This is a genomic window from Photorhabdus stackebrandtii, from assembly GCF_011189495.1.
In the GTDB taxonomy this organism is placed as follows: Bacteria; Pseudomonadota; Gammaproteobacteria; order Enterobacterales; family Enterobacteriaceae; genus Photorhabdus; species Photorhabdus khanii.
On sequence record NZ_PUJV01000004.1, the window covers coordinates 115343 to 173013 of the forward strand.

Sequence of the window (57671 nt, forward strand, 5' to 3'; positions counted from 1 at the left end):
ATTGTTAAATATATATATTACTTTACATGCAATTATAAATTTTGTTATTGCATCTCAATAGTCATTTAAACAAATAATAACATCTCGAAATAGTTGATGGTTGAACGGTAATTTTTATTTGACTGTTCTTTTCAACCTAATTTCAGACCGCTATCAAACGTTACATGTGTTGCCTTTACTTTGATGGATATAAATAACCTTATTTATATCCACGAATATGTAGGTCAGCATCAATGTTTTATAGACTCAACATTTAAAAGGAAATAAGCATGAACACACTCAAGACAGAATATCAACAAGCATTAGGAGAGGATTTTACTTCTCTAACCGATATTTGCTACCTCTCTTTTGATGAACTTCGCAAAAAAGTGAAGGACAAACTCTCGTGGTCACAGACTCAGAGCTTATATCTTGAAGCACAACAGGTGCAAAAGGATAATCGCCTGCATGAAACTCGCATTCTGAAACGCGCCAATCCTCAGTTACAAAGTGCGGTACATCTTGCCCTAACCAAACCTCATACTAACCAGCAAGGTTATAATAGCAAATTTGGCAATCGCGCTAATCAGTATGCAGCCCCTGACGCAATTTCTTCTATGTTTTCTCCCGCAGCTTACCTAACTGAACTTTATCGTCAGGCACGGGATTTACATGCCGAAAATTCTATTTATCATCTGAATACTCGCCGCCCAGATCTAAAATCATTAATGCTCAGCCAGAAAAATATGAATACAGAGATTTCCACACTTTCTCTGTCTAATGACATGTTGCTGGAAGGTATTAAAACTCAGTCTGATTTAGACAACCACGCTAAAGTGATGGAAAAATTATCTACTTTCCGCACTTCTGGCTCTCTGCCGTATCACGAAGCTTATGAAAGCATACGTAAGATTATTCAATTACAAGCTCCAGTGTTTGAACAATCCAGTACATTAACAGATACGCCAATCACCAAACTGATGAATCAAACCTCCTTGCTGGGGATTAATGCCTCTGTCTCACCAGAGCTGTTTACTATTCTGACGGAAAAGATAAAACCAGCAACCAATGCTGATAACACTGAGAAACTAAAAGAACTTTATAAGAAAAACTTTGGTGAAATTAAATCTCTTCGGATGGTAAGGGCAGAATACCTGAAAAGTTATTATAATCTGACAGATAAAGAACTTAACCAGTTTAGTAAAAAGATTAAACAAATAGATAGCCTGTGGAATATGGGAGACGAGATTACCCAATACTATCTGTTGAAATTCAATAAAGCTATTAATCTGTCTCGAGCAACCGAACTATCGCCCACAATCCTTAACCACATTGCCATCGATATCCTTAAAAAAACACCTCCAGAAGATGACTCTGACAACCCTTTTAAGGACGACCCTGATTACCTTGAAAGCTTTAAAGACCTTGACCTTAGTGACGAACCAGATATAGATGAAGATGTATTAAAAGAAGCCTTTCGTGTTAAATACTATATGCAACGTTACGGTATTGATGCTGAAACTACACTAATACTGTGCAAAGCACCTATTTCAGAAAACTCTTCTCATCCCAATCTAACCAAATTACTGGCAGACATCCATCAGTTAACCATTGATGAATTGAATTTACTGTTGGAAACCATAGGTGAAGGAACAACCAATTTATCTGAGATTACTCATGACAATCTAGCTGCTCTAATTGACAAACTCTATGCCGTCACTGGCTGGCTACGTACACAGAAGTGGAGTATCTATCAGTTATTTGTGATGACCACCACTGACTATGATAAAACCCTGACACCGGAAATCCGGAACTTACTGGATACTGTATATAACGGTCTGCAAGATTTTGACAAGAAAATACTAAAAGCCAAAGAGGAGCTAAAAAAAGCGGAAGAAAACCTGCCAAAATCGGAAGAAAATTTAAAGAAAGCCAAAGAGAATCTGAAAGAGGCCGAGGAGAATCTGAAGAAAGCATTATCTCCTTATATAGCCGCCGCTCTGCAATTGCCATCTGAGAATATTGCTCTCTCCGTGCTGGCTTGGGCAGATAAACTAAACTCTGGCAAAGAAAACAGGATGACGGCAGATTCATTCTGGAACTGGTTGCGGAAAAACCCCATTGAAACTCAATCGAAAACAACTGAAGCAACTGAAAAAAATACACTAATTCAACAGGCTGTCCAGTACTGCCAATGTCTGGCACAACTAGCGTTGATTTACCGTTCCACCGGCCTTAACGAAAATACCTTAAGTCTGTTTGTAGAAAACCCTCAATACTTTGTTATTAAAACCGAGGCGACACCAGCAACACCAAAACATGATGTATTAACACTGACAACACTAACGCGTTTTACTGACTGGGTTAACTCACTAGGTGAAAACGCCTCTTCTGTACTGACTGAATTTAAAAATGGAACATTAACGGCGAAACAACTGGCTAACGCCATGAATCTTGATGAAAATCTGCTGTCGCAAGACAAACCTACTGAACAAGGCAACGATATCGGGGCTGGGACCGGAGCAAAGATAAACAATACCTTCGTCGATTGGATCTCTATCGACACTCGCCTGCAATGGGTTAGCATAGCGCGTCAATTGAATATCTCTCTACAAAACGCTTTATATCTGAATGAATTACTCACTAAAGGCTCTCCTACCGTTTATAGCAAGTGGGAAAATACAGCAGCAGCATTAATCGCCGGATTGGATACTCAAAAATCCAATACTCTGCATGCGTTTCTGGATGAGTCTCGCAGTACCGCATTAAGTGCATATTATATTTATGCTCATAACCAAAAAGATCTACAAAATAGAAAAGAGGCTGTAATTAAAAACCGTGATGATCTATATCAGTACTTATTGATTGATAACCAAGTTTCCGCCGCTATCAAAACCACAGAGATTGCCGAAGCCATCGCCAGTATTCAACTGTATGTGAACCGAGCATTAAAAAATATGGAGGGAGATACTGTCACAAGTGTCACTAGCCGCTCATTCTTCACCAACTGGGATAAATACAACAAACGCTACAGCACCTGGGCTGGAATATCTAAGCTTGATTACTATCCTGAAAATTACATCGATCCGACACTACGTATCGGACAGACAAAAATGATGGATGCACTGCTGCAATCCATCAGCCAGAGCCAATTGAATACCGATACAGTAGAAGACGCCTTTAAATCTTATCTAACGTCATTCGAACAGGTCGCTAATCTGGAAGTTATCAGCGCCTATCATGACAACATTAATAATGATCAAGGATTAACCTATTTTATCGGACACAGTAAAACAGACGTTAATCAATATTATTGGCGCAGTGTGGATCACAGTAAATTCAGCAACGGTAAATTCCCCGCTAATGCCTGGAGTGAGTGGCACAAAATTGACTGCCCGATTAACCCATACCAAGACACTATCCGCCCGGTAATCTACCAATCCCGTTTGTATATAATCTGGCTGGAAGAAAAAAGGATTGCTACACATGAAAGTGGTAAAACGACCGAGAGTTTCCGTTATGAACTGAAACTGGCGCATATTCGCTATGACGGCACCTGGAACACGCCAATCACCTTTGATGTGAATGACAAAATATCTACTTTAGGATTGCAAAATAAAGCACCTGGACTTTACTGCTCAAGCTTTCAAGGCAAAGATAAATTGCTGGTTATGTTTTATCAAAAACAGTCCGAACAGGCAGATTATACACGGGCTACTATGCAAGGGTTATATATCTCCTCTAATATGTCACAAGAAAAGATGGAGCCTGATAATTATAAAACTAATATCTATAAACAGCTTGATACCGGTACTGCAACCAAAAGTGTTATAAGAGTAAATAACCGCTATGCAGAAAGCTACGAAATCCCTTCATCAGTAAACAGTAATAATGGTTATGATTGGGGAGAGGGCTACTTGAGTATGGTGTATGGTGGGAATATTTCAGTTACCCGTTCCAAAGAAAGTGATTTAAAAATCCAAATCTCCCCAAAGTTAAGGATCATTCACAATGGATATGAGGGTCGCCAACGTAATCAATGCAATCTAATGAAGAAATACGGTAAGCCAGGTGATGAATTTATTATTTATACCACGCTAGGTATTAATCCAAATAATTTATCAAATAAAAAATTCATCTATCCTGTTTATCAATATAAGGGAAATGTCAGCAATCTTAGTCAAGGAAGACTCCTGTTTTATCGAGATAGTACGACTAATTTTGCAAGAGCTTGGTTCCCTAACCTTCCCTCTGCCTCACAAGAAATGTCCACATCCACCGGTGGTAGTATTAGTGGTAATTATGGTTATATTGAGAATAAACATAGTGATAACAATCCATTCGAAAAATATTTCTATATGGATGACCACGGCGGTATTGATACCGATGTTTCAGGACCAATGTTTATTAATACAAACATTCAGCCTTTAAACGTTACAATAACAGTGAAAAAAGTGAATGAGAAGGATAAGTTAGAAAGTAAGACATATACAGCGCATGACAACGTTTCAGTTAAACCACCACTCAGCTTCGAAGAAATGTGTTATCAATTTAATGGCCTCGAAGAAATAGATGTCTCCACACTGGTATTTAAAAATAATGAAGCAAGTATTGATATCAGCTTTACAGCATCTGCTGATGCATTTAAAAATGGTCAGGAAAAACGTAATCTAGGTGAAGAACATTTCAACATTCGTGTTATCAAAAAAGCGAATGCTGATGATGTCCTGACCCTTCACCATGATGCAAACGGGGCACAATATATGCAGTGGGGAGTTTATCGTACTCGCCTTAATACCCTGTTTGCCCGTAAATTGATTAGTCGTGCTACTGCAGGTATCGATACCATTTTGAATATGGAAACTCAAAATATTCAGGAGCCACAGTTAGGTAAGGGTTTCTATGCTACGTTTGTGATTCCACCCTATAACTCATCAACTCATGGTGATGAACGTTGGTTTAAGCTTTATATCAAACATGTTGTTGATAATAACTCACACATTATCTACTCAAGTCAATTAGGAGAGACGAGTGTCAGCACTACGTTATTTATTCCTCTTGATGATGTTCCATTAGATAACCGTTTTCATGCCAAGGTTTATATGACCTTCAAAAAATCGCCATCAGATGGAACTTGGTGGGGACCTCACTTTATTAGAGATAAAGAAGGGATAGTCACAATAAATCCTAGCTCCATTTTGACCCACTTCGAGAACGTCAATATTCTGAAGGATGTCAGCAGCGAACCCATGGACTTCAGCGGCGCTAACAGCCTCTATTTCTGGGAACTGTTCTACTACACTCCAATGCTGATCGCTCAACGTTTGCTGCATGAACAAAACTTCGATGAAGCTAACCGTTGGCTGAAATATGTCTGGAACCCATCCGGTTATATTGTGCATGGTCAAATGCAGGATTACCGCTGGAATGTCCGCCCTCTGCAAGAAGACACCAGCTGGAACGACGACCCACTCGATACAGTCGATCCCGACGCTATAGCTCAACATGATCCAATGCACTACAAAGTCGCTACATTTATGCGCACCCTTGATCTACTTATAGCACATGGAGATTACGCTTATCGTCAGTTGGAGCGGGACACCCTCAATGAAGCCAAAATGTGGTACATGCAGGCACTGCATCTGTTAGGCGACAAACCCCATCTGTCACTCAATTCAACATGGGATGATACAAGTTTAAATGATGCCGCTAATCCTGAGAGACAAAAGGAGCACTCCCGCGCAATAGCCACTCTGCAAAAAAATGATTTTGAGCTGCATAACAACCCGACAGATCTTTTCCTGCCACAAATCAACGAAGACATGTTGAGCTATTGGCAGACACTGGAACAACGGCTATACAACCTGCGTCATAATCTCTCTATCGACGGGCAGCCCTTACACCTGCCTATTTACGCCACACCGGCAGACCCAAAAGCGTTACTCAGCGCTGTGGTTGCCAGCTCACAGGGTGGAAGCAGTCTACCAACGTCATTTATGTCACTGTGGCGTTTCCCACATATGCTGGAAAACGCACGCGGCATGGTAAACCAGCTCATTCAATTCGGCTCCACGTTACAAAATATTATCGAACGTCAGGATGCTGAAGCATTAAATACGCTGTTACAGAATCAGGCGGCAGAACTGATATTGACCAATCTCAGCGTACAAGACAAAACCATTGAAGAGTTGGATGCTGAAAAAACTGTGCTGGAAAAAACACGCCTGGGAGCACAATCACGCTTTAACATCTACAGCAAATTATATGATGAAAATATCAACGCTGGTGAACATCAAGCGCTGGATATGAGAGTGGCTTCCCAAAGTATTACAACTGGATTGAAAGGCCTACACATGGCTGCCGCTGCGCTGGATATGGTACCGAATATCTACGGCCTGGCTGTCGGGGGATCACACTATGGTGCTATCGCCAATGCGATTGCTATTGGTGGTGGCATTGCCGCAGACGGTTTATTGATTGAAGCCGATAAAGTCTCGCAATCTGAAATATGGCGACGCCGCCGTCAGGAATGGGAAATCCAGCGTAATAATGCCGAAGCCGAGCTGAAACAAATTGATGCTCAACTCAGTTCACTGACAATACGCCGAGAAGCCGCGGTATTGCAGAAAACCAGCCTGAAAACCCAACAAGAGCAGACTCATGCACAACTGACCTTCCTGCAACGTAAGTTCAGTAATCAGGCTCTGTTCAACTGGTTACGTGGCCGACTAGCCTCCATTTACTTCCAGTTCTACGATTTGGCGGTATCGCGTTGTCTGATGGCTGAAATGGCCTATCGCTGGGAGACTAATGAAACTACTACAAACTTCATTAAGCCTGGTGCCTGGCAGGGAACCCATGCCGGTCTACTCGCGGGTGAAGCCTTGATGCTAAATCTGGCACAGATGGAAGATGCCCATTTGAGACAGGATCAACGCGTATTGGAGGTAGAACGCACCGTTTCGCTGGCCGAAATCTATAAAGATGATAAAGGTCAATTTTCCCTGACTGAGAAAATTGCAAAACTGGTGAAGGATGGATCAGGCAGTGCCAGTAGCGGGAATAATAGCTTGAAGTTTGGTACAGGAAATGCCCAAACCTCACTACAAGCGTCCATTTCGTTGGCTGATTTGCAAATCCGTAAAGACTACCCGGAGGACAGTGGTGTAGGCAACGTTCGACGTATTAAACAGATCAGCGTCACCCTGCCGGCTCTGTTAGGGCCATATCAAGATGTGCAGGCGATATTGTCCTACGGCGATAAAACAGGATTAGCCAAAGGCTGTGAAGCATTGGCTGTTTCCCACGGCATGAATGACAGCGGTCAGTTCCAGCTTGATTTCAACGATGGCAAATTCCTGCCGTTTGAAGGGATTGACGTTGATCAAGGCACATTAACGCTGAGCTTCCCGAATGCGACTCACAAACCCGATGAATCCGAGAAACCTGGCAAACAACAAGCCATGCTGGAGAGTCTAAGCGACATAATTCTGCATATTCGCTACACCATTCGCCAATAACTATTTTAATTTAAGTGCTAAAACAGGCCCCTAAATGGGGCCTGCAAGGAGTCTTTCATGCAAAATTCACAAGAATTCAGTATCACGGAACTATCATTGCCTAAAGGGGGAGGCGCTATCACGGGTATGGGTGAAGCGTTAACACCCACCGGACCGGATGGTATGGCCGCGCTGTCTCTGCCATTACCTATTTCAGCCGGACGTGGTTATGCCCCCTCACTCACTCTGAATTACAACAGTGGTGCTGGTAACAGCCCGTTTGGTCTGGGCTGGGATTGTGGAGTTATGACTATCCGCCGCCGTACCCATTTTGGTGTTCCCCACTATGACAAAACCGATACCTTTCTAGGACCAGAAGGGGAAGTACTGGTCATCGCGGATCAACCTCGCGATGAGTCCATATTAAAAAATCCTTACTTAAAAAATACCGGTTTGGATACCACTTTTACTGTTTCCGGCTACCGTTCCCGTCTGGAAAGCCATTTCAGCCGATTGGAGTATTGGCAACCTAAGACAAAAAACGAAACAGATTTTTGGTTAATATATAGCCCAGATGGACAAGTACATCTACTGGGTAAATCGCCTCAGGCGCGGATCAGCAATCCATCAAAAACTTCACAAACAGCACAATGGTTATTGGAAGCTTCCGTGTCACCGCATGGTGAACAAATTTATTATCAATATCGCGCCGAAGATGACACAAGTTGCGAAGCAGATGAAATAACCGCCCATCCACAAGCCACAGCGCAACGTTATCTACACATAGTGTATTACGGCAACCAGACAGCCAGCGAAACGTTACCCTGTCTGGATAGCAGCGTTCCCTCACAAAAAAACTGGTTGTTCTATCTGGTATTTGATTATGGCGAACGCCGTAACGATTTGAAAACGCCACCAGCATTTACAACAACGGGTAACTGGCTTTGTCGTCAGGACCGTTTTTCCCGTTATGAATATGGTTTTGAGATCCGTACCCGCCGTTTATGCCGTCAGGTACTGATGTATCACCACCTACAAGCATTGGACAGTCAAATAAAAGGACATGATGAACCAGCGCTGGTTTCACGCTTGGTGCTAAACTATGACGAAAGCGCAATCGCCAGCACGCTGGTATTCGTTCGTCGAGTGGGACACGAACAAGACGGTATTGCCATCACCTTACCACCACTGGAGCTGGCATATCAGGATTTTTCACCGAAGCAGAACACTAGCTGGGAACCGATGGATGTACTGGCAAACTTCAATGCCGTTCAACGCTGGCAACTGGTTGACCTGAAAGGCGAAGGGTTACCCGGTCTGCTATATCAAGATAAAAGAGCCTGGTGGTATCGCTCCCCGCAGCGTCAGACAAGAAGTACCCCAAACGCTGTCACTTGGGAGAAAATAGAACCTTTATCTATTATCCCCTCCTTACAAAACAACGCATCACTGGTAGACATCAACGGCGATGGACAACTTGACTGGGTTATCACAGGATCTGGGTTGCGGGGATACCACAGCCAACGTCCGGATGGCAGCTGGACACGTTTTACTCCACTCAACGCCTTGCCGGTGGAATATACCCATCCCCGTGCACAATTGGCAGATTTAATGGGCGCTGGACTATCTGATTTGGTACTGATCGGCCCTAAAAGTGTTCGTTTGTATGCCAATACCCGCGACGGCTTCACCAAAGGGCAGGATGTGGTGCAATCCGGTGATGTAACACTGCCAGTACCGGGCGCCGATGCCCGTAAGTTGGTCGCTTTTAGTGATGTACTGGGTTCCGGTCAAGCACATCTGGTTGAAATCAGTGCGACTAAAGTCACCTGCTGGCCGAATCTGGGGCACGGACGATTTGGTCAGCCAATCACTCTACCGGGATTCAGCCAGCCAACGACTGAGTTTAATCCAGCGCAGGTTTATCTGGCTGACCTGGATGGCAGCGGTCCAACTGACCTGATTTATGTTCACAAAAACCGCCTGGATATCTTTCTGAATAACAGTGGTAACGGTTTTTCAGCACCAGTAACACTAACTTTCCCGGATAATTTGCGTTTTGATGATACTTGTCAGTTACAGGTGGCCGATGTGCAGGGATTGGGGGTAGCTAGCCTAATACTGAGCGTGCCACATATGACGCCCCATCACTGGCGTTGCGATCTGACCAGCGTGAAACCGTGGCTGCTCAATGAAATGAATAACAATATGGGTACCCGTCATACCCTGCGTTACCGCAGCTCTGTCCAGTTCTGGCTGGATGAAAAAGCCTCAGCACGAGCCGCTGAACAAACACCAGTTTGTTATCTGCCCTTCCCGGTACATACCCTGTGGCAAACGGAAACAGAGGATGAGATCAGCGGTAACAAATTAGTGACAACCCTGCGTTATGCTCACGGTGCCTGGGACGGGCATGAGAGGGAGTTTCGCGGGTTTGGTTATGTTGAGCAGACAGACAGCCATCAACTGGCTCAGGGTAATGCGCCGGAACGGACACCACCAGCACTGACTAAAAACTGGTATGCCACCGGACTGCCCATAGTAGATGATGCATTATCGGCAGAGTATTGGCGTGGTGATAGTCAGGCTTTTACCGGTTTTACACCGCGCTTTACCGTCTGGACAAATAACGAGGATATTCTGCTGACGCAGGAAGATGAAAACAATCGGTACTGGTTCAACCGGGCGCTGAAAGGTCAGCCATTGCGTAGTGAACTGTACGGGCTAGATAACAGCGTACAAAAAGAGATTCCCTATACTGTCACTGAATTCCGTCCACAGGTACGCCGATTACAGAATACAGAGAACCAATATCCTGTACTTTGGCCATCGGTAGCAGAGAGCCGTAACTATCACTATGAACGTATTGCCAGTGATCCACAGTGCAGCCAGAATATCACGCTGTCCAGTGACCTATTCGGCCAGCCACTAAAACAGGTTTCGGTACAGTACCCACGCCGCAATAAGCCCGCCACCAGCCCGTATCCGGATATATTGCCTGATACGTTGTTTGGCAACAGCTATGATGACCAGCAACACAAATTACGACTGACCTATCAACAGTTCAGTTGGCACCATCTGACCAGCAATACCGTTCGGGTGTTGGGACTACCGGATAGCACCCGCACTGATACTTATGAGATAAACCACAATGAAGTTAACTGTAGTTTAAACCTGGAAACCCTGCGTGATAAAGATATCCTGACTACGTATGATAAACTGCGCAAATACTTCGGCCAGCAGCGAACGTTTTATACTGGCGGGCAAAGTAATACACCGACACGACAAGCGTTAATCGCCTTTACAGAAACGACGGTATTCGATGAATCCACATTGTCAGCGTTTGATGGAAGTATCGCATCTACGGAATTACCCACCACTCTGAAGGAAGCCGGGTATCAACAATCAGATTACCTGTTCCCTCGTACCGGAGAAAGCAAAGTCTGGACAGCCCGTCATGGCTATACTGATTACGGGACCGCTGCACAGTTCTGGCGCCCGCAAAAACAGAGCAACACACAACTCACAGGAAAAATCACACTAACCTGGGATACAAACTATTGTGTCGTGACAAAAACGCAAGATGCGGCTGGCCTGACAACCTCAGCCAAATATGACTGGCGTTTTCTGACCCCCGTGCAGCTCACTGATGTCAATGACAATGAGCACCTTATCACGCTGGATGCGCTGGGTCGCCCAATAACACAACGCTTTTGGGGAACTGAAAACGGTAGGATGACCGGTTACTTATCACCGGAACAAATGCCGTTCTCCCCACCAACTAGTATACAAACAGCCATTGATCTAACTGGGCTACTACCCGTGGCACAATGTCAAGTATATGCACCGGAAAGCTGGATGCCGGTATTAAGTGAAGACACCTTTAATACGCTAACGCAGGAAGAGCAGAAAACACTGCGCAATTCACGGATTATCACGGAAGACTGGCGTATCTGCGCACTGGCCCGCCACCGTTGGGTAAAAGGTCAAACAAAAGACACGCCATTGGTCAATCTGTTAACCCACAGCATCGGTTTACCCCCTCATAACCTTACTCTAACCACAGATCGTTATAACAGCGATTCCAAGCAACAAATCCGTCAACAAGTGGTATTCAGTGATGGCTTTGGCCGCCTGCTGCAAGCTGCTGTGCGACATGAAGCCGGTGAAGCCTGGCAACGTAACCAAGACGGTTCTCTGGTCACGAAAACTGAGGATACCAAAACTCGCTGGGCGGTAACCGGACGTACAGAGTATGACAATAAAGGACAACCGATACGAACCTATCAACCCTATTTCCTCAATGATTGGCGTTATGTCAGTGATGACAGCGCCCGGCAAGTAAAAGAGGCTTATGCAGATACCCACGTTTATGATCCCGTTGGCCGGGAAATCAAGGTTATCACCGCAAAAGGCTGGTTTCACCGAACCTTGTTTACTCCCTGGTTTACTGTCAGTGAGGATGAAAATGATACAGCAGCAGAGGTAAACATGTAACTTGATAAATCCCGCCCTAACGGGCGGGAAACACAGATAGAGGTGAAAGGTGTCGTTCATAATGCCGTCAGATACTCAACTTATTATCTGGTTGATCATTGGTTTTATTGCGGCCTGGGGCGGGTTAGTAAGGTACATCATAGATATGCAGAATAAACAAGACAAATGGAGCTGGATTAACGTCTTTTGCCAACTCATCATTTCCTGTTTTACCGGTGTATTGGGAGGATTAATGAGTTTTGAAAGTGGTGGCACCATCTATATGACTTTCGCGATAGCCGGGCTATTCGGCACAACGGGAAGTACCGGGCTGGACTGGATCTGGCGTCGCCTTTTTATGCATCAGGGAGGAAAGTAATGAGGATTTTCGTTGCAACAAGGAGCCGTCTGTCCCCCGCTACAATGGGAACATCGCAACAGGGAAATTATTCCAGGGAACAGAATTTAGCATTAGTACATTGCCATGCCGATAAAACTACGATTGCAGAAACTATTAAACACAGCAGCACAACAAAAGAGGTAAATCATGGAAAACTTTGACCCAAAATTTTATCAACATACCCCTACAGTCAACGTCTTGGATAACCGTGGCCTGACTATTCGTGACATCGGTTTTCGTCGTTCCACCGCAAACAGTACTACCGATACCCTCATCACCCGCCATCTGCATGATACCCGCGGGCACCTGATCCAGAGCATTGACCCGCGCCTGTATGAAGCCAAACAGAAAGACAACACGATAAAACCTAACTTTCTCTGGCAGTATGATTTGATCGGTAATATTTTGTGTACAGAAAGCGTCGATGCCGGTCGCACTGTCGCACTAAATGATATTGAAAGCCGTCCAATACTGACCGTAACCGCAACAGGTGCCAGACAAACCCGGCAATATGAAACCTCTCCTCTGCCTGGTCGTCTGCTATCCGTGACCGAACAAGCACCGGAGGAAAAAACACCCCGCATCACCGAACGCCTTATCTGGGCCGAGAATACGCCAACGGTGAAAGCTCATAACCTTGCCGGGCAATGTGTACGCCACTACGATACGGCAGGAGTCACCCGACCAGAAAGCCTGTCGCTGACTGGTACCGTTTTATCACAGTCCCAACAATTACTGGATGATAAGAATGGCAAGGGAGAAGCTAACTGGGCAGGTAATAACGAAACCACTTGGCAGAACATATTGACCAATGAAATCTATACTACCCAGAATACCTGTGACTCCACCGGCACTTTACTGACTCAGACCGATGCGAAAGGCAACATGCAACGCCTGGCCTATGATGTGGCCGGGCAATTAAAAACAAGCTGGCTGACCGTAAAAGGCCAGAATGAGCAGATTATTGTTAAATCTTTGACCTATTCCGCAGCTGGACAGAAATTACGCGAAGAACACGGCAACAACGTTATCACCGAATACATTTATGAACCGCAAACTCAGCGTCTGATAGGTATCACCACCCAACATACAAACAACGGTAAACCAGGAGCTAAAAAGTTGCAGGATTTACGCTATAAATATGATCCTGTGGGGAATATCATCAGCATTCGTAATGATGCAGAAGCTACCCGCTTCTGGAAGAATGAGGAAGTAAAGCCAGAGAATACCTATATCTACGATTCCCTGTATCAGCTTATCAGCGCGACAGGGCGTGAAATGGCTAATATCCGTCAGCAAAGCATCTCCTCTCCGGTAATCCCCCTGACTTCTGATAACAACACCTATACCAAATTTACTCGCAATTACACTTACGACGATGGTGGTAATCTGACCAAAATCCAGCATCGTACATCTGCCACCCAAAACAACCACACCAGAGGTATCACCGTCTCGAACTGCAGCAACCGAGCAGTGTTGAGTACGCTGACTGATAATCCGAAAGAAGTGGATTCATGGTTCGATGCGGGCGGCCATCAGAAGACGTTACACCGGGCAGTAAGGAATAAACTGACTGATGAGCCAGCAGAAATGGATTCATGGTTCGATACGGACAGTCATCAAAAGACGCTGAACCCGTCAGTACTGAATTCACTGGTTGATGACCCGGCACAAGTGGATACATTGATATGGATGCGGGAGCAAAACCTGAATTGGAATACACGGGGTGAGTTACAACAAGTAACACTGGTAACACGAAGCAAAAAACCACCAGAAAAACCGCAAGGAAAATCACAACAGGAGACATGGAACAATAGCACCAATAATGACCAGGAATGGTATCGCTATGGCAGCGATGGAATGAGGCGGCTAAAAATCAGTGAACAGAAGACCGGAAACAGCACCCAACAGCAACGAGTAACTTATCTGCCGGGCCTGGAGCTACGTACTACTGGCTCAACCAGCAAAACAACAGAGGACCTACAAGTCATCATAGTGGGTGAAGCAGGCCGTGCACAGGTGCGGGTGTTACACTGGGAGAGCGGTAAACCAAAAGATATCAGCAACAATCAGATGCGTTACAGCTACGATAATCTTATCGGCTCCAGTCAACTTGAACTGGATAACGAGGGACAAATTATCAGTCAGGAAGAATACTATCCATTTGGTGGGACGGCATTATGGGCAGCAAGGAATCAGACAGAAGCCAGTTATAAAACCATCCGTTACTCAGGCAAAGAGCGGGATGCCACAGGTCTATATTATTACGGTTACCGGTATTATCAGCCGTGGGTAGGACGATGGCTGAGTGCCGACCCAGCCGGGACAGTAGATGGGCTGAATGTGTATCGGATGGTGAGGAATAATCCGGTTACACTGCTTGATCCTGATGGTAGAGCGCCGATGGCTTCTGATGATATTGAAGCACTGAAAAGGAATTACAATCAAGAAAGTGGAGATTTGTTTTACGGCCTCGCACCTAACAGAGGGCGATATATAAAAAGCGTCAACCCTGATTTTAATTCAGAAAGCCCGGACAGTACGCCCATGATTATAGATGTTTATAATAATAATATTTCCAATACTATTCTGAGCAAATACTCAGTAAAAAAACTAGGTAAATTGTTTAATGACCCTAAGAAATATTCTAAGGATATTAAGGTTGCAGATAATTTAAGGAAAGATATTTTTTTAAGTAAAAGGGGACATTATCCCCTATGGGATGACTATTTTAATGCAGGAGGAGAAAACCCCAAATTCAACATTGCTAATATATATAAAGACACGATCAGTAAATATGGTTCTGACTATTATCACACATGGCATACTCCTACAGGAGCCGCACCTAAGTTACTCTGGAAAAGAGGCAGTAAACTGGGTCTAGAAATAGCAGCTAATAGTGAAAAAACAAAGATACATTTTGTCCTTGATGGACTGGATATTGAGCAAGTCGTTAATAAAACAAAAGGTTCTGATCACTTAAAGGCAGGACCTGGCGAATCAGTTACCGCTTCTGAACTACGTTATGCTTACCGAAATAGAGAGAGACTGAAAGGAAAAATTCATTTTTACGAGAATGATAAGGAAACAAGTGCACCATGGGATAAAAATCCAACGTTATGGCAGAATTATATTCCTAATAATAGGAGTGGAAATAGAAATGGCGGAATAAGATCTAGATTAAGTGCATTCATTAGAAATATACCTACATTATTTAGGCAAAGGAGATAATTACATTAGTGTAAATCTATAATAGGAAATATGTCTCGATAATATCATTAAGACAGCCCTTATCCCGCTAAACTTCCATTCAAAGGTCCTAATCAGCAAACGTCTTTAAGAATAAGCCATGAGAAGAGATTCATCTCATGGCTTACTTACTTTCACTATTTCATTAATAACATAAAACAATTTATGCGTATAAATAATTAATACAACCTTACAAAGCTTATCTATTCTATTCAGTCTGTTACAATATATTTTAATTTCAGTATTACACAATCATAATAACAACTCATCAATTCAGATTAATACTTTAATTAAATTAATAAAACTCACTAATTTATCTCTAATTCTAAAATATCAAATCAGAAATTAACAAACTTAATGGTTCTTTATACTTATACCTGAGAGTATATGCACAATACCTTACCGAGGGTGATGGAAACGATTCAAAATTCAAAAATGTTATGCCTTTATGAAGATGAGCAGAATAGCGTATTTCATTCGGTGTCATTAAACTTATAGCGACACCCGATTTTACCAGATCCAACCTATTAGTAAAATCAGGAACAGTCAGTAACGTTAAATTTCGGCATTCAGGCAGGTAATTCAATGGAATAAAATTATCGCATTGTTTTAAGAAAGCACTATTATGTTGAGCCAGAGGAAATGTATAGATTATTTCATCAGCGTTACTTTCTGGTTCTAAAATATCATTAGATACGGCAAGACGCAGAGTTTGATAAACTCCATCTACTCTTATTATATCGTCATTATCAGGATAGTATTCAGTCGTCACATAAACAGTGATATCGCCTTTTATTAAAGAAGAAAATATAACTTCTTCTCTTATCAGGTCATCAATTAAAAAATTATTGATTATACAAACATCTCGGTAATGGTAACGTTGAACGGCCCTTCTTATGACTGTAGATATTTTATTAACATATTCGCCATTTGTCCCAATAATCAGTTTTTCTGTATTTGATAATTTGCAATTTCTACGACAATGCCAGTTATTCTCAATTCTCTGGATCCTCTCATAACACGGCAACAACTCCTGATATAACGCTTTCCCTTCTTCTGTAAGCTTGGTTCCTCCCAGTAATCGCTCAAATATTTTGGTTGAATCAATAAAGGCGATCCCCTGGGTTTGGGCCTTGCGTGACGAAAGAAAAGCACAGAGAGGAATAAATTGTTGGCAAAAGTCATCGACGCCGCAGTAAAGTTCTTCTAAATTAGACATGCCTGAGGATCTCCACGATTTTATTTTCTTTGACAAAAACTTTGATCGTGCCTCAGGCACTTAGTTCCCTTCTTAAGCAAACCTCAGGTTAACTATCAATTAATATCGCGATGAAAAACCCCCTGAACTTCCGTTCAGGGGACAAGACCGGACGGGATTCCACTTTGTTTACCCAATCATATTTAATTTACTTATCAGCGATTCTATACTTCGTTTATTTTATATTTTACTTAACCCACCATAATCATTTAAAAACAATAATATAGAGATATTAAAGCTTTTATATCCAGCTCTGATTTAATTCAATAAACTCAACTTTTAAGAAGAAAAGTGAATTGCATTTAATCTAAAATCATTAACCATTAATAAAGAGTTATAAAACCCACACATAAAAGAATATTATCTGAACAGATAGATATTAAAGCGTTTTCTCGCCGGTCATTTTATGAATAAAATCATAAAAATAACACAATAAAAAAGGGATAAAACGGTTAATGTGGTAGGATTTAAACCCTGAAAAAGGGACTGATTATCCGGAAAAACAGAAAGAGGTATTTTTATATCATCAGGCTATTTACTTGCTGATTTATGAAGATAAAATAAAGGGTGTTGATTTATAAAAACCGCTCAGAATCGCCAGTAAAACAGTGCCAATAAAGATAAAAAGTGAATATAATTAACGTTAATAAAACGTAAAATACAATATACCATGATGATTAAATTTAATAAAAAACAGGTATTAAAAGTAGTAAAAACAACGGTTAAAACCTTATTATACCGATTAAAACCAGAGGTTAAAAAATTATTTTTAATAACAGATTAAAGCCTGCCCATCATAAAGCCATCAATGAAAAATGAGAAAAAGAATTGGCTTGATTAATGATTATATACCCCGTAGATATGAAATAGTTTAACAAGACAATATATTTAAAAAACGAATCGACTTTAATAATGTTTTCAACTGTAAATAAACTTCTCCATCAGTCAGTTAAATAAATAATCGCTTATGAAAAATATGAATAACAAAATCCGCAAATAAATTATTTAACCGAATACGAACTAAATTATTTTCAATGTTATTATATTGCATTTATCATGCAACACCGCGATACATTAAACACGCTCATTTAAACTTATTTTATACTATTTTATCCGGTCCAATAACATTACCTTTCTACGGTTTAAAAATCATTCCTATTTTTATACCGTTAATGTAATTTAACGCTTAAATACCCATTTAATCATTATAACCTTTCTGGCTGATTAATCCTCGAGAATTTTCACTATTGTTGGTGTAATAAATCGTTATTAAATTAATTTACCGCTCGATTTAAACAGATATAGGTTGATGAAGTTAAGTTAAAATCATATGAAAATCCTATTTTAGTAAATAAACGATTTTATTTTGACAACCCAAACCTTTTCAAAATGATATTCACTAAATGCACATACCATTTATTATGCTAAAATAGCCATTTTATTAAAGACAAGACAAAAACCATAAAACTGTAAAAAAATATCCAAGTGTAAAATAAATCTATTGCTAAGAAGTTAAAAAGTTTTTATTTAAAACTGTGCTTTGAATAACCAAATGAACAGTATCTATATAGTAATAATGGAGTGCAACTATTAAAAGCCATTAAAATATTATGGACTTTAAATTAGTCAACTTGTTTAAACATACCGTTAAACAATCAGAGCATATGAGATTATCCGAAAAAACATAAAAGAGTATCTTTATACCATCAGAATATCTACGGGTTGATTTATAAAGATAAAAAAATGATGTTGACTTATAAAAACTGTTCAGAATTGCCAGTAAAACAGCATCAGTAAAGATAAAAATCGAGTATGATTAAACGTAAAACACGATATACCATGATGATTAAACTTAACAAAAAGCAAACGTTAAAAGTGATAAAAAAACAACGGTTAAAACTTTATACCGATTAAAATCATAAATTTAAAAAATGACTTTTAATAACAGTTTAAAGCCTGCCCATCATAAAACTCAGGGCAGGATCCCACTTTTGTTTACACAGAGGCATCAAAGCTTTTAAATCCAGGGCAGATTTAACTCAATAAATGCAGTTTTTCAGAAGCACGTAGATTTCAGACTCGGTCTTATCGCTTGTAATGTAAATGTGCCGCTTCTATGCGTTTCGTGCATTGACTCACGCATTTTTATGCCGATAACGTATCAACAGCAAGTTTGTCGGACATGTGTTCAAGCTCATTCTGGCTCAGTCCGATAATGTTCATCACCGTTTCACGGTCGATACTCATACTTTGGTGACTGGTCTGACAGTCACCGTAAGATCCTCTTTTAACATGAATCGTTGAATACTGATTAAGAACCCTCAGCACGAGTTAGTGGCGTATTTGCTCAAGTTCGTTCTCGCTCAGACCGGTGGTTTTCATCACCGTTTCACGGTCGATTCCGCTGTTCAGCAATGCATGAGCAATTTTTAAAGTTGCCTCTTGGCGCCCTTCCTGACGTCCTTCCTGACGTCCTTCCTGGCGTCCTTCCTGGCGTCCTTTCTGCTCCAGTTTCTGCGCTATTGTCATCAGTACCTCCTCATACTTCGGGGACTGTTCTGTCAGTCGCCGGATAAAACCCTCTGGATCGGCGGTATCTCCCGCCTGTAATAAGTAGTTTAGCACGCTTTTTAACTGCTCATCCGTATAGTAATCATACGTCAGCAGCGTAACCAATTCTTGCAGCAACTCCGCCATATCACGCTGCCGGATATGTTTTTGCACCATTTCCAATAGTGCAACCCGTTTGTGCGTCAGGATTTCATCATCCGAAATTACCGTCACATCTACCAGCGGGAATGCGCCGGAATAGATTTCCTTCGCCAGGGCCGGAGCATCGAAGCAATCGAGCCAATTGGTACTCCACGGATACGGCTGTATTTTCCCGTGATAGAACAACACCGGAATGACCAGCGGCAATTTTTCATGTCCCTGCTCCAGATGCCGTTGCATTGCTGAAATACCGTAACGCATCAATCGAAATGCTATCATCTTGTCCGGGGAACTCTGGTGTTCGATCACGCAATACACGTAACCGTCACCCTGCGCCGTTTTCAATGAATACAAAATGTCGGAATAATGCGCACGCAGATTGTCTTCAATAAACGACCCTGATTCCAACCGCAATGTATCCAGATCACAAACTGCCCGTAATGTCGCAGGCAAATGAATCTCCAGGAAGTCTCTGGCGGTATCAATATGACTTAAAAACTGTTTAAAAACAGCGTCATGTGGCGTTGGTGTATTTTTTCTCTTCATCGGTGAATGGTAGCATATTTTCTTTTATATTGAAGGAATATTAAGCAAAAAACCGAGCAGACTGAAATGTCTTGAATTTTCTTTGACAAAAACTTTGATCGTATCTCAGGTACTTTAATTTCCTTCTTAAGCGAAGTTCAGGTTATCTAGATATTTCAAGTGCTGGAAATAAAAAGGTATTTTCATTTCCAGCAATCTCTAATACAGCGCTTTATTCATCATAACAGGCGATTAAGCACCAAGCGTTGCACCACCATCAATGACAATATCTTGTAAAGTAATATGACTTGCGAGATCAGAGGCCATAAACAAGACCGCATCAGCAATTTCTGTTGGCGTCGCTATCTTCCCTAGTGGGATACCAAGTTTAAACAATTCAGAAAACCCCTGAATGACTTGCTGTTTAGACGCTTCTGTTTGCCACATACCACGCTGCATTGGCGTATCTGTCGATCCTGGTGAAATAAGATTACAACGAACGCCATAAGGTGCTAATTCCAGCCCAACACTCAGGCAGAGACTACGCAGTGCAGCCTTAGAAGCACAATAGGCCGACATGCCAACACGAGGAACATGAGCCGCATTTGACGCAATAGTAACAATTGCCCCCGCCTTTTGGCGTTGGAACTGGGGAATAGTCGTCTGAAATAGATTGAATGCCCCTCCCGCATTGACAGACAAACACTGTTGCCAATCTTCAAACGTTGTCTCTTCAATTGCGCCAAGGCGCAATATTCCTGCACCATTGACCAACACATCAAGTTGTGGTTGTTGTGCAAGGAGTTGTTCACAACAGCGCGAAACGGCAATAGGATCACTGATATCAAGCAAATACGGTGTAAAAGGTAAATCCCCCTCAGGGAACGCGATGTCAAACCCAATCACCTTCGCGCCTGCTTGCTGAAAACGGTAAGCAGTCTGATAACCAATACCGCTACCGGCGCCAGTTACCCAGACAATTTTATCGCTAAAATCAAGCGCAATACTCATTTCAAGCTCCCTGACGTTCAGTGAATAATGCCATCCAACCATTTATTGTTGGATTTTTCATTAACGAAATAAAATCCACTTCATATCCTTGCTGGCGCCAATGGGAAATGAGAGACATAATGCGTACAGAATCCAACCCATAATCAAGCAGATTTTCATCATCACCAATATCGTCGCTATCCTCATCTAATAAAGGCAGTAATAACGCTTTGAGGCGGGTTTTATTCCACTGCACTTGTTTTACATCTAAAGCAACAAGAAGCTGTTCAATAGTCTCTACACGTCCACAGCGCCCTGCGGTATATTTAAGCGCCATCATATGTTCTTCATAACTGAAATCAGCTAAAGCATCCGCCACCATAAAGGGCTGTATATCACGCATAAATGCGTCAGTCGCTGTCATTAGACAGCCAATATGTGCATAAACACCACAAATAATAAGTTGATCACGCCCAGCTATTTTGAGCTGTTGCTCAAAGTCAGTACGCTGAAATGCACTATATCGCCATTTATCCATGACAATATCACCAGCCTGAGGTGCGAGTGCATCTGTAATTTTTTGCAGTTCAGGATGGCAGTTCAGCCCCGGTCCCCACATATCGTTTAACAGCGCCCTCTCCTCATCACTTTGCTGGTTAGGCTGAGCGGAATAAAATACCGGTATTCCATTTTCCCGGCAGATTTCTATCAGCTTGGCAATATTAGTCACGATTTGATTAATTAATGGGCTATTGTCTTCCCAAAAGTTAAGAAAGTAATTTTGCATATCATGAATTAATAATGCAGCCCGATTTTTATCCAACGACCAATTAACCTTGTTTGTCGGAAGTCCTTCTGCCACGGGTAAATCATAACTATTAAGTTTAGGAATGCTCATTTCTTTCTCCAACGAGTGATGGCTGAACAAATTGTTTAGCAAGATGACGTAATTGTTTCTTGTCTATTTTTCCGACAGGTGTTATCGGCAGTGAGGGGACAGGTTCAAACCGGTCAGGCAATTTATAATCTGCTATCCCCTGCTCACGCAGATAACGCCGTAAAACCACAGCTTTTATCGGTTTTCGTAATACAACAAAAGCGCAGCTTTTTTCACCCATCAACGAATCAGGAATAGCGACCAGCGCGGCATAAATGACATCTGGGTGCCGAAGCAGTAGATTTTCAACTTCCTCAGCCGCAATTTTTTCTCCACCGCGATTGATTTGATCTTTTTCACGTCCCACGACTTGTAAATAACCATCAGGTGTCATAATGACGAGATCACCAGAACAGTAGAATCCATTACTATCAAAACATTGCTGATTATGCTGTGGACTGCGGTAATATCCGCGGAAGGTATAAGGCCCCTGAGTCATCAACTGGCCAGCGACGCCAGGAGGAACAGGATTGCCATCATTATCAGCAACCCAAACTTCATCATCCTGACTGGTCGGGCGGCCTTGCGTCGTAAAAATATGCTGTTCGTCATCATTCAGCCGGGTATAGTTCACTAATCCTTCAGCCATACCGAAAACTTGTTGTAGCTGGCATCCCATCTCTTTTGGAATACGTCTTGCCAGACTTTCGCTTAACCTTGCCCCACCGACCTGTAGCAATCGCAAGCTTTTTAGTGCATCACGGTTACCACTAAGTGCTATCGCCTCAAGCCATACACTGACTGCTGGCGGTATCAATGCAGTAACATTCACCTGATGTTGCTGGATTAGCGGAAAACAGCAATCAGCACTGGGGTTATTCGCTAAAATGACCTGTCCCCCGCTGTAAAACGCCCCTAATGCCCCCGGTGAGCTCATAGGAAAGTTATGCGCAGCAGGAAGTGCACATAAATAGCGAGTTTCAGCATTAAACTGGCAAATGTCCACACTGGCGCGAATACTGTAGTAATAATCATTATGCGTTCGGGGAATAAGTTTAGGTGTCCCCGTACTCCCCCCCGACAATTGGAAAAATGCTACTTCATCAGCCGGTGTTGGGTTAGCGATAAAATCACCAGCGCCTTCTGCCAATAGCGTCTCAAAATCCAGAATACTGTCATTATCACCACGTAAGACAACGTGACACAAAGACGGCGTACAAGCTCTGAGTTCATCAATAAAATCGTCGTCGCTAAACAAGGAATGGTTGCGATCGGCAATTAACAATGCGGGGTTAATCTGATCAGCATAAGCACAAAGTTCACTACGCTGATGGCTAAATATAGCGTTAACCGGAACTACCCCAAGCCGTAATAAGGCAAAGAAAACAATATAAAACTCGGCTTCATTGCCTAATTGAACTAAGGCGGTTTGTCCTCGTTTAACGCCTTGTCGTTGTAATGCTGCGGCCAAACTATCCACCAGCAGGTTAAGTTCAGCATAGCTGAACTGACGATCTCCACAGATAAGCGCAATTTGCCCGTTGTCTGACTGACGGGTCAAAATGTCGCTAAGAGGGAGATCTATCCAATAACCACTCTGACGATAGCGCTGTTCCAGCGCTTTCGGCCAACGATTAAATTCCACTATCATGCTGGACATGCCTCCTGTGAAAACTCGAATGCACTCATCATCGTTGAAAACTTAACCTCTGTTTCCTGCCACTCTGACTCCGGTTTCGAATCAGGTACAATGCCAGCTCCCGCAAACAGTCTTACCTGTGAACCATTCACTTCACCACAGCGAATAGTCACCACCCATTCACCGTCCCCTTTCGCGTCACACCACCCCACAATGCCGCCAAAGAGGTTTCGTTTAAACGGCTCTAATTCCTCAATTAAGTTTTTCGCGGTTTGATACGGTGTGCCACAGAGGGCCGGAGTAGGATGAAGCAGGCAAGCAACAGAAAGTGCATTTTCCTGTGGTGCTTTTAACACCCCTTCAATATCGGTAGCAAGGTGCCAAAGTACAGGTGTGCTGATGGTGGAAGGCATTTTGGAAATATGTAGTTTTTGACAACGACTTTCGAGTACGTTTCTCATCATATCGGTCACCAACCGATGCTCATAATTGTCTTTGACGGACTGAATAAGCCCCTGGCGTAATTTATAATCGTCTTGCTGGTTTTCACTGCGCTTTGCAGAACCTGCCAGCGGCTGAGAAAAGATAGTATTACCCTGTTTACGCACTAATAATTCTGGACTCGCACCAATCAATGCCCCATTTTCTAACGGAACATGAAAGTTATAACACCAACTATTTTGCTGGTTAAGATGTCGTAATAATTGAATTGAATCTAATGTCTGATAGGTTTCTATGTTGAGTAGTCGTGAAAGGACAACTTTGTCTAATGCATGATTGCGCATTGCATCAACAGCGGTGTTCACCATCTGGCTAAAGTGTGCTTTATCGGGCCACTGGCTGCGTCTTTTTTCTGTATAGGTTGAATTGGAAATAAGCGAGGGAAACTGCTTTCTCTGGAACCAATCGCATTGTTCAGGGACAAAAAGCGCCGCATTTTGCTGTTTATCGAATGGAATTGCCCCCACCAGAACAGGATTTTCAATCCCATCTCTCTTCGCTTGCTGGAATAATTGACGTATTTCTTGCTGAATCAGGCTATCAGGGTTTGCTGCATCATCAAGTGGTTTTGACACAATCGCATATTGCCCCTGTGCCAACAGACTTTTACTGGATGAAAGAAACAGAAAATCCTTATTATTAAGATCATTAAAACCAGTCAGCAAAGTATCTCTATATAAATCTGGCACAAGTTTTACCTCTATCTGTTAATCGTGTGATCACGAAAATGGAATTCTTGCTTCGACATATCTTTGCATCACTTGCTATAAATAAAACGATGACTTAGATTACCAATAATAAAATTTCGATATGATTTAATTTTATAAAAATTTATATCTTTAAAACATTTCTCCCTTATTCCATTTGGAGATCTCATTTTGCACCGTCCTGTTATTCTACCTGATATTAAAAGTTGTTGATTGAATCTATCAGGCATAGCTCAACGATATTCATATTATTTTAATAATAATTATTATCAATATTATTACTGAAAAATACATTTAAAAATCATGTCTATCCCTTTGTAAAACGCCGTCCCTGCGGAACAATTAAGGGGGTATGGCTGACGGGATCATCAATAATGACACAATCAAGTCCAAAAACCTCAGAGACTAATGTAGTCGTAATGATCTCACCAGGAGCTCCTTCCACCACAATCCGTCCCCCCGCCATCACAATCAGATGATCTGCATACCGGCAAGCCTGATTCAAATCATGAAGCACAGCGATGAGCGTATACCCGGATCCTTGATTAAGGCGACAAAACAACTCAAGTAATTCAATTTGATGAGCAATATCAAGATAGGTTGTCGGTTCATCAAGTAGTAACAACGGTGTTTGCTGAGCCAGTACCATGGCAACCCAAACCCGTTGGCGCTGTCCACCTGAAAGTTCGTCAACAACACATTCAGCAAGCTGTGTGACACCAGTCGCATTCATTGCCTGGCGCACCGCTTCATAATCCTCATGACTCCATTGACGTAATAACCGCTGATGGGGAAAACGCCCGCGCGCGACTAAATCAACAACTTTGATCCCCTGAGGAGCCTGCACACTTTGCGGTAATAATCCCAGCTGACGAGCCAAAGCGCGGGTTGGTATAGTGTGAATATCATGACCATCAAGGCAAACCCTGCCATATTCCGGGCGCAACAGGCGACATAAACTTCTCAACAGCGTGGATTTACCACAGCCATTAGGGCCGATAATCACGGTAAAACGACCATCAGGGATACGCAAATTCAGTTCATCACAGACAATATGTTCACCGTAACCCAGACGCAACTCTTCTACACTCAAGCGACAAGGTGATAAAACACTTTGGTTATCATGTTTTAGCGTTAGCGTTGTCATCAATTCTCTCACAAAAACGTTATTAATCAGTCTGCATCAATATTCATATCAATGCAGACTGCAAGAGGATTATTCAGTGTTGAATAGAAACCCTGGTATTCAAAGGGTATCTATACCCGTTATCTTTCAAGTTGCCTCTTTGTTGGCTGCACTCGCTCACCCCGGTCACATAGTTAGCTATGCCCCCGGGGATTCGCTCCCTTGCCGTCGCGATGCATCTTGAAATCTATAGGGTATATACGCTCGGATAATCTTGGCAAAATCGCCCCAAGCGGTATATCGCTATCCTGTGTTTTTGCAAACAACCCCAAAATGCCATTGATAGTCTCTGATATTTGAGCGATTTGAGCCGCACTATAACGATCTGAACGATAATTAAACAAAATACGTACCGTTTCTTCACCTGCAATCATTTCTTCCATAATTTCAAAGTGAAGCCCCAGTAGCGATTCCTGCTTTTCCAAAACGATCTGCTGAAATGCAATATGGCTTCCATCCAACATATGGAACTCACCGCTCAAACTATTTTTTGCATGTAACTGAATATATACCTCGAATAAATGATCTTTTCCTTGATCTGCATGGCCTGATAAGGCTTCCTCAATCAGATCAATGGGGATATCGGTATAAGGCAACGAATCATTGATGTTGTTCTTAACCTGAGTGATCAGATCAGTAAATGTCATCTGTTCAGTAAAGCGAACCCTATGTATCACAACCGTGGTGAAATAACCAACAGTGTCAAAGAAGCTCGCATCGTCACGCCCTGAAGCTGATGTTCCCACAATAAGATCATCGGTTGCCCCCAGTAAATTGAGCGATGCAACAATACTGGCGTAAAGAATATTAAAGAATGAAGCGCCATTTTTTCTGGCAAGTGACTGCAAGCCTTGAGCCACCACTTTTTCAATCTCAAACTCAATGCCTTCACAGGAATTCGCCTGCCCAGATAACTCGCTAGCCGCATTTTTAAAAATGGGCTCTCCGCTTGGCGCACCCCGTAAATTATTAACCCAATAATCAAGATGAGACTGATTCATTCCCTCATCATTTTGCCTGATTGCATATTGGAGGAAGGGTAAAGGTTGCTCTTGCCATGCTGGCGTCTCATTTATCAACCTGTATTTATAGGCATGTTTCAATTCTTCCATCAGCAAAGTAACAGACCACTCATCAAGTGCCACATGATGAAACAACATGGATAAAAACTGCTGCCCTGAAGCGTTATCGGTGACAAATTTAATGCGCAAAGGCAGTTCTTCAGATAGATCAAACTGATATTTTCCCTCTTTTTTTAATATTTCTTCTGAGGACAGAGGGCCATATTCATGAGAACCCCAAAACCACTGATAGTCCGATAAATCCTTCACAGGGACAACACGTTGATAGACTTCGCCCTCTTCCTGATAAAATAGGCTACGCAATACAGAATGTCTTTGCAGTACATCAAAAAAGGCTTGCTTAAGTACCTGCTCATTGATAGTCGCAGAAAATTTTAAAATAAAAGGTAAGTTGAAGATATCGTTGAAATCAAATGCCGCATACGCTTTCCATAGAGATTTTTGTGCAAGGGATAAAGGTGCGACAACCGAAATATCTTCTTCAAATTGTTCTTCGCTCAACTCAGTTTTGTTTTCATCAATAGGATCATGACATTGCGCATATTCGGCAAGTTTCAACGCAGTCGGATAACTAAAGAGATGATTAATATGGATCTCTATGTTATGTAAGCTCAGTAATCTACCTATCACGCGGGTGGCAATGAGTGAATGCCCGCCAAGATCGAAAAAGTCATCACTGGCTGTCATTTCCGGTGAGGAGAGTGCTTGTCTGAATTCATTCAAGATAATATTGGCTATCTTACGGTGGTTATCGCTTTTACCAGTTGCCTCATGCTCTTTTTGCTGTTTGACGGCAATAAATGCTGTATCACTGATATCTTCATGTTTTTTCTTCATTGGAGGCAGAAAAACAGACGTAAGTTTTGGCGCAATAGTGACATTTTGTTCATGAATAAATGTGCCAAAACCTTCTAACAGAAATGCGCCAATATGTGGGGATATTGACGAGCCTGTGATTAATTCAAAAAACCATTGCCCCTCATTGACATTTCCGGCAGCCAGCGAAATATCAAAATGCGCGTTCAACGGTGGAATAGGTAATAACTCAACCATTACATCATTCAACCTGAGTGATGATTGGGATTGATTAAGCCAAGTCACAAGGATATGTGGGCTGTCATGCCCGTACTCTACCTCATTACCCGTTTGTAGATTGCCACTTTCTATCTGCCTTTCAATATCGGCAATTATTTTATCCAGGCTTCTGTCATCATGGCACACACGCAACGACATTAATTCTGAGTAGAAAAATGGGCTGTTGAGTTCATCATGTGTATATTCTGGGTCGCACGATACACTGATATTCACGTCTAAATGAGAACCTATCATTGCAATATAGCAACCAAATAATGCTGCTACTGTTGCCAATGCTGAACATGCTGTTTTCTCCGCAGGTAAAAATGGAGCAAGTGCATCAATATTGATCGTAGTACGATATCTGCCCGCAAGGCGATGATGAAGAGAATCATCGAGGTAACTGATTTTACCCATCTCTTTAATTAGCACGCTCCTGGTGGTATCGGATTTATAAAGCCAGGGAATGCCAATCTTTCCAGATTCACTGGATAACCATTTAGCCGAGATTGCCTTTCTAAATAAATCTTCTCTTCCAAACCCGATAGTATTCAGGCCATTATTATAGACATTAGAAAGCAGGGTAAGCATCTGCAGCCATGACACGCTATCTCTCAGAATATGATGCACAATCACACCCAAAATAACCCCACGCTTGCCATTCATAAACAACATGAATTTGACGGGTGGATGTTCATCAAGCTCGATAGGTTTGCACTGATCCGTAAGTAACCTATTTATCGCTTCTTCATCAGACTGAATCTGATAAATTTCGATAGGAGAATCCGCGGTTGGATCGCAATATTTACGCAAATCGCCTTCATCATCAAAACGATACCTAACATTAATTCCAACTATCTCTTTAGTAAGAAGCTCTAATGCTCTGATGAGCCGGCCTATGTTGATATTTCCTGTCAGTGACCAGGCACAGGCAAACTGACCGGAAGCGTTAGGATCCTGTTGATGATGAAGCCACATCATCTCTTCAAATTCAGTTAAGTCCTTTTCAGTTTCTTGGGCTTCCGAAGATGAATGACCATCAGCATGGGCATTGAATACTTCATCCAAAAGCAATGCTTCATCATCTGTCAGTATCCGCTTAAACTCTCTTGCCATATTCCCACTTCTCCAGTCAACGCAGGGCTACATCTACATATTAATCTTTTGCCATTTTTCGGACAGAAGATGTGATCCCACTCATACAACAGCCCTCCATTTTTTGTCGGGTAGAATAAGTTTCACGCCACTGTCCGGTTACTTAATTAATCGCCTTAGAACTTCAGTTCAAACGTCGCACCAATCATTCTCGGACGCTGATAAATTATCGAATTAACGTTATTATCCGGAACTAATAAACGTTTATCAGAGTCAAACAGATTCTGAGCAAATAATGTGGCGCGTCCCCACTTGAAGTTATAACCAAGTTGAAGGTTAGCTATCCAATATGCTGGGATTTTTCCGCGGGCAGAATTGTCATACTGAGAGTAATAAGTATCTGAGAACATAACATTGCCGCTAACATCAATATCCTCTGTCAGTAAATATTTCGCCAAGAGGTTTGCGGTATATCCCGGCGCCCGAGGTAATTCATTACCCTGAACACCACTCTCCGCGAAGCTTTTAATCTTCGTTTTCAGCAAGCCAATATTAGCGTTTAACTCAAGTTTTTCGACCGGTAGCCAACGGGCGCCGACTTCTGCACCATACGTTTCAACCTTATTAGCATTACGGATCATGGTTGAATCGAGTGACAGATAATAAGGCAACTGCATATCCTTATAATCGTTGTAGAAAAGATTAGAAGTGAGTTCCAGTTTACCATCCAGCAGGCTGTTACGTGTATAAAGACTGTAGTTCCAGACATATTCAGGGTCATAGGTATAACTAATGACAGGCTTGCCAAAGGTCACTCCCGCTCCCCCTGCGTTATAACCTCTACCAACAGATACCCCGACGGTTTGATCTTTCTGCGGTTTCCAGGCTACATCAATTTTAGGCAGAAAAGCGTTATAGGTTTTATCAAAATCAATGGCTACACTTTCGCTTCCCCCTTTACGTGTTCTGTGTTCACGTTCAAAGCGGCTTGATAAAGTCACATCAATTTCAGGAACAACCGTGTAGGTCAAGACAGTATAAGCAGAGGCTGTTTCCGTTTTATCATCAAACTTGCTGCCCCCGAAAAGATTGATAGTCTCATCCTGTTTACCATGGAAATAACGCACACCCACCAAACCATTCAGCTTATTATCAAACCCTTGAAAACGGATAATAGGTTCAACTTCTAACTCTTTGCCATCAGTATCAGCTTTTGGAATTTTAGACGAGGTTAATCTGTGATAAGCAAGATCGGTATAAATTAATTTATTTTCCAGACTAATGGTATCTGACAAAGCCCATGAAATATCCCAGATCCCACTGGTCGTTTTTCGTTCTACAACTGGCCTGAACAGTTCATGCCTTAAATTAAGCGTATCCCTTGGATTGTACGCTTCGTTCTGCGGAGCACGACTATCAAGATGGTTAACCGTTAATTTGGTGGATAACTCAGGAATGGACAGTGGTTCAAACAGCAGCTTCGCACGGACCGTTGTTGATTCAATTTTGTGCGGATCGCCAACAGGATCATAGGAAACCAGGTTAGCAAAGCTATCACGATTTTGACGATCGACACTAAGACGGAAGGCCAATTGCTCGTCAATCAAAGGACCGGAAGCCATCGCAGCGACTTGTTGATAGCCCTGATTAGCGAACCCACTTTTGATTGCGCTCTCCCAATAAAAGGTAGGATCGAGTGATTTAATAATCACAGCGCCTGCAATCGCGTTCCTTCCCTGAATATAACTTTGTGGATCACGAAATACCTCGACACTCTCGATATCCCATAAAGATTGCGTGCCGAAAGCTAATTCATTATAGGTAAACGAGCGCCCATCAATAGAGACGTTGATTCTGGGACGCGTCCCACTAATGAAAGCCATTCCCCCTTGTGAAGGGCCTGAACCATCAACACCGCGAACAGCGGGAAGAGCATTACTAATACCATTATCAACAACGTTCGGCGTCATTTGCAGCAACATGTTAACATCAGGATTAGGAATAGATTTCATTTTGCGAAGATTATAAACCTCGACACTTGAACCACTATCGTAAATAGAGCGATTGACTTTCTCTCCTGTCACCACTAACACATCTTCTTCTGATGATGATGCCTTGGTATTTCCTTTTTGGGCGCTTTGCGGGTTCTTTTCCTCTGCCGCAATAGCATCAGTTCCTGTCAGAGCAATGGCACCAAAAAATAAAGCTCCAAAAATACCTACAAAATTCGATTTTTCAGTATGTTCTTTTTCTGATACATCATGTTGCAGAGTTGAGTGCAACCTATTCATTCATTTTTCTCCTTTAGCCAGCTTACACGAAATCGTTTTAATAAATTAAATGAGTTAAATCGTGACATTGCTGACCGGTGGATCCCAGTCTGGAAAAAACATGGTGCGATTCAACCCATGCTAATTTCATGCAGAGTAGTTTCTTTATGTTATTATTACTCTTCGGTGTTGCTTTGTTGTAATATTTCTTAAATAGTAATAATTATCATAACAAGGTGTATTATTGTATGTAAATAAAAATCATTATCATTAACTGTGATCAATGCAACAGAAAAATAAATTTTCCATATAAAACAACTTGTTATTTTAAAGAAATAAAAAAAATAAAAGATAACTCGGTAAAATATGTGGTTTTAGGAAGTTATTTAGCCAGAAAGAAATTGACTAAGAGTATATCCCTATATTTTATAGAATTAATTTGAGACTTAAAAAACAAACCAGAAAAATAAAGAAATCATTCACAAGCTAAGTTAAGAATATAAATAACGAAAATATTCCATCAATTGAGACAGATAAAGATCCCAAAAAATATATTATTATATTCATTACCTGAATGACTATTCCTCCTGATATCGCCTCCCACATTAAGAGAAAACTTACGACAATTCTTGCTAAATTTGCCGGGAACGGGTCAACAACCAAATCAGATAAATTCCGCCAACGAGCCCCGTCATAAGCCCAATAGGGACTGCCGCTCGTAAAGGTAAAAGCTGCGTAAGCAGATCAGCTGACAGCAAAAGACAAGCACCCATTAGCGCGGCACTGATAACCGGCATATTTCTCGAACAGGTCAGGCGAACCACAAGCTGAGGGGCGGCCAAAGCAACAAAAGCAATCGGCCCTGCGGCGCCAGTGGCAAGAGCCGCTAAAACCACAGCGCAGAAAATCATAATAAGACGAACGCGTTCCACTCTGATACCGAGCTGACAGGCAATATCATCCCCCATCTCGATAATGCTCAGTTTCCTTGCCATAAAAAGAACCAAAGGCACCAGCAATACAACCCCGGTTAAAACAGGAAAAACATGTACCCATGTTCGGGCATTAAGTGATCCGGCAAGCCACAAATTTGCCATCACGGCATTATCCAGATTTCCTTTTACCAGTAATAAGCCATTCAGGGCACTTAGCACTGAACCCACACCAATCCCCGTCAGGATAAGGCGATACCCCCCTATTGCGCCGGATTTTAAAGATAACAGATACACTACCGCCGCAGTCAGGGTTCCTCCGGCAACAGCAGCAATCGCTATTTGCACTGCATTATTATCAAATAAAACTATCTGTATAATCGCCCCCGTCGCTGCACCGACTGTAAAACCAATCACATCCGGAGAACCTAACGCATTTCGGGAAATAGACTGAAAAACCGCACCAGATACCCCCAGTGCCGCACCAACAAAAATTGCGGTTAACACGCGGGGCAAACGAATATCCATGATGATTTTTTCGCTGACAGAACCGGAACCCGGCCCCCAAAAAATAGTGATAATTTGTTCGATTGTGATATTGAATTTGCCGATAGTCATGGAAAAAAGCGCTAATACCATAATCAACAGCAACATGGCACAAATCACCATAAGATTTCTGGGAACGAAAACAAGAGACACTTTTCCTTGTCGCCAGACCTTACCGGAAATATTAACCTCAGTCTCGCCATAATTCCGTTTGCTCATAGTTGGACAATTTTCCATTTTCTGACCAGGAAAACAAAGAACGGCCCTCCGATTAGCGCCACCATAATGCCAACACTAATTTCCCCAGGATATCCTACGACTCGCCCCAGACTATCAGCAGCTACCACCATAACGCCAGATATCAGCATAGAATAAGGAAGTACCCAACGATAATCAGGCCCTGCAATTAAACGGGCAAAATGAGGGGCGGTCAGGCCGATGAAACTAATGGGCCCCGCCGCTGCCGTGGCACCGCCAGATAACATAATGATGGCCAGTGCAGACAGAATCCAGACTTTGGTTTGGTTAACACCCAGCGATTTTCCCAGATCATGACCAAGCGCTACCGTATCAAGAGACTTTGTCAGCATTAAAGCAATTATCACTCCGGAAGCCGTCAGTATGGAGATAGGGAAAAGCACCTCATAACCTCGCCCTTGAAGTGAGCCCACCACCCAGTGCCGGAATTGATTAAATACCTCATCTTCGCTGTTTATGGTGATAATCTGGGTGACAGCAAGTAATACAACGGACAGTGCAGCGCCCGCCAATACCATTCTTACCGGGTTCAACCCATGCCGGATCCCCCCGAGCAGATACACGCCACAACCTGCAATTGTCGCCCCTGCCAGACCAAACCACATATAGCCAATAACATCGGAAATGCCCAAAAAAGCAATTGCCGAGACAATGGAAACCGCTGCCCCAGCATTGACCCCCAGAATACCCGGATCAGCCAGTGGATTACGGGTAAGCGCCTGCATAATGGCACCCGCGACACCCAATGAACAACCAACGATAATCGCCAGCAAAGTACGAGGCACTCTCAGATAACGAACCAATAAATGTTCACTATTGGCAGGGTTAAAAGCGGTGAATGCCTCCCAAGTGACTTTAATCGTGACAGGGCGGGTCCCGACAAAAAGACTAAAAACTGAAAATGCCACAAGTAATAACCCGCAAATCAGCAACCCTTTTCGCTGAAATTTGAATTGCCGGTTATCGGATTGCGCAACAGAATTAGCAACTGAAAAAATCAATTTTTTCATATCCAACTCAAACAATTGCTAAGTTATTTCGCTTTCTGCTTAATGCCAAACCGTTTAACAATGCTATCGGCAATTTCTTTTGCACTGTAATAGTCAATTCGAAACGAATTCACACCAAGACCATAAACTTGTCCTGTTTTGACCGAAGCCAAATTAGCGAGTACAGGATCCTTTAAGAATTCAGCCGCTCTGTGCTCTCCTGCACTTAAAAGAAATGTTGTGGGCGCAGTTAACTGCGTAATATTTTCATATTGTGCCCAAACAAAGTCCCCGGTTTTATTTGCATTATTATGCCAGGCAGGATCTGCCGACTCGATAGTAAACCCAAGCTGTGAAAGCAGCAAAGCATGTGGGCTTATGCTCGTTGATATGGGGTTAATGGTTCCTGGCCCTGCATAGCTGATAATATTAACCTTACCTTCAGGGATGGCAATTTTTGCCCGGCATTCAGCAAGATAATTATTAAAACCAGTAATTCTGGCCGCAACTTTATCTTCAAGCCCTGTCGCCTTGCCTAATTCAGTCGCCAAATCCTGCCATGTCTGTTTACCATAATCTAAGATAATCGTGGGCGCGATTTGTTTAAGTTGTTCTACCTGAGCATATGCGGAATCAGCGCCGCTCACAGAAACCACGATTAGATCGGGCGCGACAACATAAGCCATTTCCAGATCGATATTGCCGGCTGGCCAGAGCTTTTCAATTTTCCGCTCTTGAGCAACGTTGTCCCATTGAGCGAAAAATTTCCCATTCGTGGCCGTTGCACTCGCAACCACAGGCGCGTCAATTGATAACAGTATTCCGGTTATCGAAACAGTGGTCGATAAAATACGCTGGGGTTTCGTCGGAATAGTGGTGATAGTGCCATCAGTATTTTTAAAATCTCTTGGCCAGGAAAGGCTTTCTGTCTGAGCTGCATTTTTCGTGTTTGCAGCATAAACAGTCCCCCCAAATAGAGTGACCAGAGTAATTACCAAGCCATATACAAGGGTTAACATCGATTTCATTCTGGCATTCTCAGACAGTGATTGTGGATCTGCGATGCAGAAACCTCGCATACCCATTCAGATAATCCAAAGTGGACGTAATGTATCATTTTGTCTAATATCCGACAATGAGATTAATAATGATTATCATATACAATAACGTTGATCACGAAATACGTCACATTCTTGTTGTATCGCACAACAAATGTTTCATTTTCTCAGATATAAAACCAATTCAGATTTCAGCCAGAAACAATCAACGAAAAATGGTGATCAAACAGGAGAATGAATGTCATGGGAATAAATGGGCAATTATGTGTTGGCTTGTTCAGACGGGAATATTGTGACTCAACATTGCGTGAACACCTATCACAAACATAGAAGAAAATTTTATCTACTTTTTACTTTTTATTCTATTTTTCTATGATGAATCCATAAGGTTTACCCAATGTTAAACATCACTCAAACTTCTAGCTGGATGCCATTGACGCAGGCACAACAATATTACTGGCACGAGTTCAGCCTGCATTCCGAAAAAGTTGTTTCGACTGTCGCTCACTATCTTGATATTCAGGGTAATGTCGATCAAGAGGCACTTTGCAAAGCAATAACGATGGTGATTAGTGAAACAGATGTGCTCTCTGTCCGTTTTAAACGCCTTGAAGAAGAACGGCTTCCTTTACAACAACCGAATCAAGCCGCTACACCACAGTTAAAATTCATTGATTTACAGACACAGCCCGATCCCTTCAACACAGCGTTGCAACTTATGCGAGCCGATGTGGAATCTCCGCTGAATTTATTAACGCAACTGCTATCCGCTCAGTGGCTATTTAAATTAAGCGAATCTCATTATCTCTGGTACAACCGGGCTCATCATATTCTCCTTGATGGATTTGGTATGGCGCTCATTGAACATCGTTGTGCGCATTTCTATTCGTACTATCTTGGTAAAGCCAGTGCCGATGCTTCTTTTCACTCACTCAGCAGCTACCTGACTGAAGAACAAGAGTACGGTAACAGCGAACAATATAAAAAGGATCGCTTATACTGGCAAAATTATCTTTCATCCGCGCGCTTTCCAACTGTGGATATCGCCCGTGCCGACTATAGCACCAAACACCATTACACCAGTTGTGCGCTCTCCGGGGATATTGTCACAGGCTTAACACATTTATCGGCTGATACAGGTATCGCCTGGCCTGATCTGTTAGTGGTGCTTTCAAGCATCTACCTGCTTCACTATTTCGCTACACAGACACAAAATGGTGAATATTCAATGCCGTTATGGCTCCCCTATATGAATCGCCGAACCCGTTTCAGAACCAATACACCGGCATTAATGACGAATATCCTTCCCTTATTGATAAACACCAATCCGGATGAGACATTAGAAACCTTTTTGAAAAAAACAATCAACGCGCTTCATACTCAACGGACTCATGCCAGATATCGTATAGAACAGATCTTTTTAGATCATCAATTACCTCAAGATACCCGTTATTTATTTTCGCCACTCATCAACGTGTTACCTTTTGACTCTCCCAATTTTTTCGATTGCCAGGTTAAACGCCATATACTCACCAGCGGGCTCTATGATTGCTTTAGCTTTAACATTATCTATCGCGGGAAAGTAGATGCTGGAGAATTAATTGTTGATCTTGATGCTGATTCAGCAATGTTTGGTAAAGAAGAGGTTGAAAACCATCAGAAAAATCTGACTGATTTTCTACAAAAAGTGCTCACAGGAAACTCGCTTTTCCTGCCTGTAAAAGCGCTTTACTCATAGAATAAAAAATAACTTAATATATAAAGAACCGGGTCAGACTCCGGTTCTTTAGAAAAACAGGTTAAATACTTTGTGAAAGCAAAGAAGAAACCTGCCGGGCATTTCTGCATTTAACTAACAGCTGAGGCGTCAGAATAACACCAAATTTTTCAGTGAGACGCCGAGCGATTTCTTTGAGATGCGAAGGCCTTAATCCCAGCGCTAAAAATTCAGAATCTTCATTCAAACCAGTTAACGGCTGCGCACCAATGGCATGCAAATAAATGCCGAGGATCGATTGGTAATGTTCATCCTCTGCGCTGTTATTAACGCTTTGGTTCTCCGATATAACAGACTTTTTATCCGCCAAATTATCCGGCTTCGGTTGCGTAAAGAACGCCCTGATTTGGTGTCGATCTGTTTTACCGTTTGCAGACAAAGGAAACGCCTGAATATGAGCAAAACGCGTTGGTATATGAGAAACGGGTAAAAGCCCGTGAGAAAAATCCCGCCATTCTGAGGCGAGAATTTCCTGACCATTTAGCGTCGTATACATAGCACCTAATGTTGCATCGCCATTCTGCTCATTTGGATAATCAACGACGACAATATGATTAATTTGTGGATGTTTACATAACTCACTTTCAATATCAGGCAGAGACACCCTAATTCCCCGAATTTTGACATAACCATTTACTCTGCTGGCAAAAATGATGGTGCCATCTTTTCGGTAATAGCCCTGATCCCCTGTTCTGAATGCTCTTAATTGTTCACCTGTAGGCGAGGTGATAGTGACAAAATCTTTTTGCACAACAAGACCATCTTCCAGATAGCCTAAGGCAAGATTGACTCCCGTAGTATAAATCCGGCCAGTCACAAACGCCGGGCAATGTTCATTGATATCATTACAGATAAAATATTGAGTCGCAGGCAGGGGTTTACCATAAGGAATAAGGCTGACATCCTCTGACGTAATTTCATGCCATATACTCCAAATCGTCGTTTCAGTCGGCCCTCCCAAAGAAAATAACCGAGTATCAGGATACGTCGCTCTAATTTCCTTGATGAGAGCAGGCTTAATATAATCACCGCCCTGCGCTATCAGTCTGAGGGAAGAGAGAGAGCCCCCATTTTGGCACGCAATTAACATTTCTAAAATCGCAGGCACTGAACACCAAATAGAAACTTTGTGCTTCGAAACCAGCCGATTCCAATGGATAGCATCTTTCTCTGCATGGGGTTCAGGGATAACCAGCGTTGCGCCAACAGTCAGTGATGCAAAGAGGTCGAAAACAGACATATCATGATGTAATGGCGTAACGGAAATAAACACATCATCCTGTTTAACCTCCCATTTATTCAGCGTTTGCCCGATAACATTAGATGTTGCCTTGTTATTGAGCACCACACATTTGGGCTTACCCGTTGTTCCCGAGGTATACAGATAATAAGCGGGCTCAATGCTATGACTCAGTGATGATAAAGTCTCTAAGGGAAGTAAAACGTTGTCAGAAACCGATGTGAGCAGCGTCTCCAATGTGACAGCTTTATCACTATTAAACTGTCCAGTACTCACAATGAGATCAGAATGGCAATTCGTTAGCAGATAATCCAGACGTTCAGAGGGAGAATTTACATCAATAGGCACCCAAATAATCCCCAAAAGCGCACACGCCATTGTTACCATCACATGTTCAGGACTACGAGGTAAACAAATCGCGACCACACTGCCTTTACGCATTCCACAGCGATTCAGGTTATTCACTATCTTTTGAACACGTTCCCCCAATTCAGAATAGGTAATCTGCTGCTCCCCACAGATAATAGCGGTTTTTTTTAATTTTCCCGTCAATAGGTTATCCGCAATACGAGACAGGAAATTTGAACAGATAAAATCACTGTCATTACCATTATCTTTGTAATGGTGATAATCAATCACCTCAGAAAAATCCACAGCGAGTTTTTCCTGACGGCAGATCAACGTTATTGCCTGAGTGATGGTTTGTAAAATATCCTGCACGATATTTTTTTCCAGCGCTTTTTCTGCATAATCAATGGATAACACCAAATTTTTATTCTGGTCCAGGGACAAACGAATATCCATCGCAACTTGCGGTGTCTGCGTTAATCCATCATAAAAAGAGATATCACCAGATGCAGGCAGTGTTTTCCATGACAAACCATTCGTTAACACAACAGGTAGCGCTAAACCTGTCTGATGTTGATTGAATATCAGTCTGTTAATATCAACGCCGGAAAAATCCAGATGTTCCAAAGAGGCAAAAATATCATTTTGAAAAGCTGTCGCTCTTTCTAAAAATGGCGCCTGATTCCTTTTAAAACAAACAGCGACAAATGAAGATTCATTACTGAACTGCATTTTCTGGGTGGGAATAGCAACGGGAACACCGAGACATAACCGACTATCTTGTGTCCAAAATGACATTATTTCCAGGATAATAGTAGACAAAATCGTATTTTGAAACAGACCATAAGATGAAGCGATTTTAGACAAATGATTCAACGTCGCGCTGGGAACGGTGACCTTCTCCCTTCTGTAGCGAGAGGATTTAATCGATTCTGGAGGTCTCTTCCAAGGTAACGTCGGTGGGCCGGAATATTCTTTCAGCTTTTCTGACCAATATTCAGTATCACTTTGCTTTTTCGAGTCAGAAGGCGGTTGAAGCAAATGAGCGATATTTCCCGTTGGCCTGGATCTTTTCCACTCATTCTCATCTTCCTCAAACAATTTAAACAAGATGAAAGAGATAGCGCTGCCATCCAAAATCAGTGCATCAAAGCTCACGAACACCACGGTCGTAAAAAAGTCATTATCCTCATCTTCTGGCTTTGCCAATTTAATGACCCAAATATGCCAGGGAGAGCGAGAAAGATCGTGGATTTTATGAGAATACGCCTGCCTCATCTCATCTATCTTTTGATAAGCCGCTGAACGCGGGATAGCAGTGAAATCAATTTCATCAAGATTCAGGATAATGGCATCGGAGACATGTTGAACCAATGAACTTTCATCTATATGGGTACGTAACGCATCATATTGCTGTACTAATTTGGTGAGCCGGGTCCTAATAACAGAAAACTCGATATGACCTCTGAATTCCCTGAAATCATGCATGGCAACACCACCCAGTGGTAATAGTTCACTTCGTCCTAGCAGGTACGCGCGTTGTAATGGTGTTAGTGCGGTATCCATGATATTTCCTCAATTTTCGATTGTGAGAAAGCGCAGAATCTAATTAATTAACAAGCTAAACATTTAACCTCTTTCAAAAAGAAAGATTACTTCTGTCGATTAAGGATTTTCACTAGTGCCTCAGCCGCCTTTTCAGCCGCTCCCCGCGATCTCAATGTCATTGTCTGCGCCAGTGCATTTAATGTTTGATGAGCCTTAATATCTTCAATCATCAGTCCTGCCTGTGGGATATATTTGTTAATAAATCCCGTTAATTCTTCTGCGACATCAGCATCAATATCCAATGCAGAAAGAGAAGTATGAGCATTGATATTTTCTTCATTCGTCAGCCGGGACAGCAAAATAATGAGCATTTGCTCAACACAAGAGGATGTCACCTTTTCAGTACCTACATCTTGATGCGAAGCAGAAAAATGAGATGAGAAAAAATAGTCCAAAGACTGGTTTATCAATTCAGGCGAACGAATGATCATCCGAATCAAAGAGAGATAGATATCAAACATTCTGCGAATATGCGGTTCAGGGAAAATATCCAGACGAACATCCCAGTTGACCAAAATCCCTTCATAAGCCGGCGCAACCTGGACATCCAAGGCAACCTGTGGCCCTTGCGAAATAACAAAGACCATTTCACCGAAAGCACGGGTTACATTTTCGGACAATAAATTATCGCCACTGATACCAAAACCGGAGGTAAAAACGATAGGCGAGATTTGCATGTTACCGTGGTATCGGGAGAGATCCCGCATAACACTGACGCCCGGATAGGCACGGTGAGAAAGGAGTAAAGCGATTTGATCAGCAAAACGATGGCATAACGCAATCACCGGCTCATGACGCTGTAATTCAACACTTAAAATAGATAAATCTGAAAAATCACCAACAATTTTGTCCACATCACTGAGGTAACTTTCTCGTTGGAACGTAGGTACATTTAATCTAAATTTATCAGACTGCGTACAAATCCCCACGGTACACGCGAAAAGAGACAAAAATAGTGTTGACAGCGTAATCTGATATTTTTTGGCGGTTGTCTTTAACGACAACTTTTCTTCTTTCGTCAGTTGAACCGCGAATCGATCACTAAAGTATTCTCCCTTTGGGAAAGGGCGATGAATATGAGGAAGTTTAGGGGCTGGTGGAATTTGCGCAATACGCGCACTCCACCATTTTTTATCGCGTTCACGTAAAGCTAATAAAGACTTATCAGCCTGCATCCGCTCCAAATAGTGAAAATAAGTGCTTCCTCCATTTTTCGGTTGATGGTCAGGCTGGTGATAAAATCGGGCCAAATCTTCCATGAGAATACGAAAACTTTGCGCATCACCGGCAATCATGTCCAGGTCGATATGCAAACGAAAATCTCCATTCGTTAAAAGGGTGACACTCAAGTCGATAGATTGACCATGTTCAAGATCCAGTTTCTGGTGGGTTTTACTTTTTCGTTTACTTTCCAGAAAATCAGCAATGCCTTTTTCATCACATATGCTGACATCGTCAATGTGCAATTTGTCGTTGGAAGACAGACTTTCTATGGTTTGCATGCCATCCGGTGTAACGCGTAATCGCAACATCGGATGGAGATCAAAGAGATACTGTACAGCAGTTTTCAACCGCTCAAGATCAAGCCCAGTACCATCAAACTCTGCATACAAATGTGCGGTAACACCACCCAACGTCTGTTCATATTGCCGGCCAACCCAATAAGCGGCCTGCATGGTCGTTAGCTCTCTCATTTAGTTTCCATAAAGTTTAGATCATCAGCTACAACAAGAATACGATTACAAATGATAATAAAAATTATTATTATTTGATAAATAAAGCAACATGAATATGAATTAGCCCGATGTTAATGATTAAGATTTATTGAAAATGTCCATACTTATTAATTAGATAAAACCACTTAATAAGCAGGTGAACCTTATTCAACAGAATTAAAGTCGAGAACACATCACCTAAAATCGATAAAAAAATTAATATATCCAATAAATTAATGTCCAATTTACAGCAATAAATAAATGGACCCTGTACAGCTGCTCCTCTAGCCTGATTAAATGCTATACATGAATAAGCCAATGGTTGAAAAACAGCCTTCAAATATGGATCATTTGACCAGAAGCCATTACTGTGCAGATCACCCATCAGCAATTTTACTTGATGGCTAATTTTTGGCTTAATGTGCTGTTATACAGAATTATTTACGAGGTCAAATTAAGTTATACAAAATAGTTATCAATACTAATATAGAAAATAATTATAATTATTTTCTTTTTCAGAATATTTTATTACCTTTTATTTCATAGGTAATAAAGTTCAATTCCTGTAAAAACCTGTCATCATGAGAACTAAAAATAACAACTTTCTCTTCTGCAAGAGAAATCAGCAACTCAATTAAAAATGTTATAGAATCTGAATCAAGGCCATTTGTTGGCTCATCAAAAATATAAACATCCGCATCGGTAATAAAAGCTGATGTCAATAAAAATTTCTTTTTTACCCCAAGTGACATTTTTCCATATTCAATGCCAGAATAATTAGATATGCCAAAACCATTTAAATAGTAATCTAATTGATGTTTTAGATTACTTTTCCTATAACGTTTACTTAAATTTATCACATCCATTCCCGTAATAAAGTTATAAAAGTTAACATTATCCGATATATAAAAGCCATGTCGCTGCAAACTAAACCGGTGCTTCTCTCCCTTTTTTATAAAGTTAACTATTCCTTTTTTAACCTTACTTACGCCAGCAATACTTGAAAGAAAAGTCGTTTTACCCGCCCCATTAATTCCCGCAATACGGTTTAATCCAATACAAAAATTACAATTGGCTCCTGAAAAAACAGTCTTACCATTAATAACAACTTCTAACCCAACAACTTCAAGCATAAATAACCCCTAAAAAAAATGTAAAAAAGAAAATGACACCAACAATAATAATTTTCGTGTATTGCGTTCTCAACAGAGAAATAAAAGAAACAATAATAGAAAGAAAAATATAAGATAAAAATATAATTACAGAAAAAGATTTAATAACAAGAAAGCAAAAAATAAAAAAACAAATAAAATAAAAAAACAAAGAAACACAATAATTAAAAAATAATATTTTATGCACAGATAAAAAATTTGACAAATATGAAAGATAATTTACTTCAATATATGAAAGATTATAGAACAACAACATACATATATATAAAACAACACTGGAATATATTAATAATATATAACCAGCTTTGTTTGGTATTTGAGAAAAAGCACTTTCACATAATAGATATAAAAGCAGAACAAACAACACCATAATAAGTACAGATATTTTATTTTTATTAAAAAAAGAACGAAGATTAATTATATAAGGCAACGAAAAAAATCTTAATGAAAATAATTTTTTATTTCTATTAATTATAGAACATGGTGTAAAATTCAAATATAATATCAATGCTACTAATGGAATAACTAATGTAAAAATCAAATCATATAATATTCCGTTCCTGAATGATGCCGCCAGAATAAAGAACACAGCAACAATAAAAAAATGTAAAAAACTTAACTCAAATAAGCAAAATCCAATTACAGCAAAAGAAACTATTAAAAAAAACACAGATGAAAAATAATGTAAAAAATTAACATTTTCGGAAAGAAAACCCATAAAAAAGAAAATAATCATCGGAAAAGTACTATAAATAAAAAAAACGATACGACAAAAAAACAATGTTTTTTTGCTTACCAAAGAAACGATGATTGAATTTTCCTTTGCAGAAGGAAAAAACCTTATGTTAATCAAATAAAAAACCATATATACTATTAAAGATATGGAAGAAAAATAAAATGATTTTATGTGGCTTTCTGGAAGAACAATATTATAAGATAAAGTAATTAAGACCTCAATGAGACCACTGAACTTTGCCGGAAGTAATAAGAAAAAAAGAAATATAATGACATTTTTATTCCCAGACGCAAATTTTTTTACCCTACCTTTATATTCCAAGGCATCAGCGATTATTAAATTCATACTACCCCTCTAAAACCAAAATCTAAATAATGTCCTTGGTGAATCTTTAGGAAATTTTGTCCTGGAATGCAAATACAAATAATTACTGAACACAATACATTGATTTTTACTTAAACGCAATCGGTATTGATTTTCCTTTTGGTGTATAAAAGCACTAATATCCATAAGCATTGAGTAAACATCTTCGGTACATTTAAATTTATTGAGTAATGGTGAAAATGATATTCCAATATTGTTTGATATTTTTAAAAATATCCTTTTTTGAAAAAATTTATTATTGGAAAAATGGGAAAGACATTCATCATGGAATAGTATATCAGATTTTTTCCCATATTTTTCAAAAATAAAGTTATAAACAGCATCTGAGTCAACTAATATACTATCACCACCTTCATAAGAAGGATTTTGACAATATAGTGCAACTATGTTTGGCTGTTTTTCTTCATGTCCTTCATCTGTATGTACCGGTTGAGATAAATTTGATTCAAAAAACCATTTAGGGTTATCAACTGGTTTTATCGTTTCATATTCTTTAAGACCTCTATTCTTATAAGTAAGAAGTGGCCCAAATATGCTTTCGAGCCATAATGATATATCAGAAATATTTTGATCATAATGAAATTCAATTACATATATATCCCCATTTGAAAATACTTTGCCATAAATTTCCTTACTTAATCCAGGATCGATATTATCCTTACAGATATATTTTATTTTTTTATTATCGTGTAATTCACTAAAATTATAATCATCAGAATTAACAATTCTCTTAACATTACTAAATAAAGGATAGTCATTGTATATCATTTTGTTTCCTTATAATGCTCAAATACATTCAATAAATGTAAAGATTCTTTAAAAATTTCTCTTGAACGCCCTGAAAACATATTTATATTTTCTTTAATAATACATGACATTTTTTTACATAATCTCACAATTCTATCTGTAGAACCATGATATTTTGCAGATGAGTTTAATCCAAACAATTGAGATCTAAATGAAAGAATCTCCACACCGACAATATAACTATGGAAAAGTAAGTATATGGGAAACATGTTATTACCAAAAACAGACTTAACCCCATCAACCTCTACATGAATTCCCTTAGTATCTTCATTCATATGTATATTGGCGATATCATCAATGAACAAAACCATATGGGTCAATTGATGAAAAACCAATTCAATAAAATCCTGATAATCAAATTCATCTTTAAAATCCATAGAAGCAAGACCAATTGTTTTTTGTGTCGTGCCATTTGTATATGAAGATAACTTATTTACAATAACAATTTTAATAATTCTGTTTATTAATTCATAGATTTTATCATATTTTGACAATGTATAGAGCCATTCATAGAAGACATTATTTACAATCATTGAATTAATCTTTTCCGAATTATTCGTATATTTATCTTTTAATGTAAGTAGGTGGTCGTAACAATATGGTAAAGCGCCTTCATATGAAGTTATAAGAGGAATGTCAGAATCAGGTATTCTATCAAAAACAGAGTATTTTATGAAAAATTCATTGTAATAATTAAAAGATGTACCACGTAAACCGATAGTTTTATTAATAAACTCAAGTATATTTTCGTACCCAATTATATAGTACATACAAACCTCAATTAAAGCTATCTAATATAATATTTAAAACAATGCCATTTATAGATTTATTTCCAATGGAAAATCTTATACTATCATCTGTGATCTTTGAGTAACCCAATGGAAAAACACTGACTTTTATTCCATTTCTAATCATTTTATCATTAAACAACTTAATACTATCAGCCTCTCCTGAAAAGAAAATAAAGTTAGCTTGACTTTTACTTACAACAATATCATTTAATTTTGACATTTTATTTATCATAACATCTCTATATTTTTTTACATTTGATATATTTTTCGTGTCAATTTTTTCTTCATTTATAATATCCAGAACTAATTTCATTTTTATATCACTTAATGAATACATCAAAGAAAACTTATTAATATATGAGATAAGGTTTGGATTAGAAAACAGATATCCAAAACGCAGCCCAGCAAAACCAATTTTAGAAAAACTACGGAGAACAATGAGGTTATCATATTCAGGAATAAGATTTAATATATTTGAACCTTGCGATGAATAAGCCACATATGCCTCGTCAATAACAACAGGACACTTACAATTTTCAACAATACATTTTATTTCATCTGCCCCAAATAACACACCGGTCGGATTATTTGGATTATCAATAATAATTAGTGAGTTTTCATATTGTTGGGACGCATGGATAAATGCTTGCACATTAAGGCTGAAATCATCATTTAGAGGAATTTTATGTACATCAACTCGGCATATGTTCGCCAATCTTGTAAACATAAAGAATGAAGGATCTGGGATTAATAGATTAGTTTTTTTTGTAGAAAAAGATAACAAAATGGTTTGAACCAATTCCAAAAGACCATTACCAAGCAAAATATTTTCATCATAATTGACACCATTAATTTCACATAATTTTCCTTTAATTACATTAGCATCGAAGCTAGGATAACGATTTATATTTATTTCTTTTAGATTATCAGAGTAAACTTTTGAGTCCAATTTTATCTGATAAGGAAACTCCATCAAACTTAAGTTATTATTGATTGGAGTAATACTAAAATCAGGAATTTCATTATACAACCCATCCCTATAAAAATAACGTCTTTTTATACACATAGTATTTACCATATCAGTAATTTAATAAACACTTCGCCCTATATCCAGAAAGGAAACAACATTCCCATGCTAAAAAATACATTATAAAATCCTTCTCGCTAAGTTATTTATCCATTGTGAATAATCATGGTTCTCATCACGTTCTACTAATGGAGGAAAAGACTTTCTTTTGAAGTCAAAATATTTACTTCTAAGATCACCTTCAGAACAACAATTGTATGTAAAAAAAATACACCTTCTCCTATTACCAGATAGATTTTCTTTTGACATATGCAATAAAAATGAACTAAAGATCAAAAGATCTCCAGCATTAGCCTGAATAGGAGTCCAATCATATTTCTCATATGTATTTTTCAATGCCTTACCTTTGCTATGAGGAATTAATTTTTTCTCAAATGGCTTATTTGAAATACATAAACAACCATTATCTATGGTTGTATCATCAATTGGAATCATTAAATTAAACATTTCCTTATTAATGAATCTAGTGAATGCAGGATAATCTTGATGGGGAGAAAATCCACCACCACCGCTTAATTTAAAATTAATTTTATCTTTAAATAAAAAATAATCTTCACCCATAACTAAAGATAATAATTTAGAAGATTTTTTTTCAATTTTATTTATAAAAAAAGCTTCTTTTGCATCAATAAAATTCTCTATTCTATTAAGTATTTTATTATTATCAATCACACTGGACTCATAGTATTTCATTATTTCCCCGGGAACATCTTCTCGGTCATCAAGAAATTGCACTGCTGAACTAAGTAGTTTTTTCTCCTTATGACATAAGAAATCCCGTACTAAGACATACCCTTGAGCATTTAATTCTTTTTTATATTCACTGATCATATCTTGTATAATTCCTCTCTTTCTATCACTTCACATATTTTTTTATCCAAATATTCTCTATTACTGTAAATAGAATTAGGATCAGTCTTTGATATTGATGTTCTAATCCAACAATCAGGCCTATCAATAGAAATGATAGCTATATTTCTTTTTTTAGCAATAACGGCAACCCAAATATCTGACATATTTTTTAATTGAAAAGACTCCATCGAAAATGAATACAACGATGAATGATAAGCCAATGTACCAGTACCTGGAATATTTACAGTAATATCATTATCAAGCGGCCGACTAAAGTGAACTCCCTTTTTATATTTATAATATGATGATAATGAATCTATATCAATAATATTCCCATGCACACATATAAATTGCTGCCGTTTATACTTTTCTATTTTCAATACAAGTTTTTCAACATAGTTTGGTGGATAAATTAGATCATCATCAAGCGTAAATAAATACCCAGATTTATTTTTTAATGGGAAGAACTTTGATGCATCACCAAAATCCCCAAAACGATGGCTCATATAAACTTTAATTTTATCTCTATTCAGAAATTGAGGTATCTTTTCGTATCCATTTAAATATACATTTAATTCATCTAATTGTGGATAGATAGAGTTAATAGCAATTTGTAAATTATATTCTCTTTCTGGTATACTCGCTAAAGATGCTATTCTCAAATTTCTATTATCAATTATTAGTTTAGTTGAAGGAACACCCTGAGGAAGTCTATATTTATTCCAAGTCCATACACCATGATTTTGGTAGATTCTTTTTATCTTCACATAATCACTTATGTAATTAGAAAATAATATTTCATCTTGACCTATGTTGTACCCATTAGATATATAGATAGTATTCTTCTTTCCATAGATTTCAATTACAGCATAATGGACAGCAATATGATCATAATGCCCATATTCACCATGTAAAGCATGTGTAGTAATAGAGTCATATTCATAAATGTTTAGTTTTTCTAGAGAATCACATAAGATCTTAAAATATTTTTTATCCAAAAAATTAGTTTCAAAACTTTCCCAATTCCCAGGTTCTTTTAAACCCAAATTAATAATTTTAGAAAAATAAGGATGTTCAGATAATGCTTCACTCCTTTGTTTATGAAATAACGGTTTGTTTTCTCTACCAGAGAAAACTATAACTATATAGTCAAAATCTTTTGGATTGAACCATATAATTTCATCATCAGGATGTGCAACAATTAAAAAGTTCATATTACTTTTCCATATACTCTCTTATATATATCACGAGCTATAGATATTTCATCAATAATAGTAGTGTAATCTTCAACATTAGAATCTCTTTCAATTATAACACCACTGACATCCGTTTTTGAAAGTGCAAACTCATATAATTCCCATACTTCATTCCATATATCATTAGCATGAGTGTCTATAATCATATCAAACTTATATGCCCCACCAGCCAAATGAATTTCTACAACATGATCTAATGGTAGTTTTAGCAAAAATTCTTTAGGATCATAATTATGATTTATTGAATTAATATATAAGTTATTAATATCCAACAACATGCCACAATCACTACCTTTAATTATTTTATTTATAAATTCAATTTCTGACAAATCAGACAAAGGCATTTCATAATAATAAGTAATATTTTCAATAATAAACCTATCACTAACTTGTGATTTTATTTTATTTATTTTTTCTATTATTTTGCATGCATTTTCAACTGAGAAGTGTATTGGCATTAAATGCCCAACCTCAATATCTCCATGCCGTGTTGCTGATAAATGATCACTATACCATTTAGGTTTTTTATCATTAACAACTTGCTTTAATTTATTTATATACTCACTATCCAAGCTCTCCTCACTTCCCAATGACATATCAAGACCATGAAATATAATTGGCACCTCGTTACAGCATTTTTCTAAATAAGTGTCGTCCTTATCCCAAAAAAATTTTTCAGAGTGTACTTCAAGAACATCAATATGTTGAATATTTTTATAAATTTCTTTCGAAAAAGATGACTTATAGTTAACACCAATACCAAGCTTTTCATATTTACTCATTGAGAATATCCTTAGCACTAAGAAAGATTAAACCATTTGAATTCAGCATGTTAAGAGAAGATATGAAGGTATCCTTGTCGATATCATAACATTCATTCACTTCATTAAATATATTACTAGCTAATATTATATTCTTACACGACAAGACAATATGACAGATAACATCACCTATCATACATGAAATAATTTCTCGGGATTTGTTTTTCTTATAAAACATAATATTACTTTCTCTTTCCATTAAATTTTCTTTCAAAATACCAGGAGGTTCTCCCTTATGAAGAAGATTTAGTAATACACTAATATTTTTAGTAAATTTTTTCACTCTCACTGTTGGATGAGAAATAACAAATACTTTTTCCAGAGGAGCTATATCAATCTTTGGTGTATAATCTATCCAATTATCATTCGTATTTTGAAGATCAATTATAAGGCTGTTCTTTTCTTTCTCATATAATGCAATTAATTTTAATACATCATCTCCAGTTGAGTCGATTATGAAACTACAAAAAACTTCAGATTCAATAACAGGGTTCCTTTTAACTTGATCACTAAAAGGAAGACTATTTAAATATTTTTCAAATTCTAACTCAAATTTCTCTTCACCTAAATATTTATATACATTGGTAAGTGCCGTTTTCAAACCATCCATTCTCTTTATTTTTTGCAAAATCGACGAACTAACAAATCTTCCGCCATTTTTCTTAAAAAAATCAATTAATACTCCTCTGCTTTCCGTAGCTATATGATATTTATCCATAAATTTATTTGGATTTTCATACATTTTTATCGAGTATTTCGGATTTGATATTAATTTTGATAAATATATGTTTATTTCTCTTTGATTCATCATTATACACCTTCCCCCCTAAATTCAATCAGAGGGGATTTAGTTTAATTGTTATGGACAATCAACACTATTACAAAGGACTTCAACTGATGGCTCAGATTCTTCAATAAATTCAATTTCCATTTTAACTCCTTATTGCTAATTACAGAATTGTTTTAAAAATATTAATTTATAATTAATATTTATATATAATGTTAGATTGATATTATCATATGTCAAATTTTTATCTAAAAATTATCATGGTGAAATAATGACCATAACTATTTAAAAATAAACAAGTTATAAGCTAAAGTGAGAGTTTCAAAATTACAACATGAAAAAATATCATGTTATCCTATCAGTATTAATAAGTGAAATAGCTTTCCATAATGGAACTAAATAACCTTAGATCTCTTTAAAAACAATCAACTCAAAGGTACGTAGACTAGACTTGCTTTTTGATCGGAAGGTATAAGCAATCATCCGGCTATCACCTCCAATAGAAAATTTATCAAATTACGATATTTTGAATGTTTCATTTAAGCAATGCGTTTTAACTAAACAAATACTGCCTCAACCAAATAACGTTTTCTCTGCATTAACAGTGAGATACAAATGATTCGTTATTTAAGCACTATCGGCATATCAAGTCGGCTAACCACTTGTTTTCCTGATGGTTGGCCGATCACACCTCTATCTGATACCTTAATTTCTATTAATACAATCTCAAAAATTACCAACGCGTTTGCATTAATAGCATCTCGATAAATCTCTTTCCTTGTCTATTTAGTGATATAAGGTCGTTTGGCTGTTGCTGTAACTTAAATTATTCTGAAGATTAATATCGTCTAAGGAGTTAAAATATGAGCAGTTATCATTCTGCAATCGACCAAAAAACACCATCGATCAGTGTATTGGATAACCGGCAGTTAAATGTACGCACGCTGGAATATCTACGTATTCAAGCTGAAGAAAACAGTAACGAACTGATCACTCGCTATGAATTCAATATTCAGGGATTTCAGGTAAAAAGCACCGATCCACGCAAGAACAAAAACCAAAGCGGCCCGAATTTCATTCGCGTCTTTAATCTTGCTGGTCATGTTCTACGTGAAGAAAGTGTTGATGCTGGTCGGACTATCACACTCAACGATATTGAAGGTCGCCTAATATTGATCATCAATGCAACCGGTGTCCGTCAAAACCATCGATATGAAGGTAACACGCTGCCCGGTCGCCTGCTCGCTATCACCGAGCAAGTACAGACGGAAGAGAAAATTACCGAACGCCTTATCTGGGCAGGCAATACAGCCACCGAGAAAGATCTCAACCTCGCCGGTCAGTGTGTTAGCCATTACGATACCGCGGGATTAACTCAACTGAACAGCCTTTCCCTGACAGGTACCGTTTTATCACAATCCCACCAGTTGTTGCTTGATAGTCAGGAAGCTGATTGGACAAGTGAAGACCAGAGCATCTGGCAGAAAAAACTGAGCAACGATGTCTATATTACCCAAAGTAAAACCGATACGACTGGCGCTCTGTTGAGCCAAACCGATGCAAAAGGAAACACACAGCGTCTGGCCTATGATGTGGCCGGGCAGCTCAAAGGGAGCTGGCTAACGCTAAAAGGCCAGAGTGAACAAGTTATTATCAAATCCCTGACCTACTCCGCCGCCGGACAAAAATTACGTGAAGCGCACGGTAACGGTGTTATCACGGAATACCGCTATGAACCGGAAACTCAGCGGCTTATCGGTATCACCACCCGCCGTCCGTCAGACACCAAAGTGTTACAGGATTTACGCTATGAATATGACCCAGTAGGCAATGTGATAGGTATCCGTAATGACGCGGAAGCCACCCGCTTCTGGCATAATCAGAAAGTGGTACCAGAGAATATCTACACCTACGATTCTCTGTATCAATTAATCAAAGCAACTGGCCGCGAAATGGCGAATATCAGTCAGCAAAGTCACCAACTTCCTTCTCCCGTTTCACCTTCTGACAACAACACTTATACCAACTACACTCGCAGCTACAGTTACGATCACAGCGGTAATCTGATGCAAATCCGGCACAGCTCACCAGCCACTCAAAACAACTACACGACAGGTATCACGATCTCAAATCGCAGCAATCGGGGTGTTCTCAGCACGTTAACTACCGATCCAAATAAAGTTGATGCACTGTTCGATGCTGGCGGTCACCAAACCAGTCTGTTGCCCGGACAGTCTCTGGTCTGGACACCACGAGGCGAATTGAAGCAAGTCAATAACAGCATAGGAAACGAGTGGTATCGCTACGGCAGTGATGGGATGCGGCGGCTGAAAGTCAATGAACAGCCAACACAAAATACCACACAGCAGCAGCGGGTCACTTATCTGCCTGGATTGGAACTACGCATAACACAAAACAGCGCCACCATAACGGAAGACCTGCAAGTTATCACGGTAGGTGAAACCGGTCGCGCACAAGTGCAGGCATTGCATTGGGAGAGCGGTAAACCAGAAGGTATCGACAACAATCAGCTACGTTACAGTTACGATAACCTTATCGGCTCCAGCCAGCTTGAACTGGATAATCAGGGGCAGATTATCAGTGAAGAAGAATACTACCCATTTGGTGGTACCGCATTATGGGCGGCAAACAGCCAGATAGAAGCCAGTTATAAAACTATTCGCTACTCAGGCAAAGAGCGGGATGCCACCGGGCTGTATTATTACGGTTACCGCTATTATCAATCGTGGACGGGTAGATGGTTAAGTGCAGACCCGGCAGGAACAATTGATGGACTGAATTTATACCGGATGGTAAGGAATAATCCAATTAGTTTACAAGATGAGAATGGATTAGCACCAGAAAAAGGAAAATATACAAAAGAGGTGAATTCACTTGATAAATTAAAATTTAAATTAGCGGCACGAAGCTCACATGTCGTCAAATGGGATGAAAGAGAAAGAAGTTATGCAAAAAATAGTTCGTTGAAAGTTGTTCGTGTAGGAGATAGCAATCCTTCAGGTTATTTGCTTGGTCATGAAGAATTGTTAAGAAGCATAGAACAAAGTCAAATAATATACAGCAGACTTGAAGAAAATACCTCCCTTACAGAAAAGTCAAAGGAAAATCTTTCCTTAGGAGCTGAGATATCCGGTTATATGGCAAGAACGATAAGGGATACAATATCAGAGCACAGCGAAGGACATAAATATAGAAGCAATCACCCTGATTTTTATGCAGAACAGACTTCTTTGCTTTAATGGATAAAAGTGAAAAAAACAATTATACAGGTGAAAGAAAAATTTATGCGGCAATGGAAGTTAAGACATATCATGATATAAAAAATAAAAAAACAGAATTACATGTCAACTATGCATTAGCTCATCCCTATACTCAATTCAGTAATGAAGAAAGAGCTATGCTACAAGAAACAGAACCCGCTGTTGCAACCAATAGAGAGTATAATTTCAAAGGCGTTGGAAAATTCCTGACAATAAAAGCCATAAAAAAATCACTAAAAGGACAAAATATAAATAAAATATCAACAGAAGCTATTAACATTCGCTCCGCGGCTATTGCTAATAAATTAGGAATGAGGAGAGCTTCACAATAAAAAGACTCATTTGGAATGCTACTTCAAATAAAATAAAGGTGTTTCTATAACATCATTAATTGAATATAGAAACACCCGCGAAAAACCCTCTGAATTTCCATTCAGGGGGTTACTGATAACATCAATACCAATTACAGCACATCAACCGCATTCAGTTCCCTGAAAGCCTGTTCCAGACGGACAATCATAGAAACCTGACCGGCACGCAGCCATACGCGTGGATCGTAGAATTTCTTATTGGGTTTATCTGCGCCTTCTGGATTACCCAGCTGGCCTTGCAGATAGCCTTCGTTCTTTTTGTAATAATTCAGAATACCTTCCCAAGTCGCCCATTGGGTGTCGGTATCAATATTCATTTTAACAACGCCGTAGCTGACAGCTTCCTTGATCTCTTCCGCTGTAGAACCGGAACCGCCGTGAAAAACAAAGTCCAGGCTGTTGTGTGGCAGATTAAATTTCTCAGCAACATAGTCCTGCGAGTTACGCAGAATTTTTGGTGTCAGCTTAACGTTGCCTGGCTTATAGACACCATGAACGTTACCGAAAGAAGCAGCAATAGTAAAACGTGGGCTGATAGCGTTCAGTTTCTCATAAGCATAAGCAACGTCTTCCGGTTGAGTGTATAGGGCGGAGCTATCCATATGGCTGTTATCAACACCATCTTCTTCACCACCAGTACAACCCAATTCGATTTCCAATGTCATATCGATTTTTGCCATACGAGCCAGATACTTACTGCAAATTTCAATATTTTCTTCCAACGACTCTTCTGACAGATCGATCATATGGGAAGAGAACAACGGCTTACCCGTCGCCGCATAATGCTTTTCACCCGCATCTAACAGGCCGTCAATCCACGGCAGCAGTTTACGCGCACAGTGGTCAGTATGCAGGATCACAGGAACACCATAATGTTCAGCCATCTGATGAACATGGTGAGCACCAGAAATTGAACCCAGAATAGCCGCTTGCTGACCTTCAGCTTTCACGCCCTTACCGGCAATAAAAGCAGCACCGCCATTAGAGAACTGAATGATAACTGGAGAACGAACTTTAGCAGCCGTTTCCAAAACTGCGTTGATTGAATCAGTACCTACACAGTTTACCGCCGGCAACGCAAAGTGGTTTTCTTTGGCTATTGCGAACACTTTTTGAACATCATCACCAGTGATGACACCCGGTTTTACGAAATCAAAAATTTTAGACATGTTACGTGGGTCCTGTTTAGAGCGGGCAGATAAAACTGCCCGTCATGACTTAATTACTGTTTTGCACGTTCTTCCAGCATCACAACCGCAGGCAATTTCTTTCCTTCCACAAACTCAAGGAAAGCACCGCCACCAGTAGAGATGTAAGAAATTTTGTCAGCAATACCAAACAGGTCAATTGCTGCCAGAGTATCGCCGCCACCTGCGATAGAGAATGCGTCACTATCAGCAATTGCGCGAGCGACAATTTCAGTTCCTTGGCGGAAATTAGGGAATTCAAATACACCAACCGGGCCATTCCACAGAATAGTTTTAGCGCTTTTCAGGATATCTGCCAAGCGTTGAGCGGATTCATCTCCCAAATCGAGGATTTGTTCATCATCTTTAATATCGCCGGTAGATTTCAAGATAGCCTCAGCAGTTTCAGAGAATTCTGTTGCGACACGAACATCAGTTGGCACTGGAATATCACAGCTTATCAGCAGTTTTTTCGCTTCTGGGATCAAGTCATCTTCATACAATGAACGGCCTACATTGTGACCTTCCGCAGCAACAAAAGTATTCGCGATACCTCCACCCACAATCAGTTGATCCGCGATTTTGGACAGTGTGTCCAATACGGTCAGCTTGGTTGAAACTTTAGAGCCACCAACAATAGCAACCATTGGACGGGCTGGCTTATCCAGCGCTTTACCCAATGCATCCAGTTCTGCGAACAGCAGAGGACCGGCACAGGCAACAGGCGCAAACTTAGCCACACCGTGGGTAGAAGCCTGGGCACGATGCGCCGTACCAAATGCATCCATAACATAAATATCACACAAAGAAGCGTATTTTTTAGCCAGAGTTTCGTCGTCTTTCTTCTCACCTTTATTAAAGCGAACATTTTCCAGAACAACCAGCTCACCTTCCGCTATGTCCACACCTTCCAGATACTCTTTTTCCAGACGAATCGGAGAAGACAATTTCTCTTTTAGGTAATCTACTACTGGTTTCAGCGAGAATTCTTCATTGTATTCGCCTTCAGTAGGACGGCCGAGGTGAGAAGTGATCATCACCTTGGCGCCCTGTTTTAATGCTGCTTCGATGGTCGGCAAAGAAGCACGGATACGCGCATCAGAGGTGACTTTGCCATCTTTTACCGGAACGTTCAGGTCAGCACGGATCAAAACTCGCTTACCCGCCAGATCTAAATCGGTCATCTTAATTACAGACATGGTGAATCCTCTCGTTGATTCTCTAAATTGTTTAATCTTGTGCCGTGTGCAGATCTATTATTATGCACAGTCTGTCAGCAACAGATCATTTGAAACCCGTAGCAGCCATTGCTAACGTTGTATCCAACATTCGGTTAGCAAAACCCCACTCATTATCACACCAGACTAATGTCTTAATCAGATGTTGCCCACTGACCCGCGTTTGTGTGCCATCAACAATCGCACTGTGGGGATCGTGGTTAAAATCCGTTGAGACTAACGGCAATTCGGTATAGTCAACTATACCACGAAATGAAGTTGCTGCTGATTTTTGCATTAATTCATTGATTTTTTTGACATTCACTGGAGATTTTACTGTAACGCTCAAATCAATAGCAGTAACATTAATCGTTGGTACGCGTACTGAGATGGCTTCAAAACGGTCACAGAATTTTGGAAAAATCCGGGTTATCCCTGCGGCCAATTTTGTATCCACCGGAATGATAGACTGGCTGGCGGCCCGGGTACGCCGTAAATCCTGATGATAGGCATCAATCACAGGCTGGTCATTCATTGAGGCATGAATTGTTGTCACTGTGCCAGACTCAATCTCAAATGCATCATCCAATAATTTAATGATAGGAATAATGCAGTTGGTGGTACAAGAAGCATTAGATACAATGCGATCTTCTGCTGTCAGTAAGTCCTGATTCACACCATAGACCACCGTTGCGTCTAAATCATTACCGCCCGGATGGGAAAACAGCACCTTTTTTGCGCCACTGGCAAGATGTGCTTCCCCATCAGCTCTGCTGCCATATATCCCACTGCAATCAAGAACAATATCAATTCCCAATTCTTGCCAAGGCAATGCCGATATATCGGGTTGATGAAACAGACGAATATTATCGTCACCAACCTGCAACAAATCATTATTCAGACGCACATCCCAGGCAAAACGGCCGTGACTG

Annotated in this window: 34 protein-coding genes (1 of these 34 cut by a window edge); 8 read left to right on the forward strand and 26 right to left on the reverse strand. The window is 40.1% G+C overall.

What is annotated here, in order from left to right; translation table 11 throughout:
• Positions 1-269: 269 nt before the first annotated feature.
• From C5470_RS05110 to C5470_RS05130, 5 genes are all read left to right on the forward strand, one after another.
• Positions 270-7499: a Tc toxin subunit A-related protein gene (locus tag C5470_RS05110; protein WP_166286514.1), complete on the forward strand. Its 7230-nt coding sequence runs from the start codon at positions 270-272 to the stop codon at positions 7497-7499.
• A 57-nt stretch (positions 7500-7556) separates the two neighbouring features.
• Positions 7557-11975: a SpvB/TcaC N-terminal domain-containing protein gene (locus C5470_RS05115; RefSeq protein WP_166286516.1), complete on the forward strand. Its 4419-nt coding sequence runs from the start codon at positions 7557-7559 to the stop codon at positions 11973-11975.
• A 61-nt stretch (positions 11976-12036) separates the two neighbouring features.
• Positions 12037-12333: a phage holin family protein gene (locus C5470_RS05120; RefSeq protein ID WP_166286518.1), complete on the forward strand. Its 297-nt coding sequence runs from the start codon at positions 12037-12039 to the stop codon at positions 12331-12333.
• Positions 12333-12515 carry a hypothetical protein gene (locus C5470_RS05125; RefSeq protein WP_166286520.1) on the forward strand — a complete coding sequence of 61 codons (183 nt, stop codon included), beginning with the start codon at positions 12333-12335 and terminating at the stop codon, positions 12513-12515. The genes C5470_RS05120 and C5470_RS05125 overlap by 1 nt, the downstream gene beginning before the upstream one ends.
• Positions 12502-15585 carry an RHS repeat-associated core domain-containing protein gene (locus C5470_RS05130; protein ID WP_166286522.1) on the forward strand — a complete coding sequence of 1028 codons (3084 nt, stop codon included), beginning with the start codon at positions 12502-12504 and terminating at the stop codon, positions 15583-15585. The genes C5470_RS05125 and C5470_RS05130 overlap by 14 nt, the downstream gene beginning before the upstream one ends.
• 343 nt (positions 15586-15928) lie before the next feature.
• Here C5470_RS05130 and C5470_RS05135 read toward each other — a convergent pair whose 3' ends face one another.
• The 12 genes from C5470_RS05135 to fepB form a co-directional block, all read right to left on the reverse strand.
• Complete coding sequence (locus tag C5470_RS05135; RefSeq protein ID WP_036849862.1) at positions 15929-16822, reverse strand: LysR family transcriptional regulator; 894 nt, start codon at positions 16820-16822, stop codon at positions 15929-15931.
• A gap of 2370 nt (positions 16823-19192) precedes the next feature.
• Positions 19193-20119 carry an Rpn family recombination-promoting nuclease/putative transposase gene (locus C5470_RS05140; RefSeq protein ID WP_166286524.1) on the reverse strand — a complete coding sequence of 309 codons (927 nt, stop codon included), beginning with the start codon at positions 20117-20119 and terminating at the stop codon, positions 19193-19195.
• A gap of 231 nt (positions 20120-20350) precedes the next feature.
• Entirely contained in the window at positions 20351-21109 is a 759-nt protein-coding gene (gene dhbA, locus C5470_RS05145; protein ID WP_166286526.1) for a 2,3-dihydro-2,3-dihydroxybenzoate dehydrogenase, read from the reverse strand.
• Position 21110: 1 nt separating this feature from the next.
• On the reverse strand, positions 21111-21986 hold the full coding sequence (locus C5470_RS05150; protein WP_166286528.1) for an isochorismatase: 876 nt from the start codon (positions 21984-21986) through the stop codon (positions 21111-21113).
• The gene (locus tag C5470_RS05155; RefSeq protein ID WP_166286530.1) at positions 21973-23616 is read right to left on the reverse strand and encodes a (2,3-dihydroxybenzoyl)adenylate synthase; all 1644 of its coding nucleotides are present in this window, start codon (positions 23614-23616) and stop codon (positions 21973-21975) included. The genes C5470_RS05150 and C5470_RS05155 overlap by 14 nt, the downstream gene beginning before the upstream one ends.
• Entirely contained in the window at positions 23613-24794 is a 1182-nt protein-coding gene (locus C5470_RS05160) for an isochorismate synthase (protein ID WP_166286532.1), read from the reverse strand. The genes C5470_RS05155 and C5470_RS05160 overlap by 4 nt, the downstream gene beginning before the upstream one ends.
• Before the next feature lie 325 nt (positions 24795-25119).
• Positions 25120-25959 (reverse strand): ABC transporter ATP-binding protein, encoded by an 840-nt coding sequence (locus tag C5470_RS05165; RefSeq protein ID WP_166286534.1) that lies wholly within the window; start codon positions 25957-25959, stop codon positions 25120-25122.
• A 173-nt stretch (positions 25960-26132) separates the two neighbouring features.
• Positions 26133-29270 (reverse strand): condensation domain-containing protein, encoded by a 3138-nt coding sequence (locus C5470_RS05170; RefSeq protein ID WP_166286536.1) that lies wholly within the window; start codon positions 29268-29270, stop codon positions 26133-26135.
• Positions 29271-29425: 155 nt separating this feature from the next.
• Entirely contained in the window at positions 29426-31540 is a 2115-nt protein-coding gene (locus C5470_RS05175) for a TonB-dependent receptor (RefSeq protein WP_166286538.1), read from the reverse strand.
• Positions 31541-32151: 611 nt separating this feature from the next.
• Positions 32152-33216, reverse strand: a complete 1065-nt coding sequence (locus tag C5470_RS05180) for a FecCD family ABC transporter permease (protein ID WP_051477480.1) — start codon at positions 33214-33216, stop codon at positions 32152-32154.
• Positions 33213-34265, reverse strand: a complete 1053-nt coding sequence (locus C5470_RS05185; protein ID WP_081738281.1) for a FecCD family ABC transporter permease — start codon at positions 34263-34265, stop codon at positions 33213-33215. Before C5470_RS05185 ends, C5470_RS05180 begins: the two co-directional genes overlap by 4 nt.
• A gap of 23 nt (positions 34266-34288) precedes the next feature.
• A complete protein-coding gene (gene fepB, locus C5470_RS05190; protein ID WP_242687811.1) occupies positions 34289-35329 on the reverse strand; it encodes a Fe2+-enterobactin ABC transporter substrate-binding protein in 1041 nt (346 codons plus the stop codon).
• A gap of 370 nt (positions 35330-35699) precedes the next feature.
• On the opposite strand from fepB, the gene C5470_RS05195 reads away from it, so the two are divergent.
• Complete coding sequence (locus C5470_RS05195; RefSeq protein WP_166286540.1) at positions 35700-37040, forward strand: condensation domain-containing protein; 1341 nt, start codon at positions 35700-35702, stop codon at positions 37038-37040.
• A gap of 61 nt (positions 37041-37101) precedes the next feature.
• Here the strand turns inward: C5470_RS05195 and C5470_RS05200 are convergent, their stop codons facing one another.
• From C5470_RS05200 to C5470_RS05250, 11 genes are all read right to left on the reverse strand, one after another.
• Complete coding sequence (locus C5470_RS05200) at positions 37102-40233, reverse strand: amino acid adenylation domain-containing protein (protein ID WP_166286542.1); 3132 nt, start codon at positions 40231-40233, stop codon at positions 37102-37104.
• A gap of 86 nt (positions 40234-40319) precedes the next feature.
• On the reverse strand, positions 40320-41969 hold the full coding sequence (locus tag C5470_RS05205) for a condensation domain-containing protein (RefSeq protein WP_166286544.1): 1650 nt from the start codon (positions 41967-41969) through the stop codon (positions 40320-40322).
• A gap of 536 nt (positions 41970-42505) precedes the next feature.
• A complete protein-coding gene (locus tag C5470_RS05210) occupies positions 42506-43123 on the reverse strand; it encodes an ATP-binding cassette domain-containing protein (protein WP_166286546.1) in 618 nt (205 codons plus the stop codon).
• A complete protein-coding gene (locus C5470_RS05215) occupies positions 43116-44243 on the reverse strand; it encodes a hypothetical protein (RefSeq protein WP_166286548.1) in 1128 nt (375 codons plus the stop codon). The genes C5470_RS05210 and C5470_RS05215 overlap by 8 nt, the downstream gene beginning before the upstream one ends.
• Before the next feature lie 9 nt (positions 44244-44252).
• Positions 44253-45050 (reverse strand): TauD/TfdA family dioxygenase, encoded by a 798-nt coding sequence (locus C5470_RS05220; RefSeq protein ID WP_166286550.1) that lies wholly within the window; start codon positions 45048-45050, stop codon positions 44253-44255.
• Entirely contained in the window at positions 45047-45859 is an 813-nt protein-coding gene (locus tag C5470_RS05225) for a hypothetical protein (protein ID WP_051477479.1), read from the reverse strand. The genes C5470_RS05220 and C5470_RS05225 overlap by 4 nt, the downstream gene beginning before the upstream one ends.
• A 7-nt stretch (positions 45860-45866) precedes the next feature.
• Positions 45867-46946, reverse strand: a complete 1080-nt coding sequence (locus C5470_RS05230; protein WP_036849830.1) for a pyridoxal phosphate-dependent aminotransferase — start codon at positions 46944-46946, stop codon at positions 45867-45869.
• Between the two features lie 81 nt (positions 46947-47027).
• Positions 47028-47798 (reverse strand): phytanoyl-CoA dioxygenase family protein, encoded by a 771-nt coding sequence (locus C5470_RS05235; RefSeq protein ID WP_166286552.1) that lies wholly within the window; start codon positions 47796-47798, stop codon positions 47028-47030.
• Entirely contained in the window at positions 47795-49033 is a 1239-nt protein-coding gene (locus tag C5470_RS05240; protein ID WP_166286554.1) for a hypothetical protein, read from the reverse strand. Before C5470_RS05240 ends, C5470_RS05235 begins: the two co-directional genes overlap by 4 nt.
• Entirely contained in the window at positions 49030-49857 is an 828-nt protein-coding gene (locus tag C5470_RS05245; protein WP_036849824.1) for an MbnB/TglH/ChrH family RiPP precursor modification enzyme, read from the reverse strand. The genes C5470_RS05240 and C5470_RS05245 overlap by 4 nt, the downstream gene beginning before the upstream one ends.
• Complete coding sequence (locus C5470_RS05250) at positions 49850-50707, reverse strand: hypothetical protein (protein ID WP_166286556.1); 858 nt, start codon at positions 50705-50707, stop codon at positions 49850-49852. The genes C5470_RS05245 and C5470_RS05250 overlap by 8 nt, the downstream gene beginning before the upstream one ends.
• A gap of 839 nt (positions 50708-51546) precedes the next feature.
• Between C5470_RS05250 and C5470_RS05255 the strand changes: the two genes are divergently transcribed.
• Together C5470_RS05255 and C5470_RS05260 are read left to right on the forward strand one after the other, a co-directional pair.
• Complete coding sequence (locus tag C5470_RS05255; protein ID WP_242687812.1) at positions 51547-53943, forward strand: RHS repeat domain-containing protein; 2397 nt, start codon at positions 51547-51549, stop codon at positions 53941-53943.
• Entirely contained in the window at positions 53943-54296 is a 354-nt protein-coding gene (locus C5470_RS05260; protein WP_166286558.1) for a hypothetical protein, read from the forward strand. Before C5470_RS05255 ends, C5470_RS05260 begins: the two co-directional genes overlap by 1 nt.
• A 131-nt stretch (positions 54297-54427) precedes the next feature.
• Here the strand turns inward: C5470_RS05260 and fbaA are convergent, their stop codons facing one another.
• From fbaA to epd, 3 genes are all read right to left on the reverse strand, one after another.
• The gene (fbaA, locus tag C5470_RS05265; RefSeq protein WP_023044242.1) at positions 54428-55504 is read right to left on the reverse strand and encodes a class II fructose-bisphosphate aldolase; all 1077 of its coding nucleotides are present in this window, start codon (positions 55502-55504) and stop codon (positions 54428-54430) included.
• A gap of 53 nt (positions 55505-55557) precedes the next feature.
• Complete coding sequence (gene pgk, locus C5470_RS05270; protein ID WP_166286560.1) at positions 55558-56721, reverse strand: phosphoglycerate kinase; 1164 nt, start codon at positions 56719-56721, stop codon at positions 55558-55560.
• An 85-nt stretch (positions 56722-56806) separates the two neighbouring features.
• Positions 56807-57671, reverse strand: partial view of an erythrose-4-phosphate dehydrogenase gene (gene epd / locus C5470_RS05275; RefSeq protein WP_166286562.1) — the 3' portion only. The gene runs 155 nt beyond the window's last position; only the last 865 of its 1020 coding nucleotides appear in the window; its start codon lies off the right edge, out of view — the gene reads right to left on this strand; the stop codon is at positions 56807-56809.

Excerpts from the sequence above, each read along its gene's own strand:
- C5470_RS05110 (WP_166286514.1), top strand. The coding sequence starts at position 270 with ATGAACACACTCAAGACAGAATATCAACAAGCATTAGGAGAGGATTTT.
- C5470_RS05115 (WP_166286516.1), top strand. The coding sequence starts at position 7,557 with ATGCAAAATTCACAAGAATTCAGTATCACGGAACTATCATTGCCTAAA.
- C5470_RS05120 (WP_166286518.1), top strand. The coding sequence starts at position 12,037 with ATGCCGTCAGATACTCAACTTATTATCTGGTTGATCATTGGTTTTATT.
- C5470_RS05125 (WP_166286520.1), top strand. The coding sequence starts at position 12,333 with ATGAGGATTTTCGTTGCAACAAGGAGCCGTCTGTCCCCCGCTACAATG.
- C5470_RS05130 (WP_166286522.1), top strand. The coding sequence starts at position 12,502 with ATGGAAAACTTTGACCCAAAATTTTATCAACATACCCCTACAGTCAAC.
- C5470_RS05135 (WP_036849862.1), bottom strand. The coding sequence starts at position 16,822 with ATGTCTAATTTAGAAGAACTTTACTGCGGCGTCGATGACTTTTGCCAA.
- C5470_RS05140 (WP_166286524.1), bottom strand. The coding sequence starts at position 20,119 with ATGAAGAGAAAAAATACACCAACGCCACATGACGCTGTTTTTAAACAG.
- dhbA (WP_166286526.1), bottom strand. The coding sequence starts at position 21,109 with ATGAGTATTGCGCTTGATTTTAGCGATAAAATTGTCTGGGTAACTGGC.
- C5470_RS05150 (WP_166286528.1), bottom strand. The coding sequence starts at position 21,986 with ATGAGCATTCCTAAACTTAATAGTTATGATTTACCCGTGGCAGAAGGA.
- C5470_RS05155 (WP_166286530.1), bottom strand. The coding sequence starts at position 23,616 with ATGATAGTGGAATTTAATCGTTGGCCGAAAGCGCTGGAACAGCGCTAT.
- C5470_RS05165 (WP_166286534.1), bottom strand. The coding sequence starts at position 25,959 with ATGACAACGCTAACGCTAAAACATGATAACCAAAGTGTTTTATCACCT.
- C5470_RS05170 (WP_166286536.1), bottom strand. The coding sequence starts at position 29,270 with ATGGCAAGAGAGTTTAAGCGGATACTGACAGATGATGAAGCATTGCTT.
- C5470_RS05175 (WP_166286538.1), bottom strand. The coding sequence starts at position 31,540 with ATGAATAGGTTGCACTCAACTCTGCAACATGATGTATCAGAAAAAGAA.
- C5470_RS05180 (WP_051477480.1), bottom strand. The coding sequence starts at position 33,216 with ATGAGCAAACGGAATTATGGCGAGACTGAGGTTAATATTTCCGGTAAG.
- C5470_RS05185 (WP_081738281.1), bottom strand. The coding sequence starts at position 34,265 with ATGAAAAAATTGATTTTTTCAGTTGCTAATTCTGTTGCGCAATCCGAT.
- fepB (WP_242687811.1), bottom strand. The coding sequence starts at position 35,329 with ATGGGTATGCGAGGTTTCTGCATCGCAGATCCACAATCACTGTCTGAG.
- C5470_RS05195 (WP_166286540.1), top strand. The coding sequence starts at position 35,700 with ATGTTAAACATCACTCAAACTTCTAGCTGGATGCCATTGACGCAGGCA.
- C5470_RS05200 (WP_166286542.1), bottom strand. The coding sequence starts at position 40,233 with ATGGATACCGCACTAACACCATTACAACGCGCGTACCTGCTAGGACGA.
- C5470_RS05205 (WP_166286544.1), bottom strand. The coding sequence starts at position 41,969 with ATGAGAGAGCTAACGACCATGCAGGCCGCTTATTGGGTTGGCCGGCAA.
- C5470_RS05210 (WP_166286546.1), bottom strand. The coding sequence starts at position 43,123 with ATGCTTGAAGTTGTTGGGTTAGAAGTTGTTATTAATGGTAAGACTGTT.
- C5470_RS05215 (WP_166286548.1), bottom strand. The coding sequence starts at position 44,243 with ATGAATTTAATAATCGCTGATGCCTTGGAATATAAAGGTAGGGTAAAA.
- C5470_RS05220 (WP_166286550.1), bottom strand. The coding sequence starts at position 45,050 with ATGATATACAATGACTATCCTTTATTTAGTAATGTTAAGAGAATTGTT.
- C5470_RS05225 (WP_051477479.1), bottom strand. The coding sequence starts at position 45,859 with ATGTACTATATAATTGGGTACGAAAATATACTTGAGTTTATTAATAAA.
- C5470_RS05230 (WP_036849830.1), bottom strand. The coding sequence starts at position 46,946 with ATGTGTATAAAAAGACGTTATTTTTATAGGGATGGGTTGTATAATGAA.
- C5470_RS05235 (WP_166286552.1), bottom strand. The coding sequence starts at position 47,798 with ATGATCAGTGAATATAAAAAAGAATTAAATGCTCAAGGGTATGTCTTA.
- C5470_RS05240 (WP_166286554.1), bottom strand. The coding sequence starts at position 49,033 with ATGAACTTTTTAATTGTTGCACATCCTGATGATGAAATTATATGGTTC.
- C5470_RS05245 (WP_036849824.1), bottom strand. The coding sequence starts at position 49,857 with ATGAGTAAATATGAAAAGCTTGGTATTGGTGTTAACTATAAGTCATCT.
- C5470_RS05250 (WP_166286556.1), bottom strand. The coding sequence starts at position 50,707 with ATGATGAATCAAAGAGAAATAAACATATATTTATCAAAATTAATATCA.
- C5470_RS05255 (WP_242687812.1), top strand. The coding sequence starts at position 51,547 with ATGAGCAGTTATCATTCTGCAATCGACCAAAAAACACCATCGATCAGT.
- C5470_RS05260 (WP_166286558.1), top strand. The coding sequence starts at position 53,943 with ATGGATAAAAGTGAAAAAAACAATTATACAGGTGAAAGAAAAATTTAT.
- fbaA (WP_023044242.1), bottom strand. The coding sequence starts at position 55,504 with ATGTCTAAAATTTTTGATTTCGTAAAACCGGGTGTCATCACTGGTGAT.
- pgk (WP_166286560.1), bottom strand. The coding sequence starts at position 56,721 with ATGTCTGTAATTAAGATGACCGATTTAGATCTGGCGGGTAAGCGAGTT.